General features: G+C 74.6%; 59 protein-coding genes (2 of these 59 cut by a window edge). 16 read left to right on the forward strand and 43 right to left on the reverse strand.

The features are described 5' to 3' along the window. Positions 1 to 1,470, forward strand: the 3' portion of a protein-coding gene (locus EV188_RS17485; RefSeq protein ID WP_133827531.1) for an FAD-dependent monooxygenase. Its footprint begins 90 nt before the window's first position; 1,470 of the gene's 1,560 nt are visible here — the last part of the coding sequence; its start codon lies off the left edge, out of view; it ends in the stop codon at positions 1,468 to 1,470. Here EV188_RS17485 and EV188_RS17490 read toward each other — a convergent pair. From EV188_RS17490 to EV188_RS17545, 12 genes are all read right to left on the reverse strand, one after another. Next, positions 1,434 to 2,390, reverse strand: coding sequence for a helix-turn-helix transcriptional regulator (locus tag EV188_RS17490; RefSeq protein WP_133827532.1), 957 nt, complete (start codon positions 2,388 to 2,390; stop codon positions 1,434 to 1,436). The genes EV188_RS17485 and EV188_RS17490 overlap by 37 nt on opposite strands. Positions 2,391 to 2,461: 71 nt before the next feature. Beyond that, the gene (locus tag EV188_RS17495) at positions 2,462 to 3,442 is read right to left on the reverse strand and encodes an alpha/beta fold hydrolase (RefSeq protein ID WP_166659935.1); all 981 of its coding nucleotides are present in this window, start codon (positions 3,440 to 3,442) and stop codon (positions 2,462 to 2,464) included. A 25-nt stretch (positions 3,443 to 3,467) separates the two neighbouring features. Further along, positions 3,468 to 4,019, reverse strand: coding sequence for a Clp protease N-terminal domain-containing protein (locus EV188_RS17500; RefSeq protein ID WP_133827534.1), 552 nt, complete (start codon positions 4,017 to 4,019; stop codon positions 3,468 to 3,470). 57 nt (positions 4,020 to 4,076) lie between these two features. After that, on the reverse strand, positions 4,077 to 5,129 hold the full coding sequence (locus tag EV188_RS17505; protein WP_133827535.1) for a hypothetical protein: 1,053 nt from the start codon (positions 5,127 to 5,129) through the stop codon (positions 4,077 to 4,079). A 105-nt stretch (positions 5,130 to 5,234) separates the two neighbouring features. Next, positions 5,235 to 6,653, reverse strand: a complete 1,419-nt coding sequence (locus tag EV188_RS17510; RefSeq protein ID WP_133827536.1) for an amidase — start codon at positions 6,651 to 6,653, stop codon at positions 5,235 to 5,237. Beyond that, on the reverse strand, positions 6,650 to 6,847 hold the full coding sequence (locus EV188_RS17515) for a hypothetical protein (RefSeq protein ID WP_133827537.1): 198 nt from the start codon (positions 6,845 to 6,847) through the stop codon (positions 6,650 to 6,652). The genes EV188_RS17510 and EV188_RS17515 overlap by 4 nt, the downstream gene beginning before the upstream one ends. Then, entirely contained in the window at positions 6,844 to 7,257 is a 414-nt protein-coding gene (locus EV188_RS17520; protein WP_243741778.1) for a nitrile hydratase accessory protein, read from the reverse strand. The genes EV188_RS17515 and EV188_RS17520 overlap by 4 nt, the downstream gene beginning before the upstream one ends. Positions 7,258 to 7,268: 11 nt before the next feature. After that, positions 7,269 to 7,898, reverse strand: a complete 630-nt coding sequence (gene nthA, locus EV188_RS17525; RefSeq protein ID WP_208114244.1) for a nitrile hydratase subunit alpha — start codon at positions 7,896 to 7,898, stop codon at positions 7,269 to 7,271. A gap of 31 nt (positions 7,899 to 7,929) precedes the next feature. Beyond that, positions 7,930 to 8,610, reverse strand: a complete 681-nt coding sequence (gene nthB / locus EV188_RS17530) for a nitrile hydratase subunit beta (protein ID WP_133827539.1) — start codon at positions 8,608 to 8,610, stop codon at positions 7,930 to 7,932. A 110-nt stretch (positions 8,611 to 8,720) separates the two neighbouring features. Beyond that, positions 8,721 to 10,160: an ABC transporter substrate-binding protein gene (locus EV188_RS17535; protein WP_133827540.1), complete on the reverse strand. Its 1,440-nt coding sequence runs from the start codon at positions 10,158 to 10,160 to the stop codon at positions 8,721 to 8,723. 20 nt (positions 10,161 to 10,180) lie between these two features. Further along, positions 10,181 to 10,531 (reverse strand): ArsR/SmtB family transcription factor, encoded by a 351-nt coding sequence (locus EV188_RS17540; protein WP_133827541.1) that lies wholly within the window; start codon positions 10,529 to 10,531, stop codon positions 10,181 to 10,183. Positions 10,532 to 10,605: 74 nt separating this feature from the next. Then, complete coding sequence (locus EV188_RS17545) at positions 10,606 to 11,274, reverse strand: hypothetical protein (RefSeq protein WP_133827542.1); 669 nt, start codon at positions 11,272 to 11,274, stop codon at positions 10,606 to 10,608. Between the two features lie 142 nt (positions 11,275 to 11,416). Between EV188_RS17545 and EV188_RS17550 the strand changes: the two genes are divergently transcribed. Then, positions 11,417 to 12,250, forward strand: coding sequence for an SAM-dependent methyltransferase (locus EV188_RS17550; RefSeq protein WP_133827543.1), 834 nt, complete (start codon positions 11,417 to 11,419; stop codon positions 12,248 to 12,250). Between the two features lie 4 nt (positions 12,251 to 12,254). Here EV188_RS17550 and EV188_RS17555 read toward each other — a convergent pair whose 3' ends face one another. The 7 genes from EV188_RS17555 to EV188_RS17585 all read right to left on the reverse strand — a co-directional run bounded on the left by EV188_RS17555 (position 12,255) and on the right by EV188_RS17585 (position 17,972). Continuing rightward, positions 12,255 to 12,998, reverse strand: coding sequence for a GAF and ANTAR domain-containing protein (locus tag EV188_RS17555; RefSeq protein ID WP_133827544.1), 744 nt, complete (start codon positions 12,996 to 12,998; stop codon positions 12,255 to 12,257). Positions 12,999 to 13,099: 101 nt separating this feature from the next. Beyond that, positions 13,100 to 13,693, reverse strand: a complete 594-nt coding sequence (locus EV188_RS17560; RefSeq protein ID WP_166659936.1) for an ANTAR domain-containing protein — start codon at positions 13,691 to 13,693, stop codon at positions 13,100 to 13,102. 304 nt (positions 13,694 to 13,997) lie between these two features. After that, a complete protein-coding gene (locus EV188_RS17565; RefSeq protein WP_133827546.1) occupies positions 13,998 to 14,738 on the reverse strand; it encodes a GAF and ANTAR domain-containing protein in 741 nt (246 codons plus the stop codon). A gap of 110 nt (positions 14,739 to 14,848) precedes the next feature. After that, positions 14,849 to 15,655: an SDR family NAD(P)-dependent oxidoreductase gene (locus EV188_RS17570; protein ID WP_133827547.1), complete on the reverse strand. Its 807-nt coding sequence runs from the start codon at positions 15,653 to 15,655 to the stop codon at positions 14,849 to 14,851. Positions 15,656 to 15,696: 41 nt separating this feature from the next. Continuing rightward, positions 15,697 to 16,020 (reverse strand): putative quinol monooxygenase, encoded by a 324-nt coding sequence (locus EV188_RS17575; protein ID WP_133827548.1) that lies wholly within the window; start codon positions 16,018 to 16,020, stop codon positions 15,697 to 15,699. A gap of 105 nt (positions 16,021 to 16,125) precedes the next feature. Then, positions 16,126 to 16,896 (reverse strand): class I SAM-dependent methyltransferase, encoded by a 771-nt coding sequence (locus tag EV188_RS17580; RefSeq protein WP_208114245.1) that lies wholly within the window; start codon positions 16,894 to 16,896, stop codon positions 16,126 to 16,128. Continuing rightward, positions 16,893 to 17,972 (reverse strand): methylenetetrahydrofolate reductase C-terminal domain-containing protein, encoded by a 1,080-nt coding sequence (locus EV188_RS17585; protein WP_341770774.1) that lies wholly within the window; start codon positions 17,970 to 17,972, stop codon positions 16,893 to 16,895. The genes EV188_RS17580 and EV188_RS17585 overlap by 4 nt, the downstream gene beginning before the upstream one ends. Positions 17,973 to 18,089: 117 nt before the next feature. Here EV188_RS17585 and EV188_RS17590 point away from each other — a divergent pair, with 117 nt between their 5' ends. Genes EV188_RS17590 through EV188_RS17605 form a run of 4 tightly spaced genes read left to right on the forward strand, consistent with a single transcriptional unit; the run spans position 18,090 to position 21,536 of the window. Continuing rightward, positions 18,090 to 19,088: a carbon-nitrogen hydrolase family protein gene (locus tag EV188_RS17590; RefSeq protein WP_133827550.1), complete on the forward strand. Its 999-nt coding sequence runs from the start codon at positions 18,090 to 18,092 to the stop codon at positions 19,086 to 19,088. Positions 19,089 to 19,103: 15 nt separating this feature from the next. Further along, on the forward strand, positions 19,104 to 19,916 hold the full coding sequence (locus EV188_RS17595; RefSeq protein ID WP_133827551.1) for a sulfite exporter TauE/SafE family protein: 813 nt from the start codon (positions 19,104 to 19,106) through the stop codon (positions 19,914 to 19,916). 10 nt (positions 19,917 to 19,926) lie between these two features. After that, on the forward strand, positions 19,927 to 20,694 hold the full coding sequence (locus tag EV188_RS17600; RefSeq protein ID WP_133827552.1) for an SGNH/GDSL hydrolase family protein: 768 nt from the start codon (positions 19,927 to 19,929) through the stop codon (positions 20,692 to 20,694). Further along, positions 20,655 to 21,536, forward strand: coding sequence for a formylglycine-generating enzyme family protein (locus tag EV188_RS17605; RefSeq protein WP_481726160.1), 882 nt, complete (start codon positions 20,655 to 20,657; stop codon positions 21,534 to 21,536). The genes EV188_RS17600 and EV188_RS17605 overlap by 40 nt, the downstream gene beginning before the upstream one ends. Positions 21,537 to 21,540: 4 nt before the next feature. Here the strand turns inward: EV188_RS17605 and EV188_RS17610 are convergent, their stop codons facing one another. Continuing rightward, entirely contained in the window at positions 21,541 to 23,892 is a 2,352-nt protein-coding gene (locus tag EV188_RS17610) for an arylsulfatase (RefSeq protein ID WP_243741780.1), read from the reverse strand. A 72-nt stretch (positions 23,893 to 23,964) separates the two neighbouring features. Between EV188_RS17610 and EV188_RS17615 the strand changes: the two genes are divergently transcribed. Further along, positions 23,965 to 24,888: a LysR family transcriptional regulator gene (locus EV188_RS17615; protein WP_133827554.1), complete on the forward strand. Its 924-nt coding sequence runs from the start codon at positions 23,965 to 23,967 to the stop codon at positions 24,886 to 24,888. A 205-nt stretch (positions 24,889 to 25,093) separates the two neighbouring features. Here the strand turns inward: EV188_RS17615 and EV188_RS17620 are convergent, their stop codons facing one another. Beyond that, positions 25,094 to 26,071 (reverse strand): alpha/beta hydrolase, encoded by a 978-nt coding sequence (locus tag EV188_RS17620; protein ID WP_243741781.1) that lies wholly within the window; start codon positions 26,069 to 26,071, stop codon positions 25,094 to 25,096. An 11-nt stretch (positions 26,072 to 26,082) separates the two neighbouring features. On the opposite strand from EV188_RS17620, the gene EV188_RS17625 reads away from it, so the two are divergent. Continuing rightward, entirely contained in the window at positions 26,083 to 27,375 is a 1,293-nt protein-coding gene (locus EV188_RS17625) for an alpha-amylase family glycosyl hydrolase (protein ID WP_133827555.1), read from the forward strand. On the opposite strand, the gene EV188_RS17630 is transcribed toward EV188_RS17625, so the two are convergent. Continuing rightward, positions 27,365 to 28,333: an NADPH:quinone oxidoreductase family protein gene (locus EV188_RS17630; protein ID WP_133827556.1), complete on the reverse strand. Its 969-nt coding sequence runs from the start codon at positions 28,331 to 28,333 to the stop codon at positions 27,365 to 27,367. The two genes, EV188_RS17625 and EV188_RS17630, sit on opposite strands and share 11 nt — an antisense overlap. Before the next feature lie 57 nt (positions 28,334 to 28,390). Here EV188_RS17630 and EV188_RS17635 point away from each other — a divergent pair, with 57 nt between their 5' ends. Beyond that, positions 28,391 to 28,738 carry a cupin domain-containing protein gene (locus tag EV188_RS17635; RefSeq protein ID WP_133827557.1) on the forward strand — a complete coding sequence of 116 codons (348 nt, stop codon included), beginning with the start codon at positions 28,391 to 28,393 and terminating at the stop codon, positions 28,736 to 28,738. On the opposite strand, the gene EV188_RS17640 is transcribed toward EV188_RS17635, so the two are convergent. From EV188_RS17640 to EV188_RS17655, 4 genes are all read right to left on the reverse strand, one after another. Then, on the reverse strand, positions 28,723 to 29,961 hold the full coding sequence (locus EV188_RS17640; protein ID WP_133827558.1) for an MFS transporter: 1,239 nt from the start codon (positions 29,959 to 29,961) through the stop codon (positions 28,723 to 28,725). The genes EV188_RS17635 and EV188_RS17640 overlap by 16 nt on opposite strands. A 60-nt stretch (positions 29,962 to 30,021) precedes the next feature. Beyond that, positions 30,022 to 30,687 carry a hypothetical protein gene (locus tag EV188_RS31725; protein WP_166659937.1) on the reverse strand — a complete coding sequence of 222 codons (666 nt, stop codon included), beginning with the start codon at positions 30,685 to 30,687 and terminating at the stop codon, positions 30,022 to 30,024. Positions 30,688 to 30,773: 86 nt separating this feature from the next. Then, a complete protein-coding gene (locus tag EV188_RS17650; RefSeq protein WP_208114246.1) occupies positions 30,774 to 31,223 on the reverse strand; it encodes a GNAT family N-acetyltransferase in 450 nt (149 codons plus the stop codon). Between the two features lie 11 nt (positions 31,224 to 31,234). After that, positions 31,235 to 32,350: a uroporphyrinogen decarboxylase/cobalamine-independent methonine synthase family protein gene (locus EV188_RS17655; protein WP_133827559.1), complete on the reverse strand. Its 1,116-nt coding sequence runs from the start codon at positions 32,348 to 32,350 to the stop codon at positions 31,235 to 31,237. Between the two features lie 188 nt (positions 32,351 to 32,538). Here EV188_RS17655 and EV188_RS17660 point away from each other — a divergent pair, with 188 nt between their 5' ends. Next, entirely contained in the window at positions 32,539 to 32,811 is a 273-nt protein-coding gene (locus tag EV188_RS17660) for a hypothetical protein (RefSeq protein ID WP_133827560.1), read from the forward strand. Between the two features lie 12 nt (positions 32,812 to 32,823). On the opposite strand, the gene EV188_RS17665 is transcribed toward EV188_RS17660, so the two are convergent. From EV188_RS17665 to EV188_RS17680, 4 genes are all read right to left on the reverse strand, one after another. Then, positions 32,824 to 32,976 carry a CsbD family protein gene (locus EV188_RS17665; protein ID WP_133827561.1) on the reverse strand — a complete coding sequence of 51 codons (153 nt, stop codon included), beginning with the start codon at positions 32,974 to 32,976 and terminating at the stop codon, positions 32,824 to 32,826. Positions 32,977 to 33,066: 90 nt separating this feature from the next. Continuing rightward, positions 33,067 to 33,945, reverse strand: coding sequence for an MBL fold metallo-hydrolase (locus EV188_RS17670; protein ID WP_133827562.1), 879 nt, complete (start codon positions 33,943 to 33,945; stop codon positions 33,067 to 33,069). A 109-nt stretch (positions 33,946 to 34,054) separates the two neighbouring features. Beyond that, positions 34,055 to 34,936 (reverse strand): bile acid:sodium symporter family protein, encoded by an 882-nt coding sequence (locus EV188_RS17675; RefSeq protein ID WP_133827563.1) that lies wholly within the window; start codon positions 34,934 to 34,936, stop codon positions 34,055 to 34,057. An 84-nt stretch (positions 34,937 to 35,020) separates the two neighbouring features. After that, a complete protein-coding gene (locus tag EV188_RS17680) occupies positions 35,021 to 35,989 on the reverse strand; it encodes an SDR family oxidoreductase (RefSeq protein WP_133827564.1) in 969 nt (322 codons plus the stop codon). Positions 35,990 to 36,166: 177 nt separating this feature from the next. On the opposite strand from EV188_RS17680, the gene EV188_RS17685 reads away from it, so the two are divergent. Then, positions 36,167 to 37,006, forward strand: a complete 840-nt coding sequence (locus EV188_RS17685) for a helix-turn-helix transcriptional regulator (protein ID WP_133827565.1) — start codon at positions 36,167 to 36,169, stop codon at positions 37,004 to 37,006. A 70-nt stretch (positions 37,007 to 37,076) separates the two neighbouring features. Here EV188_RS17685 and EV188_RS17690 read toward each other — a convergent pair whose 3' ends face one another. Beyond that, positions 37,077 to 38,357: an HNH endonuclease signature motif containing protein gene (locus EV188_RS17690; RefSeq protein WP_133827566.1), complete on the reverse strand. Its 1,281-nt coding sequence runs from the start codon at positions 38,355 to 38,357 to the stop codon at positions 37,077 to 37,079. 149 nt (positions 38,358 to 38,506) lie between these two features. Between EV188_RS17690 and EV188_RS17695 the strand changes: the two genes are divergently transcribed. After that, the gene (locus EV188_RS17695; RefSeq protein ID WP_133827567.1) at positions 38,507 to 39,547 is read left to right on the forward strand and encodes a DUF2332 domain-containing protein; all 1,041 of its coding nucleotides are present in this window, start codon (positions 38,507 to 38,509) and stop codon (positions 39,545 to 39,547) included. A 53-nt stretch (positions 39,548 to 39,600) separates the two neighbouring features. Here EV188_RS17695 and EV188_RS17700 read toward each other — a convergent pair whose 3' ends face one another. From EV188_RS17700 to EV188_RS17720, 5 genes are all read right to left on the reverse strand, one after another. Further along, positions 39,601 to 41,493 carry an alkyl/aryl-sulfatase gene (locus EV188_RS17700; RefSeq protein ID WP_243741782.1) on the reverse strand — a complete coding sequence of 631 codons (1,893 nt, stop codon included), beginning with the start codon at positions 41,491 to 41,493 and terminating at the stop codon, positions 39,601 to 39,603. Between the two features lie 35 nt (positions 41,494 to 41,528). Then, positions 41,529 to 42,941, reverse strand: a complete 1,413-nt coding sequence (locus tag EV188_RS17705) for a chloride channel protein (RefSeq protein WP_133827569.1) — start codon at positions 42,939 to 42,941, stop codon at positions 41,529 to 41,531. Further along, on the reverse strand, positions 42,938 to 43,417 hold the full coding sequence (locus EV188_RS17710; protein WP_243741783.1) for a MarR family winged helix-turn-helix transcriptional regulator: 480 nt from the start codon (positions 43,415 to 43,417) through the stop codon (positions 42,938 to 42,940). Before EV188_RS17710 ends, EV188_RS17705 begins: the two co-directional genes overlap by 4 nt. A 37-nt stretch (positions 43,418 to 43,454) precedes the next feature. Beyond that, the gene (locus tag EV188_RS17715; RefSeq protein ID WP_133827570.1) at positions 43,455 to 45,281 is read right to left on the reverse strand and encodes a glycosyltransferase family 4 protein; all 1,827 of its coding nucleotides are present in this window, start codon (positions 45,279 to 45,281) and stop codon (positions 43,455 to 43,457) included. 131 nt (positions 45,282 to 45,412) lie between these two features. Then, positions 45,413 to 46,738, reverse strand: a complete 1,326-nt coding sequence (locus EV188_RS17720) for an MFS transporter (RefSeq protein ID WP_133827571.1) — start codon at positions 46,736 to 46,738, stop codon at positions 45,413 to 45,415. A gap of 175 nt (positions 46,739 to 46,913) precedes the next feature. On the opposite strand from EV188_RS17720, the gene EV188_RS17725 reads away from it, so the two are divergent. Continuing rightward, positions 46,914 to 48,536, forward strand: coding sequence for an AMP-binding protein (locus tag EV188_RS17725; RefSeq protein WP_208114247.1), 1,623 nt, complete (start codon positions 46,914 to 46,916; stop codon positions 48,534 to 48,536). Here EV188_RS17725 and EV188_RS17730 read toward each other — a convergent pair. From EV188_RS17730 to EV188_RS17750, 5 genes are all read right to left on the reverse strand, one after another. Continuing rightward, the gene (locus EV188_RS17730; RefSeq protein WP_208114248.1) at positions 48,533 to 48,994 is read right to left on the reverse strand and encodes a hypothetical protein; all 462 of its coding nucleotides are present in this window, start codon (positions 48,992 to 48,994) and stop codon (positions 48,533 to 48,535) included. The genes EV188_RS17725 and EV188_RS17730 overlap by 4 nt on opposite strands. Positions 48,995 to 49,034: 40 nt before the next feature. Then, a complete protein-coding gene (locus EV188_RS17735; protein WP_166659938.1) occupies positions 49,035 to 50,240 on the reverse strand; it encodes an MFS transporter in 1,206 nt (401 codons plus the stop codon). Positions 50,241 to 50,334: 94 nt separating this feature from the next. Beyond that, positions 50,335 to 50,517 (reverse strand): DUF7455 domain-containing protein, encoded by a 183-nt coding sequence (locus tag EV188_RS17740; RefSeq protein ID WP_133827573.1) that lies wholly within the window; start codon positions 50,515 to 50,517, stop codon positions 50,335 to 50,337. Between the two features lie 131 nt (positions 50,518 to 50,648). After that, positions 50,649 to 51,275: a ribonuclease H family protein gene (locus EV188_RS17745; RefSeq protein ID WP_133827788.1), complete on the reverse strand. Its 627-nt coding sequence runs from the start codon at positions 51,273 to 51,275 to the stop codon at positions 50,649 to 50,651. 15 nt (positions 51,276 to 51,290) lie between these two features. Then, positions 51,291 to 51,902 (reverse strand): RNA polymerase sigma factor, encoded by a 612-nt coding sequence (locus EV188_RS17750; RefSeq protein WP_133827574.1) that lies wholly within the window; start codon positions 51,900 to 51,902, stop codon positions 51,291 to 51,293. Between the two features lie 205 nt (positions 51,903 to 52,107). On the opposite strand from EV188_RS17750, the gene EV188_RS17755 reads away from it, so the two are divergent. Further along, on the forward strand, positions 52,108 to 52,782 hold the full coding sequence (locus EV188_RS17755; RefSeq protein WP_133827575.1) for a LysR substrate-binding domain-containing protein: 675 nt from the start codon (positions 52,108 to 52,110) through the stop codon (positions 52,780 to 52,782). 16 nt (positions 52,783 to 52,798) lie between these two features. Here EV188_RS17755 and EV188_RS17760 read toward each other — a convergent pair whose 3' ends face one another. Continuing rightward, positions 52,799 to 53,116 (reverse strand): hypothetical protein, encoded by a 318-nt coding sequence (locus tag EV188_RS17760; RefSeq protein ID WP_133827576.1) that lies wholly within the window; start codon positions 53,114 to 53,116, stop codon positions 52,799 to 52,801. Positions 53,117 to 53,178: 62 nt separating this feature from the next. Between EV188_RS17760 and EV188_RS17765 the strand changes: the two genes are divergently transcribed. Both EV188_RS17765 and EV188_RS17770 read left to right on the forward strand, forming a co-directional pair. Next, on the forward strand, positions 53,179 to 53,505 hold the full coding sequence (locus EV188_RS17765; RefSeq protein WP_133827577.1) for a DUF6247 family protein: 327 nt from the start codon (positions 53,179 to 53,181) through the stop codon (positions 53,503 to 53,505). 59 nt (positions 53,506 to 53,564) lie between these two features. Continuing rightward, positions 53,565 to 54,566: a DUF389 domain-containing protein gene (locus EV188_RS17770; protein ID WP_208114249.1), complete on the forward strand. Its 1,002-nt coding sequence runs from the start codon at positions 53,565 to 53,567 to the stop codon at positions 54,564 to 54,566. Positions 54,567 to 54,571: 5 nt separating this feature from the next. On the opposite strand, the gene EV188_RS17775 is transcribed toward EV188_RS17770, so the two are convergent. Further along, on the reverse strand, positions 54,572 to 54,583 hold the 3' end of the coding sequence (locus EV188_RS17775; RefSeq protein WP_133827578.1) for a TetR/AcrR family transcriptional regulator. 537 nt of this gene lie beyond the right edge of the window; only the last 12 of its 549 coding nucleotides appear in the window; its start codon lies off the right edge, out of view; the stop codon is at positions 54,572 to 54,574.

A 54,583-nucleotide genomic window follows, 5' to 3' on the forward strand; every position in this document is an offset into this window, starting at 1 on the left:
TGCGTCGTCGTCGAACCCCGCACCGAGGTGTCCCACAGCCGCCCGCGCTGCAAGACCGTCAACGTCCGCACGATGGAGCACCTGCGGCGCTGGGGGATCGCCGACCGGCTCCGGGAGCGGGCCCCGCTGCCGGTGGCGTGGTCGCAGGACGTCGTCTTCTGCACGTCGCTCTCGGGGCACGAGCTCTCCCGCTTCACCGGGGTGCTCGGCCTCGCGCCGGAGCCGGGGCGCTGCGCCGAGCCCGGGCAGCAGGCGCCGCAGTACGTGCTCGAGGAGCTGCTGCGCGAGGTCGTCGGCGAGCTCGCGCCGTGCACCCTGGCGACCGGTCACCGGGTCGTCGGCCTCGCGCAGGACGACGACGCGGTGCGGGTCGAGGTCGCCGACGGGGCGGGGGAGTGCCGGACGATCACGGCCGCCTACGTCGTCGGGTGCGACGGGCCGCGCAGCGTGGTGCGCGACCAGATCGGCGCCGATTACGAGGGCGAGCACGCGCTGCGGCCGAACTTCGGGATGGTCGTGCGCGCGCCGGGCCTGTGGTCGCACGTGCGCCACGGCCCCGCGGTGCAGTACTGGACGGTCAACCCGGCGGCGCCGAGCCTGATGGGTCCGCTCGACCGGGACGGGACCTGGTGGGTCATCGCGTTCGGCGTCGAGCGCGAGGCCGGGCACGCCCGGGCCCGCGAGATCGTCGACGCCGTAGCGGGCGTGCCGGTCGCGTCCGAGGTCCTGTCGACCGACCCGTGGACCGCGCGCATGCAGCTCGTCGACCGGGCCCGGGACCGGCGGGTGTTCCTCGCCGGGGACGCCGCGCACCTCAACCCGCCCTTCGGTGGGCACGGGCTCAACACCGGCGTCGGCGACGCGGTCGACCTGGGCTGGAAGCTCGCGGCGGTCCTGCGGGGCTGGGGCGGTCCCGAGCTGCTCGCGAGCTACGAGGCCGAGCGCCGTCCCGTGCAGGAGCGGGTGGTCCGCGCGGCCGAGGACAACATGAGGACGCTCTCGACCGACCTGCTCGACGACGACCTCGACCGCGACGACGCCGCGGGCTCCGCCGCTCGGGACGCCGCCCACCGCCGGATCCAGGAGACCAAGGCGGCCGAGTTCCACGCGCTCGACCTCGTCCTCGACGTCGTCCACGACCGCTCGCCGGTGATCGCCGCGGGGGCCGGCGACCGCCTCCCGCACGCCTGGGTCGCGCCGGGGCACTCGCGCTACGACGACCTGGGCCCGGAGCTGACGCTGCTCGGGCCCGGCGGCGCGGCGACCGAGGCGTTCACGGCCGCGGCCCGCACGCGCGGCGTCGACCTGCGGATCCTCGAGGCGCCCGGACCGGAGCTCCTGCTCGTGCGTCCCGACCAGCACGTCGCCTGGCGGGGCGACGCGGCGACGGCCGACGCGGACGCCGTCGTCGCGCGGGCCTGCGGGGGACGCGCCTACCGCCCCAGCGTCTCCGCGGGCGAGCACCCGTAGACCCGGCGGTAGGTCGCCGAGAAACGGCCCGGGTTCGAGAAGCCCCACCGGAAGGCGATGGCGGCGACGGTGAGGCCGCCCGCGGGGTCGGCGGCCTCCAGGTCGCGGTGGGCGCGCTCGAGGCGCACCTGGCGCAGGTAGGCCAGGGGCGTCTCGCCGCGATGGCGGCGGAAGGCCGCCTGCAGCCCGCGCGGGCCCATCCGGGCGGCCTCGGCGACCTCGGTGACCGTGACGTCCTCGTCGGCGTGGGCGTCGATGTACGCCATCGCCCGGCGGACCGTGGCCGGCTCGCCGGAGTCGCGGCCGTGGGCCTCGTGGTCGAGCGTGCTGTTCGGGAACACCGTGAGCGCCGCGCGGGCGAGCCGCTGCAGGGCCTCCCGGCGCAGCAGCGGCAGCGCCATCAGGTCGTCGTGGGCGAGCAGGTCGTCCTCGACGTGGGAGACGAGTGTCGTCCACCAGCGGGCGTGGGCCGGCGAGATCGCGGTCATCGTGCCGAACGCGACCTCGTCCGGGGCGAGGCCGGAGACCTCGGCGCCGACGCGGGCGACCTCGTCGAGGTCGAGGGTGGTCATCCGCAGGTGGCCCGCCCAGCGCGAGGCGTACGGCGACCAGGTCGGCGCGAGCACCAGGTCGGTGGCGGCCTGGTGGCCGCGGGCGTCGCGGACGTCGACCTCGCCGTCGACGACCTCGACGGCGGTGAGGGCGGGGGTCGGTTCGGCCTGCGCCTCGATGCGCGCGGCATGGCGCATGTGGGTCACGCCGAACGTCTCGACGGACGCCGTGACCAGCGAGAACTCGAACCCGTGGCGCTCGATCGGCCCGGCGCGGAAACGTGCGTACGCCTGCTGGTGGGCGACGGCCTCGTCCGGGTCGGTGGTGTGCACCCGGCGGCGCAGCACGGCGCCGTCGAGGTCGTTCATCGCGGGACCTTCCGCTGACGGTGGACGATCACCGTAACGCCGTCACCCGTTCGCGGCATGGGCACCTTCGCTCACCGTCCACCGAATGCGTCGAGCCCCGGGCGGAGCGCAGCGGCGAAGCGCTCGGGGTCGCCGAGCAGCGCGAGGTGGCGGGCGCCGGGCAGCTCCGTGACGAGGTCGGTGCGCAGGCGGGCCGCCATGGCCGTCGCCTCGGGGCGGCCGAAGCTCCCGTCCTCGCTGCTGTAGACGATCGCGGTGGGCACGGCCACGGTGCTCTCCTGCGCGTCGGTGAGGCCGATGAGGGGGCTGCGCAGGACGGTGACCATCGCGTCCACGCCGCCCGGCAGGAGGAACGGCGCGCGCCACCGGTCGATCGCCGCGTCGTCGGTCGGGCAGCCGGGGCCGCACTGCGCGGCGACGATCGAGCGGATCGGGGCGCGGTGCCGCACGACGGCGGTGACCGCGGCCGGGGCGATCGGGTCGACGAGGACCCAGCGGGCCCCACCGCCCGCGCTCGTGCGATCGGCGCCGAAGTACGGGGTGCCGTCGCCGTTCGCGGCGATCACGCCGCTGATCGAGGCGGGCGCCCGCAGCGCCCAGGACAGCGCGATCGCGACCCCGGACGAGTGCCCGACGACGACCGGCCGCTCCAGGTGCAGCGCGGCGAGGACGCCGCCGAGCTGGTCGGTGTCGGCGGCGAGGTCGTAGGGCGGCACGCGGTCGGTGAACCCGAACCCGCGCACGTCGTAGGCGTAGACGTCCCGGTCGGCGGCGAGCAGCGGCGCGACCCGCGACCAGACGTACGTCGACTCCGCGAACCCGTGGACCAGCACCAGCGGCGGCCGCCCGGACGGCTGCGCGGCCGGCCAGTGCTCGACGTGGGTGCGCACGCCCGCGGCGTCGACGTCGAACCCCGGTGCGGCGACGTCGAGGCGGACCGGGCGGAGCCGGTCCCAGCCGAGGTAGGCCCCCGAGGCGGCGAACAGCAGCACGACGAGCACGAGGAGGGTCAGCCCGATCCGCCGCGCCCACCGCCCGAGTCCCCGCCGCACGGGATCATCTTCGCCGACCGGGCGGTCAGTGCGGCCCTGCCGGGTCCGGCTCGGCCAGCCGGGCGACGAGCCGGGTGGTGTGGGGCGGGACGTCGAGGCGGGCGAGCACCGACCGGGCGGCTCCGGTGCCCTCGCCCTCGACCAGCGCGGCGAGCAGGCGCCGGCGCAGCACGCTGCGGGCGCGGGGATCGGTGCTGCGGTCGGGACGCACCCAGCCGTCGAACCGCGTGTCGCCGGCCGCGTCGTCGCGCAGCGCGCGCAGGGCGTGGTCCGCGCCGTCGCTCAGGCGCAGCTGGTCGGTCGTCGGCAGGAGACCGGGCCGGGCGCCGATGCCGGCGCGCACCGGGGGGCCGATGTCGCGCTGCACGACGGAGAAGTCGATCCCGGCGTCGTGCGCCAGGCGCCGCGCGACGGGGTCGAGCAGGCTCGCGAGCAGCAGGTGCTCGGTGCCCACGCGCACCGACCCGAGCCGTTCGGCCTCCTGCAGCGCGCCCAGCCCGCGCGCCCAGGCGACCAGCTCGGGGTCGTCGGGACTGCCGCCCTCGAGGGGCGCCGCGTCACCTGCCCCGGACAGCACGGCGCCAGCCTGCCAGCCTGCGGCCGGGAGGGGTACGCCCCGCGCAGCTCGTGGTGATCACGGAGGCCGGGCGGCGCCCTCGGAGACGGACTCGGTGACGGTCTCCGTCTCGGTGTCCTCGCCGTTCTCCGTCTCCGTCTCGGTCACCGAGAACTCCGTCCGCGCCGGGCGCGGCCGGGAGACGATGACCTGCGCGATGCCGACCGCGAGCACCCCGATCGTCAGCAGGCGCTCGACGGGCGGGAGCGGGACGTACCAGCCGTAGACCTGGGTGGCGAGAGCGACCAGTTGGGCGCCGAGGGGCAGGGCGATCGCCGGGAAGCCGGTGATCTCCCGCGGCGGGCGCCGCCCCGCGGGCGGTCGGCAGGCGCCGACCGCGAAGGCGAGCGCGCCCGCGCTCCAGAGGAAGTCGTACGGCCCGTCGTGGGACACCACGTCGGCGGCGGTGAGGCTGTACGCGGAGTCGGCGACCGTGAAGCAGAGCAGGCCGAGGCCGACCCAGGGCCAGCTGCCCACGAGCCGCCAGGAGATCAGCGGCAGGGTGCCCAGCAGCCCCCCGAACAGCAGGATGTCGCCGAGCGGGTAGGCGACGGTGATGATCTGGCCGAGGGGATCGAGCGGGGCGGTCGCCGCCACCGGCACGATCACCAGCAGCACGCCCGGCGTCGCCACGACGAGCACGAGGACGAAGCCGTCGAGCCAGCGGTGCCACGGGACGTCGGTCACCCGGGCGCGCACCATGAACACGAGCCCCGCCAGGAACAGCGGGTAGGTCGCGAGGTACAGCGGGTCGGTCGGGTTCGGGGTCGGGACGTCGCCGCTGCCCGAGTAGAGGACGACCCACAGGATGTCGGCGAGGGCGAAGACGAGCAGCGCCGTGGTGAAGCAGAACCAGGCCCGTCGCGCCGGTCCCCCCGCGGGCCGCAGGAAGGCACCCCACAAGCAGATCCCGGCGGAGGCGAGGATCAGCGTGGAGTGCAGCCAGTTGTCGACGATCGGCAGGTCGGTGGTGTGGGGCCCCCGGGTCCGGAGCTGGTGGGTCGCCTCGACGACGAGCCCGAGGCCCAGCACGGCCGCGACGGCGCGGGGTCTCGTCCACGGGTTCCGCACGATCCGCCCCCCATGGCTCGCGGCTGCCCGTCGGCACGCCGGTACCGGTCTGCTTCTACCGGTCCGGCGGCGCCGAGGCCAAGGCCCTGCGCGACAAGCGGGCGACTATCCCCCGGACACCAGCGGCGGGACCTGCTCGTGGAACGCCGTGCGCGTCTGGAACGCCGCCGCCGCGCGCAGCAGCGTCGCCTCCTCGAACGGCCGCCCGATGAGCTGCAGGCCGACGGGGAGCCCGTCCGGGTCGAACCCGCAGGGCACGCTGATCGCCGGGAGCCCGGTCAGGGACGGCAGGCCCGTGAACTGCATGATCGCCGACAGCATGTCCTCCGGGACGCCCGGATCGATCTCCACGGTGACCTCGCCGAGCGGGGTGGCCGTGAAGGGCAGCGTCGGGCACAGGAGCACGTCGGCGTGGGCGAGCGCCGCCAGCGTCTGCCGGCGCAGGAGCGCGCGGTAGCGCTGGGCCTGGAGGTACTGCGTGGCGAGCAGCAGCTCGCCGGCCTCGAGGAGCAGGCGCACGTCCTCGCCGTAGTCGTCGGGCCGCTCGCGCAGCCAGCGCTGGTGGTACGTGCTCGGCTCGGCCGCCTCCACCGTGAGCTGCGCGGAGATGTTGCCCTCGATGTCGGCGATCGCGACGTCGACGGGGTGCGCGCCGAGGGAGGCGAGGACGCCGAGCGCGTCACGGACCGCCTTGTCCACCGCCGGCTGGAGGTGGTGCAGCGAGTAGCCCTCGATGATGCCGACGCGCAGCCCGTCGGCGCCGCGGTCGAGCTCGCCGACGTAGTCGGCGACGGGGTGCTCGACCGAGCCCGCGTCGTCGGGGTCGAACCCGGCCAGCGCGCCGAACAGCAGCGCACAGTCGGCGGCCGTCCGCGCCATCGGGCCGACGGTGTCCATGCTCCAGGCCAGCGGCACGACGCCGGCGTTGCTGACCCGCCCGATGGTCGGCCGCAGCCCGGTGACGCCGTTGAGCGCCGAGGGCAGCCGCACCGAGCCGCCGGTGTCGGTGCCGAGCGCGCCGGCGCAGGCCCGGGTCGCGACCGCGACGCCGGAGCCGCCGCTCGAGCCGCCGGGCATCCGCGTGGTGTCCCAGGGGTTGGTGACGAAGCCGTAGTGCGGGTTCGCCGAGGTCCCGCCCCACGCGAACTCGTGCATGTTCGTCTTGCCGACGATGATCGCGCCGGCCGCGCGCAGCCGGCGGACCACGGCGGCGTCGGCCGCGGGACGGTGGTCGGCGAGCACCTTGCTGCCCGCCGTCGTGACCTCTCCGGCGACGTCGATGTTGTCCTTGAGCGCGATCGGGATCCCGTGCAGCGGTCCGAGCCGGTGGCCGGCGTTGATCATCGTCTCGCTGGCCCGCGCGACCTCGCGGGCCTGCTCGCCGGCGACGGAGATGTAGGCGTTGGTCCCCTCGATCGCCGCGATGCGTTCGAGCGTCGCGTCCACCAGCTCGACCGGCGAGAGCTCGCGCGCCGCGACGAGCCGGGCGGACTCCGTCAGTGTGCGGTCGAGCAGCTCGCTCACGGCTCCACCTGCCCGAACACCGTCGCCGGCGCCACGTCGCGCACCGACTCCGCCTGCATCCGCGTGCTCAGGGCGTTCGCCGCCGGCACCCAGGCGCCGAGCAGGGCGGCGATCGCGGCGGCGTGGTCCTCGTCGAGCGGGAGCCCGGCGAGGGCCGCGGCGGCGACGACCCCGTCGGGGGAGACGGCGCTCATGCGCCCGGCACCACGGCGACCGGCTCCCGCACGGCGTGGTGGTGGTCGGTCGTCGGCGGCTGGTCGAGGATCTCCTGCGTGCGGGAGTCGAGCTCGGCGCCCGTGAGCCAGCCCTTGCCCTGCGCCAGCTCACCGAGCGCCGCGAGCCAGCGCTCGTAGTAGCTCCACCCCGCGAGGTCCGTCTGCGCCGCCTCCCACCGCTGGATCGCCGCGATGAGCTCGGACTGGAACTCCTCCCACGGGAAGCCCAGCTCCTCGTGCAGCGCGACGGTCATCGCGAACGCGCGGATCTCCCACGCCTGGTCGAAGGCCATCTCGCCGTCGTGGCGGGGGATGCGGTCGGAGAACGGCAGCACGTCGACCAGGGAGTCGACGCGGGGCTTGGTCTCGGGCGCGGGACGTTCGTTCATCGTCTGCACGCTCAGACCCCCGGCCTGGTCACGTCACCCACGCCGATGAGCGCGTCCCGGGTGACCAGCTCGGCGAGCTGCTCCTCGGTCCAGCCGTCGGTGCCCGCGGGGCGCATGGGGAGCACCCAGTAGCGCAGCTCGGCGCTGGAGTCCCAGACCCGCACCTCGACGCTGTCGGGCAGGTCGAGGCCGAACTCCTCCATGACCCCGCGGGGGTCGCGGACGGCACGGGACCGGTAGGCCGGGTACTTGTACCAGTTCGGCGGCAGCCCGAGGACCGGCCACGGGTAGCAGGAGCACAGGGTGCAGACGACGAGGTGGTGGACGTCCGGGGTGTTCTCGAGGACGGTCATCTCCTCGCCCTGCATGCCGCCGAAGCCCAGCTCCTGGCAGGCCTTCGTGGCGTCGGCGAGCAGGCGCTCCTTGAACTCCGGGTCGGTCCACGCCTTCGCGACGATCGAGGCGCCGATCTGCGGGCCGACCTCGTTCTCGTAGACCGAGGACATGTAGTCGATCGCGTCGGACCCGATGAGGCCCTTCTCGACGAGGATCGCCTCCATGGCCTTGGCGCGGGCGGCGAGCTCCGCGTCGCTGTGCATGCTCAGACCCTCGACGGGCTGGATCTTCTGGTCGACCGACATGGCCGCTTGTCTCCTCTCGGGGGCGTGCTGGTCAGGCGGTGGTGAGGTAGGGCTCCCACAGGTCGATGTGGACGACCGTGTTCGCGCTGCCGGCCTCGGCGCCCCACAGCTCCTCGGCCGTGAACCGCACGGTGTAGAGGTGCTCGGGGTTCTCGCCCTCGCCGGTCGCGTGGGTGTCGGGGTAGACGTAGGCGCCGTGGGCATGGGTGACCACGCCGACGTGCCCGCGGACGTAGCCGGCGCGGCGGGTGTGCGTGGTCGAGGCGTCGGCCAGGACGCGCACCGTGTCGCCGACCGCGTACCGCGGTGCGGCGTCGACCTCGCGGCGGTAGTCGTCGCCGTGCGCGATGAGGCCCGCCAGCGCCTCCACCTGCTCGGGCTTGGACGCCTTGGGTGCCTCCTCCTCGGGGTGCTCGAGGTAGTGCCGCGTGCGCGCCGCCAGGTCCTCGCGGTCGAAGATCCCCGCGGCCGTCCCGTGGAGCACCATCGAGTGCATCCAGTGCTCGTAGTAGCGCGAGGTCAGGTACTCCGCGGCCGGTATCTGCTCCATGCCCGAGCGGAACGCGTCGAGGTTGAAGGCCCCGGCCATGGCCATCGCCGGGAACATGGTGAGCACCGAGCGCTCCCAGTCCGACCCGAACACCGGCTCGGAGGGCGGGTGGACGACGGGGCCGTGCCCGTGCTTGCCGCCGAGGTCGTGGATGCCGTCCATGGACGTCCTTTCGGGTGGAGGGGCACGCAGACCGTAGGAACCTCCCCGAAAACACGTCAATACTCAGCGACGTATCCACGTGTTTCGGTCCCGTGACGACGGGACGTCGGTCAGCGCCCGCCGGCGACCGCGTCGACGATCTCCAGCCCGCCCGGCCCCGCCTCGGCGACGTAGAGGCGCGGGGCGACGAGGTCGCGCGCGCCGATCGTGTCGTCGCGCCGGGTCGGACGCCGCGCCGCGAGCGCGACGCCGTGCGCGGCCGTGGTGCCGTCGGGGTCGACGTGCAGCACGCGGGCATAGCGGTGGATCGCCTCGTAGACCGTCTCCGAGAGCGCGGTCACCGGCGGCGCCCAGGAGCCGTAGGCCTCGCGGTAGCGCGCGAGCAGGCCGTCGTTGCCGGGCAGCGGGTTGTCCTGGAAGTAGCCCAGGGCGGTCTGCAGCCCGGTGCCCGCGCGCGGGCCGATGTGGGCGAGCGTCGACTCCTCGAGCGTGAGCGACACGGTGCGCGTCGAGCGTCGGAGCCCGGCGGCCTCGCTCTGGCGCTCGAACGCGACCTCGTCGGCCCCGACGAGGGTGCTGAGCACGAGGTCGGCGCCGGAGTGCGCGATGCGCTCGATGGTGTCGCCGAAGTCGGTGGTGCCGAGCGGGGCCAGCTCCTCGCCCGCCACCTGACCGCCGGCGTGCGCCACCGCCCGGTACGCGGCCGCGTGCGCGCCGTGGGACCACACGTAGCTCTGGCCCACGAAGAACCAGCGGCGGGCGTCGGCGCGGCGCATCGCGGGCGCGACGAGGGCGTCGAGCTGCGCGGACGGCCGCTCCCCGAAGCGCACGGCGGTGGGGGAGTCGCCGCCGCCCTCGTTGATGACGGTGTGCACGACCAGCACGCCGCGCCCCTCGAGCACCCGGCGCACGGCGTCGAAGCTCGCCGAGGTGGCGTTGACGAACACCGCCCGGCACCCGAGCCGCGCCATCCGCTCCGCCTCGAGGGCCGCCTGCTCCGCGTCGGTGGCGTCGTCGGCGGTGAGCAGCTGGACCCGGCGGCCCGCGACGCCGCCGTCGTCGTTGATCTCGTCGACGGCGAGCCGGGCCATGAGCTCGGCCGACATGGAGTACACCGCGCCGGGCCCGGACGCCGTGGTGATCGCCCCGAGGCGCACGGCCCCGTCGTCCGGCGGCTCGGGCAGCGGGACGCCGCGGCGGTGCAGCAGCCACTCCACGCCCTCGGGCGGGACGCTCGCGCGCACCTGGACGCGGGTGCCGCGCGACCCGGCGGGGGCGAAGCGCAGGCTCAGGCGCCCGCGCCAGGGCTGGGTGTGCTCGATCTCGACGGCGGCCGCCGGGGCCACGCGGGTGATGCGGCCCAGGACGTCGACGCCGCCGGTGCCGCCGCGCTCGTCGAGCGGCAGCCGCATCGACACGATCGCCCCGGCCGCCACGGCGTCGCAGCGGGCCCCGAACAGCCATCCCTCGCTGCCGGCCGTCCCGAACAGCGCGAACACCTCGGGCGGGGCGAGCGCCACCGTCCGCTCCGCCGCGACGGTCGTGTGCATCGGGTCCCCGGCTCCGCGTCCTAGCCGGTGCCGCGCTCGCGGTCGGGGTCCACCGCGGCCGGGGCCGGCGGGGAGTCGTCGATCTCGTCGACCGCCTGCCGCAGGATCGACTGCAGGTAGGTGAAGGCCTCGCGCACCGCGCCCTCGGTGTCGAGCGAGTAGTAGCGGTTCCGGCCCTCGCGGCGCTCCCGCACGATCCCCGAGGTGCGCAGGAGACGCAGGTGGCTCGACACGGTGGTGCGACCGACCGTGCCCACGCGCTCGGCGAGCGCGTTCACCGGGAGCTCGCCCTCCTCCCCGAGCACGGACAGGATGCGCCGCCGCACCCGGTCGGACAGGGCGTCGAACGCGAGGTCCTCCTTCGGGTCCACCTCCGGAACGTAGCACCGGTCGACGGGTGTCGACCCTTGCGCGCACCGGCCCGGTCGTCCAGGGGACAGTCGGCTCAGGCCGCGGCGAGCACGAGCGTCGCCGCGGTCAGGAGCCACATCACGACCGCCGCGGCGAGGACGAGCAGGAGCGCCGTCGGGCGTCCCGCGCGGCCCGGTCCCGAGGACAGCTCGTGCAGGACGCCGTCGACCAGGTCGACCGGGGACTCCGTCCCGTCCGCCGCCGCCCGCACCGCGTCCCGCAGGGCGTCCGCCCGGTCGCGGCGCTCCGAGAGCCCGGCGGCCAGGGCCCGCAGCGACGTCGCGGACCGGCGCACGGGCACGCCGTAGCGGGCGGCCAGCCGCGTGCACGTCGCCTCGTCGACGTCCGGACCGGCCAGGAGCAGGCGGGGGACGCCGCGCGAGGCGCGCCACCCCTGGGTGCCCTCCAGGAGATCCCCGTACAGCGCGACGCAGCCGAGGACCGCGCCCGGCCCGTCGTGCCCGACCACCCCCAGCGGGTCGGCCACCGCGTACAGCCCGCACCGACAGCCCTCGGCCGGGACCGCGCCGGGGTCGTGCCGCCCGCTCGTGCACCGGGCGTGCGTCGCCCGACCCGGCGACCAGCGCGTCCCCTGCACCGGCGCGACCAGCTCGGGCCCGCCGGGCCGCTGGACGACGCGCCAGGCGCGCCACCCGACGACGACGCCGGCCAGGTCCGGGACCGCGAGCGCATCCGTCGCCATGGTTCTCCCCCCACCCGGGTCCAGGGTCGCGCTCGCCGGGGCCGGGGACAAGGCACGGGTGTCGATCTCCGTGCCCTCGATCACCGGGCCGCTATCGTGGGGCCGCCGACCGACCCACGACGCGTGATGAGGGATCCGACTGATGGCCGTCTCGAGGACCGGTGACGGTCGCGCCCCCGCGGACGTCGACACGAGCGTGGCGAGCATCGCCCGCGTGTACGACTACGCGCTCGGCGGCAAGGACCACTACGAGGCCGACCGGCAGACGATCGAGCAGGTCCGCAAGGTCGCGCCCGAGGTCCCGCTCCTGGCCGTCGACAACCGGGCCTTCCTCATCCGCGCGCTGCGCTTCCTCGCCACCCAGACCGACGTCACCCAGTTCCTCGACCTCGGCTCCGGGCTCCCGACGGCGGAGAACACCCACCAGGTGGTGCAGCGGCTGCGGCCCGAGGCCCGCGTGGTGTACGTCGACAACGACCCGTCGGTGGTCGCGCACGGGCGGGCGCTGCTCGAGGACAACGAGTTCACGATGTTCAGCGCGGCGGACATCTTCGACCCGCGCGGCGTCCTCGACGACCCCGCGATCCGCAGTTTCCTGGACTTCGACCAGCCGATCGCGCTGATCCAGAACGGCACCCTGCACCACCACGACGACCCGGCGCGCTCCCCGCAGAGCATCATGGGCGAGTACGTGGACGCCCTGGCGTCGGGCTCGTTCGTGGTGCTGGCGCACTTCTTCGACCCCGAGGACGGCGACAGCACCCTCGCCCGCCGCATGGAGGACGTCTTCGTGCACAGCCCGATGGGCAGCGGCGTGTTCCGGACGCGGGCCGACATCCAGGCGATGTTCCCCGGCCTGGAGATGGTCGAGCCCGGGCTCGTGATCTGCGCGAGCTGGTGGCCGGACGGCCCGCTGCTCAAGCCCCTCGACCCCGTGCAGCGCTGCATCGTCGGCGGCGTGGGGCGCAAGCCCTGACGGTCTAGCGTCGCTGGGGCCGCGGCCCGGCCTCGGCCCGCTTGCTCCTTGCCTCGCCGACGAGCCACGTCGCGACGTCCACGAGCTTGACGTTCGTCTCCTGCGAGGAGTCGACCAGCATCTGGAACGCCTCGTCGTCGTCGACGGTGAAGCGCTCCATGAGGATGCCCTTGGCCTGCCCGATGACGTCCCGGCTCGCGAGCGCCTGGCCGAGGTCGGCGGCGTGCTCGGCGCCGTGCAGCAGCGTCGCCGCCTGGACGCCGAACAGGCCGGCGGTCAGTTCCGCGGAGGCATCGAAGACGTCCGGGGTGCGGCTGTAGAGGTTCAGCGCGGAGCGCCGACGCCCGTGCAGGGACAGCTGCACCGACATCATCGCCCGGAAGCCGGCCTCCACGCAGCGGGGGGCGAAGACCGGCCACCGCTCCCCGTCCGCCCCGGCGAGGTCCTGGGCGACCACGATGCCGGCCTCGGGCGGGTCGTCGGCGGCGGTGATGCACGGGCCCTGTCCGAGATCGGACTGCAGCCGGTCCAGGTCGTAGACCGCCGGGTCGGTGGCGTGGCTGGAGCGCACCGTGCCTTCCTCGGTGCGCGAGATGCCCCCGCCCTCGACGCCGGGGATCGTGTCCACCGCGGCGTGCACCAGCTTGGTGACCGTCGCCTCGAAATCGCGGATGCTGCGGTTCTCGGTGAGCTGCTCGGCGGCGGAGCGCAGCGACTTCACCAGTCGTTCGTGCTCGGGGTCGTCCATGACCGCGTCCTCGGGTCGGGGTCGACCGGACCGCGGGCTCGTCCGGATGGCGGGCCCTGGTGTCGACCCATCGCCGACCGTACAAGATGTGCGTCTACTGTCTATCGAACACCGTTGCCGAGGTCGAACGGGAGCCCGGTCTCCCGGTACGCGGCGTCCCGGACGCGACCGGCGATCTCCACCATCCCGAGCCCGGTGTCGTCCGAGACCCGCACGAGCGCGTCGAGGGCGGCCTCGACCTCGACGCCGGTCCGGCCGGCGAGGATGCCGACGGCCTGGGCGATGAGGTCCCGGCCGGTCGGGGAGGGGCGGGCGGTGTCCGTGCCGGTGCGTGCGTCCACATCCGTGGCGGCCGCGCCGTGGACCAGCGTGGCCGCGCGCGCCGCGAAGAACCTGGCGACCTCCCGGGCCGGGGCGTCGAAGACGTTCGGGCGGGTCGCGTAGAGGTTGAGGGCTCCGGCCCTCCCGCGCGCGGAACCGAGCCCGACCGAGAGGATCGAGTGGAAGCCCGCGTCGAGGGCGTAGCGGGCGAAGCCCGGCCAGCGGACGGCGTCGAGGCCGTCGAGGTCGTCGGCGAGGACGTAGCCGACGGGCGGCGGGTGGTCGGCGGCGCTGATGCAGGGGCCCTCGTACCAGTCGCCCTGCAGGCGGTCGAGCGTGCGGACGGCGGCCGTCGTGGGGACGTGCGAGCCCACGTGGCCGTCCCGGGTCACCGTGACGCCCGCGGCCTCGGTCCCCGGGATCGACCGCACGGCGGCGCGGACGAGCGCGGCCAGCGTCTGCTCGTCGTCGGGGTCCGGTGCGGGCCCGCGCGGGTCGTCGCCGACGTCGTCGATCTCGATGGCGCGCCCCCTCGCGGGTCGGCGTGGCGTGCCGGTCTGCGCGGTCGGGCACGCCTCGTGGTCGCGGCGGGGGGTCCGGGGCAGCCGTGAGGGGTCGACAGCTCGCTCGCTGTCGTGACACTAGCGCTCGCTGTCCGTCCGGGGTCGCCCCCGTGGGTCAGGACGGCGTCGACCGGCCGGTCCCGGTCTCGTCGACGAGCCATCGCGCCACGTCGTTGAGCTTGACGTTGGTGTCCTGGGAGGACTTCACGAGCAGCGCGAAGGCCTCGTCGCCGTCGAGGGCGAAACGCTCCATGAGGATGCCCTTCGCCTGCCCGATGACGTCCCGGGTCGCGAGCGCGACGCCGAGGTCGTGGGCGTGGTCGGCGCCGTAGAGCAGCGCGGACGCGTGGCTGGCGAAGAGCCCGGCCGTGACGATCGCGGTGGAGTCGAACGCGTCCGGGGTCGCGGCGTACAGGTTGAGCGCCGCGCGGGTGCCGTCGCGCGGACCGGTCAGCGAGACCGAGAGCATCGAGCGGAACCCGGCCTCGACGGCGCGCGGCGCGAACCGCGGCCACCGCGCCGCGTCGTCGCCCGCGAGGTCGCGGGCGAGCATGACGCCGTTCTCGGGCGGGCGCTCGGCGGCCTCGACGCACGGGCCCTCGTCGAGCTCGTTCTGCAGCAGGTCGAGCTCGTCGACGGCGCCGGTCGTCGCATGGCTGGTGTGCACGTCGCCGTCCGAGGTCCGGGAGAGCCCGCCGCCGACGGCGGGCGGGACGAGGCTGACCGCGGACGCGACCAGTTGCGAGAGGAGGGCCTCGCGGTCGCGGATGCTGCGCTTGCCGATCAGGTCGCGGGAGACCGTCCGCAGTGTCACCAGGAGGTCGTTCTCCCGGGCCGCCAGGCCGTCCGACGTCATGGGCAGCGTCCTTCGAGAAGGTCCGGCGGTGGGGAGACCCGGCCGCGCCAGCCGACAAGAGGGACGACTGGTTGACCCGACGTCAGCGTACAAGGTGCTCGCTGAACGTCTCAACGCGGCGCCGGACGTGTGCCCTCCGCGTGTCGCGCGGCCTTGACGGGCTCGGGCGTCGCCCGGTTGTCGACCGCCTGCTGCTGCGTGGCGTCGTCGCCGCCGACCACGTGGTCCTCGCCCGCGAACAGCGCGTCGATGCCCTGGCGCGCGACGAGGGTCCGGTCGTTCTTCCAGCTGTTGTCGCCGTAGACGGTGTCGCCCATCCCGGCGTTGTGGTGGAACGCCGAGTCGGTCGCGCCGGGCAGCAGCGCGGTCACGCCGACGCCGTGCTCGCGCAGCTCCTCGCGCAGCGACTCGGCGAACGAGAACCCGAAGGCCTTCGTGGGCCCGTAGACGGTCTCGTAGGGCGTGGGGGTGGTGGCCGAGACCGACGAGACGACGAGGATGCGCCGCTCGCCCCGCTCCGGGCCCTGGGCGAGCATCGCGCGGGTGACGCGCTTGGCCAGGTGGACCAGGCCGGTGCAGTTGATCGCGATCATGCGCAGCTCGTCGTCGAGGTCGGTGTCGGCGAACGCGCCGCCGATGCCGATCCCCACGTTGAGGCACGCGACGTTCAGCGGCCGGTCGAGGTCGGCGACGAACCGCCAGAACCCCTCGACGCCGTCGAAGGTCGCGGCGTCGGCCCGGTACGGGTACGCGGTGACGCCGTGCTCCTGCTCGAGCTGCCGGGCGCTGTCGTGGACGCGGTCGCTCTGTCCCGAGATCGCGACGTCGTGGCCGCGCCCGGCGAGCTCGCGGGCCAGCTCGAGGCCGATGCCGGACGAGCCGCCGGTGACGAGGGCGAGGGGGCGTGCAGGTGCCATGACCCCGCCCTACCCACGGGCGGGGTGGCCCCGAACCTGCGTCAGCGCGGCTGGATCTCGCCCATCGGACCGAAGCCGTCGTGCGGCGTGTCGATGTAGAGGATCTGCGGCTGCGCCGAGACCAGGTCGGGCATGCGCTCGAAGAAGTTCTTCACGTACGGCTGCTGGACGTGGACCGCGCCGGCGTCGGAGTCCCGGAATCCCTCGATGCAGACGTACTCGTTCTCGTCGGTGAGGCTGCGCGAGAACTTGAAGTACAGGCAGCCCTCCTCGGCGTTGACGTCCTTGGCGTACGAGTCGGCCAGGGCCAGCCAGTCGTCCGTCCTCTCCGGGCGGATGGGGATCACGATGTTGATGACGATCATGCGGGCGCTCCCTGGGACGTCGACGTCGGCGCCGTCATCGTCGTGACGGGCCGGGCGACGGTCAAGATCGCGGCGCGACGTGCAGAAGGTCGTCGGCGTGCCGCGTCACACCGCCGTGGCGTGCAGCAGCACCGTCACCACGTCGCCGCGCTCCATCACCCGGCCCAGGACGTCCTCCTGGTCGTGGGCCTGGCGCCACTGCGGGTGGTCGCCGTGGTCGCGGCGCACCACGGCGTCGACGGCGTCGGCGCGGGCGACCCAGTCCTGCGGCGCGCCGGGCAGCGCCGCGCCGTCGACCTGGTCGTCGACGCGGAAGCCGGTCGCCTCGAGGTCGGCGTGCAGCGAGGACCGGGTCGGGAAGTCGTTGCCCTCGGGGCTCTCGGTGAGCTCGCGGTCGGCCACGAGCACCAGGAGGCCGAGCTTGCCGCCCGGGCGCAGGACGCGGTGCAGCTCGGCGAGGACGTCCCGCTTGTCGGGCGTCGTGCACAGCACCCCGAGCAGCCAGGCCGCGGCCATCGAGCCGTCGGGCAGGGGGAGGTCCTGGGACCAGGCGGCCACGCCGGGCAGGCCGAAGAGCCGCCGGGACGCCGCGGCGGCGTGGGTCATGGGCTCGGCGAGCAGCGCGGTCCCGCGCCAGCGGTCGTGGAGATACCCGGTGAGCCACGCGGCGGGACCGCCGAGACCCGCGCCGGCGTCGAGGAACGGCGCGTCGCCCTCGAGGCCGAGGCCCTCGGCGAGCCAGGCCAGCTCCGGCGGCGACCCGCTCCCGCGGCACGCCGCGGGGATCGCGTGGCCCGGCCCGAGCTCGGCGATCGCCTCCTCGGTCCACGCGGCGACGGTGTCGAACTCCGCCTCCATCGGGGTGGCTTCGCTCATCGTTCGACCTTCCGTACGCGGCGGGCGATCTCGGCCTGGATCTCGGCGGCCTCGACGTGACCTGCCGAGGAGGCCCGCCCGGAGAGGTTGACGCCGACGACCCCGGGCACGGCGAGCAGCGCCTCGGCCTCGTCGACGGCCGCGTCGATGCCGGCCGCCACCGGGTCCGGGGCGTCGAGGACGGCGGCGACCTTCGCGGGGTCCATCGCGAGCCCCGGGAACGCGAGCAGCGAGTCGGCGGCGGGCTCGTCGGTGAACACCGCGACCGCACCGAGGACGGGCAGGTCGACGCCGAGGCGGCGGGCGGCGCGCAGGAAGTCGTCCAGCTCGGCGGGGTCGGCGACGTGGTTGGACACGGCCAGCGAGGCGCCGGCGCGCTGCTTCTCGGCGAGCACCCGCACGCGCGCCTCCCGGGGCGGGGCGGACGGGGTGATCGCCACGGTCGCGGCGAGCCCGGTGCTCGCGGCGAGGTGGGCCAGGCGGGTCGCGTCCAGGTCGAAGACCTGGGTGACGCCCGGGCGGACGTCGGGACCCCGGATGTCGCCGGTGACGCACAGGACCCCTTCGACGCCGAGCGCGGCCAGACCGGCCAGCTCCTGCTCGAGGACCACGCGGTTGCGGTCGCGGCAGGTCAGGGTCATCCACGGGTGCCCGCCGACGGCCCGCAGCTCCGCCGCGACGAACGTCGGGGGGAAGGTCGGCTGGTGGTGGATGTCGCCGGAGAGCACCGCGTCCGACACCGGGGCCACGATCTGCGCGGCGGTGCGCAGGGCCGGCAGGTCGAACGAGGGCACGCTGAGGTCGGTGAGCACGACCGGCGACTCCCGCGCCCGGGCGAGCATGCCGTCGGGGAGGGTGCCCGCCCGCGCACCGACCGCCGGACCGGGCCACGGCGGCACCCGCTCGTCGCCGTCGACCCAGGGGCAGGGGAGCGCGGCGTCGAGCTCGCACCCGCCGTCGTGGCGGACCCCGCCGCAGGGTCCGAACACCATGCGCTTGGGACAGCCCTCTCGGGGGGCGGCGGCCGCGGTGGTGGAGCCGTCGTTCACCGTCGCGCGATGCCCGATCCGGGGCACGCGTCAAACGAGGTGTGGCACGCGCTGCGAGTCGCGGTGGCACGCCGCGTCAGTCCCGGGCGGCGTTCCTCGGCCACGCTCGGGCGACCCGGAGCTGCCGGAGGACAGGAGGACCCCATGGCCCACGTGGTGCGCGCGGCGGCGGTGCAGGCCGAGCCGCGGTGGCTGGATCTCGACGCCGGCGTCGAGCACATGATCGGCTACATCGCCGACGCGGCCGCGCGGGGCGCGCAGCTCGTCGCGTTCCCGGAGACCTTCATCCCCGGCTACCCGTGGTGGATCTGGCTGGACACGCCGGCCGCGGGCATGGCGTTCGTGCCCCGCTACGCCGAGAGCTCCATGACCCGCGACGGGCAGGAGATGCGCCGGCTCGCCGCCGCGGCGGCCGAGCACCGCATCCACGTCGTGTTCGGGTTCAGCGAGCGCGCGGGCGGCAGCCTGTACATGTCGCAGGCGTTCCTGTCCGACACCGGCGCCGTCATCAGCGTCCGGCGCAAGCTCAAGCCGACCCACGTCGAGCGGTCGGTGTTCGGCGAGGGCGACGGCAGCGACATCCAGGTCCACGACACCGCGCTGGGCCGGGTCGGCGCGCTGAACTGCTGGGAGCACTTCCAGCCGCTGACGAAGTACGCCATGTACTCGCTCGGCGAGCAGATCCACGTCGGCGCCTGGCCCAGCTTCTCGGTCTACCGGGGCGGCGCGCGGGCGCTCGGGCCCGAGGTCAACAACGCCGCCAGCCTCGTCTACGCCGTCGAGGGCCAGACGTTCGTCGTCGCCCCGTGCGCGGTGGTGGGGCAGGCCGGGCACGACGTCTTCTGCGACACCGAGCACAAGCGACAGCTCCTGCTGCAGGGCGGCGGGTTCGCGCGGATCTTCGGCCCCGAGGGCAGCCCGCTGGGCGAGGACCTGGCCGAGACCGACGAGGGCCTGGTCGTCGCCGACCTGGACTTCTCGATGATCGCCATCGCGAAGTCCGCCGCCGACCCGGTGGGCCACTACTCGCGCCCGGACGTGCTGCGCCTGCTCATCAACCGCGCGCCGACGCCGGTGGTCGTCGAGCGCGAGACGCCGATGCCCGGCTTCGTCGACGCCGACCGGCTCAGCCCCGCGGAGTAGGGCAATCTCCGTCGGGTGAGGTCACGGGAGCGGGGCTCGACCGCGGGGATCGCGACCATCGGCGTGGTCGGCGGCGCCGTCGGCGGGCTGATCGGCGGGGGCGCCGGGGTGCTGTACGTCCCGGCGCTCGACCGCTTCACGTCGATGAGCCGGGCGCGCGTGCACGGCACCTCGACGATCGCGCAGATCGGCCTCTGCGTGGCCGGTGTCCTCGCGTACGCCGTCGGCGGCGGCGCGATCGACCTGCGCGTCGGGATCCCGATGATGATCGGCGGGACGCTCGGCGGGTTCCTCGGGCCGTGGCTGCTGGCCCGCTCGTCGGAGACGGTGCTGCGCGTGCTGCTGATCGCGATCCTGGTGCTCACCGCGCTCAAGTTCGCGATCGACGCCTTCGGCCCGCCGCTGTTCACCCACGCGCTGGTGTCGCCCGGCCTGCTCGCGAACCCGTGGTTCTTCCTGCCGACGGCCGTCCTCGTCGGGGTCGTGGTCGGGGCGTGGGCGGGGGCGATGGGTCTCGGCGGCGGCCTGCTCGCCGTGCCGGCGATGGTGCTGCTGTTCGGTGTCGAGCTGCACGTCGCGGCCGGGACGTCGCTGCTGATGTTCATCCCGAACTCGGTGGTCGGCTCCTGGGTGCACGTCCGGCAGGGCACGGCCTCGGCGCGCTGGGGCTGGCTCCTCGGGCTGGCCTCCGTGCCGGGCGTGATCGCCGGCGCCCTGCTGGGGCTCGCCCTCGACACCGAGGTGCTCGGCCTCGTCTTCGGCACGTTCGCGCTGCTGATGGCCGTCCGGGAGATCGTCGCGCTGGCCCGCCGGCGACCGGGGACGTAGAAACGACCCCGTGCACTTCGCGGCGATCGGGGACAGCTTCACCGAGGGTGTGGGCGACGAGCAGGCGGACGGCTCCACCCGGGGCTGGGCCGACCTCGTGGCGGCCGGTCTGGCGCGGACGCGGGGCGAGCCCGTCGGGTACGCGAATCTGGCCGTGCGGGGCCGCCTGCTCGCGCCGATCGTCACCGACCAGCTCGACGCCGCCCTGGCGCTCGACCCGCCGCCGACGCTGCTGACCCTCAACGGGGGCGGCAACGACATGCTGCGCCGACACATCCAGGTCGCCGACCTGGTCGCGCTCACCGAGCAGGCGGTCCGGCGCTGCCGCGACGCCGGGGTGCGCGTCGTGCTCATCGCGGGGGCGGACCCGTCCGCGCGACTCCCGCTCGGCGGCGTCGTGCGCCGGCGCGGCGAGGCGCTCACCGCGGGCGTCGCCGAGCTCGCCGCGCGGTACGGGACCGACTTCGTCGACGTCTTCCACGACGCCGAGATCCGCCACCGCCCCGGGTACTGGTCGGCCGACCGGCTGCACCTCGGCCCCGCCGGGCACCGCCGCGTCGCCGGGCTGATCCTCGCGGCGCTGGGCGAGGACCCGGCGCCGATCGACCCCGTCGCCGACGGGCCGGCGCGCCACCCGCTCGCCGAGCTGCGGTACTACCGCGAGCACGTCGTCCCGTGGGTGGCGCGGCGGCTGCGCGGCCACTCCTCGGGCGACGGCCGCGACGGCAAGCACGTGTCGTGGGTGTCGGTGGCGCCGCAGGAGACGCGCGCCCGGTGAGCCAGCTCCTCCTGCCCGCCGGCACGTTCGCGATGGGCGACCACCACGGCGACGGCGATCCCGGCGACGGCGAGCGCCCGGTGCACCGCGTCGCCGTCTCGGCGTTCGCGATGGACGCCACCGCGGTCACCAACGCGTCCTTCGCGCGCTTCGCCAAGGACACCGGGTACGTCACCGACGCCGAGCGCTGGGGGTCGTCGGGCGTCTTCCACCTGGCGTTCTCCGGCGACCGCACCGACGTCCTGACCAGCGTCGACGGTGCCCCGTGGTGGCTCGCGGTGCGCGGGGCGTGCTGGAAGCACCCCGAGGGCCCGGGGTCGTCGATCGGCGACCGCGCGCAGCACCCCGTCGTGCACGTGTCGTGGAACGACGCCACCGCGTACTGCGCGTGGGCGGGCAAGCGGCTCCCGACCGAGGCGGAGTGGGAGTACGCCGCCCGCGGCGGGCTCGAGGGCGCGCGCTTCCCGTGGGGCGACATCATCGGGAAGAGGTGGCCGCTGAACATCTGGCAGGGCCGCTTCCCGACCGAGAACACCCGCGACGACGGCTACCTGACCACGGCGCCGGTCAAGACCTACCGGCCCAACGGGCTCGGGCTCTGGCAGGCCGTCGGCAACGTCTGGGAGTGGTGCGCCGACCGGTTCGCCGCCGACTGGTACGCCCGGTCCCCGGAGCAGGACCCCGTCGGCCCGGAGGAGGGCGACGCGCGGGTCATGCGGGGCGGCTCCTACCTGTGCCACGACTCGTACTGCAACCGCTACCGGGTCGCGGCGCGCACCTCGAACACGCCGGAGTCGAGCTCGGGGAACCTGGGGTTCCGGTGCGCCGGGGTCGTCTCGTGACGACTCAGTGTGAGGCCATGACCCGGTGGCGCAGACCGGCCTCGTCCTGCTCCCGGTCCGCGCCCGTGAGGTCCACGCGCACCGTGTGCACGCGGCCGGTGAACGCGTTGTCGCCCGCCGGGTAGTCGTCGGTGACCGGGGTGCCGAGGTCGACGCCCACGTCGAAGGTCTCGTCGAAGGAGAAGTAGTACGGGATCGTCGCGTCGACCCGCACGGTGCCGACCTCGTGCCCGTCGACCCGCAGCGTCGCGACGCCGCCCTTCCCGACGCCGCCGCCGTCGTAGGTGAAGTCCATCCGCACCTCGTGGCGTCCGGGGCCCATCGCGTGCTCGGCGCGGATCGTGTGCCGGCGCATCGCGAAGTGGTTGTAGACGTAGCAGGCGCGCCCGTCGAGGACGTAGAGCGCCCAGCCGCCGAAGCGCCCGCCCTGGGACACGAGGACGCCCGTCCCGCCGGAGCCGGGCGCCTCGATGTCCGCGACCACCGCGTGCGAGCGGTTCTTGACGTTGGGGGTGGTCTCCTCGATGAGGCGGCGGGTCGATCCCCGGTAGGTGACCGACGCGCGGTCGCCGACGAGGTCGAGACGGCCCGCGAGCTGCGGGTTCTCCCGTTCGGTGACACGGTCGTCGAGCGGGAACACCTGGTACTTGGCGGCCTCGACGAGGAACAGGTCGCGCAGCCGCGCGAGGGTCTCGGGGTGCTCGGCGGCGACGTCGTGGGCCTGGCTCGGGTCGGCGGTGGTGTCGTAGAGCTCCCAGACGTCCTCGCGGAACGCGCCGCTGCGCGTCGGCACCATCTCCCACGGGATGCCGTGACGGGTCACCGCCGTCCAGCCCTCGTGGTAGATGCCGCGGTTGCCGCACATCTCGAAGTACTGCGTGCGGCGGCGGTCCGGGGCCTGCGGGTCGCCGAACGAGTAGCGCATGCTCGTGCCCTCGATCGGCTGCTGCGCGACGCCGTCCACGCTGGTCGGCTGCGGGATGCCCGCGCACTCCAGGATCGTCGGCAGCACGTCGCTGACGTGGTGGAACTGGTGGCGCAGGCCGCCGCCGTCGGTGATGCCCCGCGGCCAGTGCACGACGAGCCCGTCGCGGGTGCCGCCGAAGTGGGAGGCCACCTGCTTGGTCCACTGGTAGGGCGTGTTCATCGCGAGCGCCCACCCCACCGGGGCGATGGGGTAGCTCGCCGGCCCGCCGATCTCGTCGAGGTGGCCGATCATGTCGGCGGGGTCGTCGACGAGGCCGTGCCCGAGGCGGTGCTCGACGTGCGTGCCCTCGATGCCGCCCTCGCCCGAGGCGCCGTTGTCGCCGAGCAGGTACACGAACACCGTGTCGTCCAGCTCGCCGAGCGCCTCGAGCTCGGCGACGAACCGCCCGAGCTGGGTGTCGGCGTGCTCGGTGAACCCGGCGAACGTCTCCATGAACCGCGCGCCGAGACGTCGCCGGTCGGCGTCGAGGTCGTCCCAGTGCGGCACGCCGTCCGGCCACGGCGAGAGCTCGGCGTGCGGGGGCACCACGCCCAGCGCCCGCTGCCGTGCCAGCGTCGTCTCGCGGAGCTCGTCCCAGCCACCGTCGAACTCGCCGCGGTAGCGCTCCCGCCACCCGGGCGCCACGTGCAGCGGCGCGTGCGAGGCGCCGAAGGCGAGGTAGGTGAAGAACGGGCGGTCGGGCGTCATGGTCCGCTGCGTGTGCACCCAGTCGACGGCGCGGTCGACCAGGTCCTCCGAGAGGTGGTAGCCGTCCTCGGGCCGCCGCGAGGGCTCGACGGGCGTCGTGCCCTCGTAGAGCAGCGGGTACCAGTGGTTCATCTCGCAGGCCATGAAGCCGTAGAAGTGGTCGAACCCCTCGCCGGTGGGCCAGCGGTCGAACGGGCCGACGGGGCTGATCTCGGCCGGCGGGGTCTGGTGCCACTTGCCGAACGCCGCGGTGCTGTAGCCGTTGCCCTGCAGCGTGCGCGCGAGCGTGGCCGCGCTGCGCGGGCGGAAGCCGGTGTAGCCGGGCGCGGAGGTCGCCATCTCGGTGGTGGCGCCCATGCCGACGGAGTGGTGGTTGCGCCCGGTCATGAGCGACTGGCGGGTCGGCGAGCACAGCGCGGTGACGTGGAAGCGCGTGTAGCGCAGGCCGTCGGCGGCGAGGCGGTCGGCGGTCGGCATCCGGCAGGGGCCGCCGAAGGCGCTGGAGCTGCCGAACCCGAGGTCGTCGAGCACCACGAGCACGACGTTGGGGGCGCCCTCCGGGGCGGCGGTGGGGCGCACCGGCTCGAACGCGCCCTCCTGCTCGTCGATCCCGAGGGCCGTCACCACGTCCTGCCGCACGTCGGGCTGGGGCAGGACACGGCGATCGTTCGGGATGCTCACGGGTCCAGCTTCCGTCCCGCGATCATTCGTGTCCACTGGACGTTTGCGCACGACGGTGTTCAGCTGTGACGCATGGAGCTCTCGCTGCGCCGGCTGCGGACGCTGCGCGAGGTCGCCCGGCGCGGCGGGGTCAACGCGGCCGCCGCGTCGCTGCACTACTCGCCGTCCGCGGTGTCCCAGCAGCTGGAGGCGCTGGCGGCCGAGGTCGGCGCGCCGGTGCTCGAGCGGCGGGGCCGGGGCGTGCGGCTGACCCCGGTCGGGCGCGTGCTCACCGAGCACGCCGACATCCTGCTCGCCGCCGAGCAGCGGGCGTGCGCGGCGGTCGAGGGCGCCCGGCAGACGCTGACCGCGCGCCTCGAGGTCGGGGTGTTCGCCGCGGCCGCCGCGTCGCTGCTGCCCGCCGTGATGGCCGACCTGGACGCCCACCAGCCCGGCATCACCCTCGACAGCTTCGAGATCGACACCGACGACGCCGTCACCGACCTGCGCCACGGCCAGCTCGACCTCGCACTCCTGCTCGACTACCCCGACGCCCCCGAGCCCTGGTCCGGCGACCTCGCCGTCGTCCCGCTCGGCCTCGACCGCATCCACCTCGCCGCCCCGGCCGACAGCACCTACGAGGCCGGCGTCGACCTCGCCGAGCTGGCGCACGAGAACTGGATCATCTCGGGCCCGCGGACCTACTACGGCCGCGCCGTGCGCAGCGCCTGCCGCCGCGCCGGCTTCGACCCGGTGGTCCGCCACCACGTCGACGGCCTGGCCACCGCGCTGGCCATGGTCGCCGCCGGCCTCGGCGTCACGCTCGCCAGCGACCTCGGCCGCGTCTTCGCCCCGCCCGACGGCGTGCGCATCGTGCCGTTCGAGCAGCCGCTGCGCCGCGCGATCGTCGTCGCCCACCTCCCGCACGCCGACGACCGCCCCACCGTCCGCGCGGTCATCGACGCCCTCACCCGCGCCGCCGCGGCCCAGGGCCTCGGCCCCGTCGACGCGGCGTGACACGAGCACTACCGAGTACGAGCGATGCGGCATCGCTGGCATGTGACGCCAGGATCGCCACATCCTCGCTGCGCGACACGCCGGAGTTCGCGTGGGCCCGAGCGGCGCAGGAGATCACGGGCGAACTCATGCACCTCGGCAGGCCGGCGGGGTGCACCACGTCGCCCTTGATCTTCGGAGGTCGGCGAACCTCATGTCGCCAACCTCAGGGCTGCGGCGCGACGTACGTCCGGACGGCGTACCCGAACCACTGGTCGCGGAAGGCCCGCGCCGCGACGCTGACGGCCGCCTTGGGCACGATCGCGTCGAACCCGTGGTACGCGCCGGGGAACAGGCGGAACTCCACGGGCACGCCGGCCGCGCGCAGGTCCTCCACGTACCGCACGGTCTCGTCGCGGAACGCCTCGATGTCGCCGACGTAGGTCAGGGTCGGCGGGAGCCCGGCGAGGTCGGTCGCGCGGGCCGGCGCCGCGTAGGCGGGGACGTCGTCGGTGCCGGCGAGGTCGCCGAGGTACATCCGCCAGGCCGAGCGGTTGGTGACGGCGTCCCAGATCGGGGCGTCGTTGTCACGGGTCGACTCGTTGTCCCCGCGGTCGTCGATCATCGGGTAGATCGGCATCTGGAACGCGACGCCCACCTCGCCCCGGTCGCGGGCGTAGAGCGTCGTCGCCGCGGTCAGCCCGCCGCCCGCGCTGGCGCCGGCCACGGCGATCTGGTCGCTCCGCACGCCGAGCCGCGCGGCGTTGTCGCGCAGCCAGAGCAGGGCGGCGTAGCAGTCGTCGAGCGCCGCGGGGTACGGCGCCTCGGTGCTCAGCCGGTACGCCGGGGTGACGACGACCGCCCCGCTGCCGCTGATCAGGGGGCGGAGGCCGGCCGCCTCGTACTCGGGGGCGCCGGACGCGTAGCCGCCGCCGTGGATCCAGAGCAGGCCGGGGGCGGCGTCGGGGCGCGCCGTCGCCGACCGGTACACGAACAGCCGCAGGGTCGACCCGTCCGGCCGGGTCACGTGTTCCTCGGTGCGCGTCAGGCCGCGGGGCACGCGGGCGCGCAGCCAGGTGTCGACGGCGCCGGGCACGGACATGCCCCGGCGCAGCTGCTCCTCGGACCGCGCGGCGAGCACCCGGCCCAGCAGCGCGCCACGCCGACGCAGCTCCGGGTCGATCATGTCGCGACGAACCTGCATGCTGCTCCCTCATGAGTGCGACGTGGGCCGACCACGCGATCTGGTGGCAGGTCTACCCCCTGGGCTTCGTGGGCGCCGAACGCGAGGCGCTGCCGCCCGGCGAGCGCCCGGCACACCGTCTCGGGAAGCTCGAGGCCTGGCTGGACTACCTGCTCGAGCTCGGGTGCTCCGGCCTCGCGCTGGGCCCGGTGTTCGCGTCCGGCTCCCACGGCTACGACACCACCGACTTCTTCCGCATCGACCCGCGCCTCGGCGACGACGCGGACTTCGACGCGTTGGTGAGCGCCTGCCACGACCGTGGCATCCGGGTGCTGCTCGACGGCGTGTTCAACCACGTCGGCCGGGGCTTCGAGGTCTTCCGCCGCGCCGAGCAGGGCGACCCGGAGGCGCGGCGCTGGTTCCGGTGGCACGGGGAGAACCCCGAGTCCTTCGAGGGTCACGACCTCCTCGTCGCCCTGGACCACGACGAACCCGCTGTCCAGGAGCACGTCGGCGCGGTCCTGCGCCACTGGCTCGGGCGCGGCGCCGACGGGTGGCGCCTCGACGCGGCGTACCAGGTGCCGCACTCCTTCTGGCGCGCCGTCCTGCCGGGCGTGCGCGCCGAGCACCCGGAGGCGTGGTTCGTCGGCGAGGTGATCCACGGCGACTACGCCGCGTTCGTCACCGAGGCGGGCCTCGACTCGGTGACCCAGTACGAGCTCTGGAAGGCGATCTGGAGCGCGCTCAACGACCGCAACTTCTTCGAGCTCGCGCACGCCGTCGAGCGGCACTCGGCGATGGTCGACACCTTCGCCCCGCTGACCTTCCTCGGCAACCACGACGTCACGCGCATCGCGAGCAGGCTCGAGCACCCCGACCACCTCGGGCACGCGCTCGCGGTGCTGCTGGGCGTGGGCGGCATCCCGACGATCTACGCGGGCGACGAGCAGGCGTTCACCGGGGTCAAGGAGGAGCACGAGTTCGGCGACGACGCCGTGCGCCCGCCGTTCCCCGACGACCCCACCGGGCTCGCCCCGTTCGGCGCGCCGACCCGCGAGCTGCACCAGCGCCTCATCGGCCTGCGCCGCCGCCACCCCTGGCTGACCCACGCCCGCACGAGCGTCGAGCACCTCTCCAACACGACCCTCGCGCTGCGCAGCACCGGCGCTGAAGTCGATTCCGGCGAGTCGGTCCTCGTCCTGCTCTCCACCGACGACGGGCCCCAGCGCTTCCCGGACCTGCCGCACGGCGAGGTCCTGACCGGCGCGGACGGCGACGACCCCCTCCTGCTCCCGCCGCACGGCTGGCGCGTCCTCAGGGGATGAGCGCGATCTTCCCCGTGACCGCGCGCTCGGCGAAGCGCGCCAGCACCGCGCCGGCCTCCTCCAGCGGGTGGCGAGCCGGCGACGGCGGGTGCAGCTCGCCCCGGTCGGTGCGGGCGAGCAGGTCGGAGACGAGCGCGGTCGCCGCGGCCGGCGAGGTGCGCGCCCAGTCGCCCCAGTCGACCCCGACCACCGTGCGGTTGCCGATCAGCACCCGGTTGGCGGGCAGACGCGGGATCTCGCCGGCGGTGAAGCCGAGCACCGCGTAGCGGCCGAAGGGGCGCAGCGCGCGCAGGGCCTGCTCGGCGGCGTCGCCCCCGACGGGGTCGATCACGATGTCGGCGCCGCCGTCGGTGTGCGCGCGGATCCCGTCCTTGAGCCCGTCATACCCGATGGCGTGCTCCGCGCCGGCCTCCCGGGCGGCGCGCCGCTTGTCCTCGCTGGACGCCACGGCGAGGACCCGCGCGCCGAGGCCGTGGGCGACGTCGACCGCCGCCAGCCCGATCCCGCCACCGGCGCCGAGGACCACCACGCGCTCGCCCGCCGTGATCGGCACCCGGTGGGTGGTCGCGAACAGCAGGGTGCTGTAGCTCTCGAGCGCGGTCGCGGCGAGGGCGGCGTCGACGTCCTCCGACAGCGGGGCGACGTCCTCGGCGGGCACCACGACGTGCGACGCGTACGCGCCGAACCCCATCATCAGCGCCGCCACCCGGCAGCCGCCGAAGCGCTTGTCCACGCCCTCGCCGACCGCGGCGATCCGCCCGGCCACCGCCGTCCCGGGCGTGAACGGCAGCTCCGGTCGCAGCTGGTAGCCCCCGCGCACGATGAGGGCGTCGACGAAGCTGGCGCCGGCCGCCTCGACGGCCACGACCACCTGGCCCGGTCCGGGCACGGGGTCGGGCTCCTCGACGAGCTCGAGGCGATCGGTCGGGCCGAACTCGCGGCACAGGACACGGCGCACCGTGGCACCGTGCCAGGGAGATCGTCCCCACGACCAGCGCCACCCCGGGAGTCTGCGATGCCGTCCCTCACCCTCGTCCCCGCCGCGACCATCGCGGGCGAGCTCGCGGCCGGCGGCGTCCGGGAGGACGCCGACAGCGGCCGGCCCGCGATGCACATCCACGGGGTGATGACCGAGTCGTCGGCGAACGTCGGCGTCTGGGAGTGCGAGCCCGGGGGCTGGCCGGTCGTGGAGCGCTCGGGCACCGAGTTCTGCTACGTCGTGTCCGGGAGCGCGGTGATCACCGCCGCGGACACCGGCCGGCGGCACGACCTCGGCGCCGGCGACACGCTCGTGCTCCCACCGGGCTGGAGCGGGCGGTGGGACGTCACCCGCCGGATGCGGCTGGTCTACGTGGTGTTCTGAGCCTTCTCCAGCGGAGGAGCCAGCGGCTCGGCGGGCGCGTCGGCCAGCTCCTTCATCAGCCCCCGGCGGACCTTCGGCTGCTGCGAGAGCGCCACCGCGACGATCGTGAGCAGCACCCACATCGTGATGCTGCTGAGCACGACGAAGATCGCGGGCAGGATGATGATGCCGGACCGCTGCGCCCACTCCTGCGCGGCGAAGATGCGGACGATCAGCATCAGGTTGACGACGTAGCCGAGCACGTAGGACACCGCGAAGACGATCGCGAACTGCTTGAGCGTGCCGTCCTTGCGCCGGCGCCAGATCGGCTCGTCGCGGATCGGCACGATCACCGAGGCGATGTTGCCGACGCCGAGCCACAGCACGATGAACGAGATCATCAGGGCGCACGCCCGCAGGAACGCCTCCCAGCTCCCGGCCCGCCAGGACAGCAGCGCGCTGATGACGAACCCGATGGGCGCCACCAGGCAGATCAGCGCCAGGTTCTTGGTGATCAGCAGGTGCCAGAGCCGGGCGCCGCTCTCCAGCGCGGCGCGCACCCGCATGCCGTCGAAGCTCATCGCGTTGAGGCAGACCGCGCCACCCATGACCACCGAGACGGTCCACAGCCCCAGGTAGGGCAGGTAATGCGCCTTCGTGTCCCACTGGAACAGACGGATGACGCCGAGGTAGAGCAGCCCGAGCGCCAGGCTGATCGCGAGGCTCTGGAGCAGCGTGCGCGGCTTGCGGGTGAGCATGTAGCCGATCTCGCCGCGCAGGCCGTGGGCGAGCGCCGGGCCGTGACGCCCGACCGCGGTGCGCCCGGACAGCACGGCGTGGCCGTCGATCGAGGCGGCCCCGGGCTCGGACTCGCCGGCGTCCAGACGTGCGAGGCGGGCGTCGAGCACGGCCAGGTGCGCCTCGATCAGGGCGAGCCGGGCCACGGTGACGGCGGCCGCGGCGTCGCCCTCCGCCCGCGCGGCCTCGGCGTGGGTGACGGGCGAGTCCGGTGCGGCGTCGACGGTGTCCTCGAGCAGCGCCGAGCGCACCCGGATCCGCCGCTCGTCGCTGCCCGGGCCGAGGGGCTCGCGGCGCTCCGCGGCCCGCTGGTCGTCGAGGGCGCGCCGGACGTGGCGCCGCAGGTTCTCGACGTCCCCGCGGTCCTTCCACTTCGAGGCCAGCGCCTCGCGCTCGGCCGCGCCGGCGCGCTCGACGAGTTCGGTGAGGTCATCGACGGCGGACACGGTGCCGACCATCGCAGGCCGGGACCCGCGCGCACATCATCCCGAGCGGGTGAAGGTCGGTCAGGTGCCGAGCTCGGCGCGCAGCTCCTGCCCGACGCGGCGCAGGTGGTGCTCGCCGGCCACGACGCGGCGTCGCGCGAACGGGCCGGGGCAGAACGGCTCGTCGTCGCGCAGCAGCTGGGCGGCCCGCTCGGCGAGCCACGGCGGCTCGAGCAGCTCCAGCGACCCGGTCACCGCCTCGCCCCACACCAGGCCGAGGCGTTCCGCCGACGCCGCGGCCAGGCGGTCGCGGTGGTCGGGGAACAGGTCGGAGTCGGCGCGGGCCTGCAGCAGGTCGAGGTCGATCGGGGCTCGGCGCCCGTCGGCGAGGGCGACCGCGGTGCCGCCGACGTAGACGTGCAGGTGCGGGCGGACGCCGTTGACGCGGGGCACGCGCTCCTCGACGACGTGGGCGAGGGCCAGCCGCGCAGGCTCCGGGCCGTCGGGCCCGTCGACGAACCCGACGGTCGCCTGGACCGCCTGCGCCGTGGTCGAGGCCTCGTTCTGGTGCAGCTTCCGGAGCACCGCGACGTCACCCGCGTGGCCGGTCGACTCGAGCATCGTCATGTAGATCGCGAGCGAGAGCGGGACCGGCACCACCAGGTCGATGGCGTCCTCGGGCGGGAAGCCCGTGACCAGGTCGAACAGCCGGTCGGGACGCACCGGTGCGTCGGACGTCGACACCATGTGCGGACCACCCCCGACCGTGACCGCCATCACGGTACGGGGACTCCGGCGATCCGGCCTGTTGAACGGTTGCCCACGGCCGGCTGCTACAGCTCCTTCTCCCCGAAGAACACGGCGATGTGGTTGCCGTTGTACGGCGGGATCGGGCGGTACCCGGCGTCGGCGAACAGTGCCCGGCTGTGCCGTTGCTCGGCACCGGCGTCGAGCCGGACACGCCGGTAGCCCAGCGAGCGCGCGGCGTCCTCGAGCGCGGCGAGCAGCGCGCGCCCGACGCCGCGGGAGCGGGCGTGCGGGACGACGTACATCCGCTTGATCTCGCACACGCCGTCGTCCAGGGGCCGCAGCCCGCCGATCGCCACTGGCCGTCCCGCGGAGTAGCCCACCAGGAACCGCCCCCGCGGCGGCGCCATCTCCTCGGGCGTCGTCACCGACCCCGGGCGCGCGGCGCGCCCGGGGTACTGGGTGTCGAGGAGCGCGTTGAGCTCGGCCAGCAGCTCCCGGCCGGGCGAGGCGTCGGCGCGCTCGGTGGTGAACACGAGGGTCAGGGTCAGGAGACCCCCAGCCGTTCCGCGGCCATCCGCGTCCCCGCGACCCGGTTGGTGATCTTCTGGAACGCCACCTCGCGGGCGAAGTCCGGCGAGCCGTGGTTGGGCTTCTCGTCGATCGAGAAGGGCGAGAACCCGCAGTCGTCGGTGGACCCGATCTGCTGACGGTCGATGAAGTCCGCCGCCCGCACGAGCCGGTCGGCGACCTCGGCGGCGCTCTCGACCCGCGGGTTGCCCGGGTTGATCACGCCCAGGTAGGCCATCTGCGTCACGCCGTCCGCGTCGGTGCGCAGGTGCCGGCCGATGGATTCGTAGACCGGGTCCTTCTCCCGCTCGCTGGCGAGCTGGATGAGGAAGTAACCGGCGTTGATCTTGAACATCTCGGGCAGCAGGTTGTTGTAGGGCACGTCCGCCGAGTGCACCGAGTCGCGGTCGCCGCCGGGGCAGGTGTGGATGCCGATCCGGGTGCGCTCCTCCGCGGTGAACCGGGCCATCACGCCGTTGATCAGCTCGATGAAGTGGGGCAGCAGGCCGGCGCCGGTCCAGGGGTTGCGGGGGTCCTCGCGGGTCGCGAGCCGGCCCTCGGTGAAGTCCACCGACACCCGCGCGGCGCCGGCGTCGAACGCGAGGCGGATGTCCTTCTCGCACTCGTCGATCAGCTTCGCCTCGAAGTCCTCGCGGCTGTAGCCGTCTACCGGGTCCCTGAGGGGGTAGAGCAGGGCGAGCATCGACGGCGCGATGACCGCCTGCTTCATCGGCGTGGTCGCCTTGGGGATCGACTTCTTCAGCGAGTCGGCCGCGTAGTTGACGTACTCGAACGGGCCCTTCACGAGCTTCGGCAGCTGGCGCCCGTGCCCGTCGGCGAAGATCGCGAAGAACTGGCCGCCCGGCCCGAGCGATGGCGCGAGGCCGGTGCCGGCGAGGGTGTCGGTGATCGGGTAGGTCGCGAACGACGACCACCGCTGCTCGCCGTCGGAGATGATCGGCGCGCCCGTCGCCTCGTAGCGGGCGAGGGTGTCGTCGACGGCGGCCTCCTGCTCGACCTCGAGCGCCGCCTTGTCGATCTTCCCCTCGTCGTACGCGGCGTAGGCCTGCTGCAGCTTCTCGGGTCTCGGCATCGATCCCACCGGTTCGGTCGGGATCCCGGTGGCGGTACGCGGGTCGTAGGTGGTCACGGCGGTGCTCCAGTGGTCGACGACGCGGGGAGCCGTCGCCGAACCTAGGATGTGACCCCGATCACGTCAACGAGCCCGGCTCATCCTCGACGGGTGGGGACCCGGAGCGCGCCGGTGGCTAGAACCGACGCGTGTGCCTGCTCATCCTGCTGCTGATCCTCGGGCCCCGCGCCGTCATCGTCGTCTGGTGGCTGCTCGCTCCCGTCACGTGGAGCGTGGCGTTCGGCGGGACGCTGCTGCTGCCGATCCTCGGCTTCCTGATCCTGCCGTGGACGACGTTGATGTACGTGCTCGTGGCGCCGGGCGGCGTCGTCGGGGTCGACTTCCTGTGGCTCGCGCTGGCGCTGTTCGCCGACATCGCGAGCCACGCCGGCGGCAACGTCTACCGTCGCCGCCGGGCGTGACCCGCGGACCGGTCACTTCCCGCTGCGCTGCTTGACCTCGCCGGCGGCCATGTCCTTCTTGCCGCTGTACTCGAGCTTCTTGTTGCCCGTGGCCTGCCCGGTGACCTCCTTGGCCTTCCCCTTCACCTGCTGCGTCCGGTTCTTGGCGGTCTTGTCGACACTCATGTGATCGAGATTCCCCGGTCGTGCACGACCAGTCGTCCGCAACCGGTAAAGGGGCCGGTTGCGCTGCGAGAAGACTCCGTCCGGACGCGGTCAGGACTCCGGGCGCCGGGACGTGTCCCACGCGGCGACGTGCACCTCGGCCACCTCGTTCGGGCCGACCTTCCAGCTGGGGTGGCGGGCGAACAGGAGCGTGTCGTGCCCCGGGACGATGCGGTCGAGGTCGCCGCCGAGGTGGCGGTGGATCTCGCCGTAGGTCATGAGCATCGAGTACGTGTTGCCGTTGGTGTAGCCGCTCGGCCACATCTCCTCGACGTTCGAGTACCACATCACCGCGTCGCCGGCGACGACGTAGCGCCCGCCCGAGGTGTCCACCGAGATCCACTGCGTGCCGAACGTGTGGCCGTCCTTCGACAGGTGCCCGCGGATGCCGGGAGCGAGCTCCTCGTCGTCGCCGACGAACAGCAGGCGGTGGTCGCGGGCGAGCTCGCCGAAGACGCGGGCGTCGTCGCGGTCGAACGACGAGGTGATCCAGCTCTCCTCGCCGAGCGGCGTGTAGAGGTCGGGCAGGGCCAGGGCCTTGAGCCAGCCCTGGTACTCGTCCCACTGCACGTGGACCTCGGCGTTCGGGAACGCCCCGACGTTGTTGGCGTGGTCGAAGTGCATGTGCGTCAGGAAGATCTTCTCGATCTCCGCGGGGCGCACGCCGACCTTGCCCAGCACCGTCTCCGGCGGCTCCCAGTCGTAGAAGCCGAACCGGTGGATCCACTTGTCGGCGTGGAACCCGGCGTCGACCAGGTAGTGGTGGACGGTGCCGCCGTCGACCCGCCCGCTGACCAGCACGTAGATCATCGGCGACGCGGACACGCCCTCGCCGCTGTGGATCGGGACGCCGCCGAAGAACTCGCGCGGCAGGTCGACGTGCGAGAAGCACAGCGGGCGGATCGAGTAGTCGGGCAGTGACTCGGACATGGGGCGGCCTCCAACGACGCGGACGCCCCCCGTCCCGGTCCGGATCGCAGCGCGCACCGGTGTCGACGGTCCAGAGCGGTGTCCGACGGTGCTGGACACCGGGACCGGCTCACGCCGCGACGGTCGGCTCCCGGTCCGGGGCGCGGCGCGAGAGCAGGTAGCCCACCCCGGCGGCGAGCGGGAACATGATCACGCCGTAGACCGCCGCCGGCACCGCGAGCCGCTCGTCGCCGAGCACGGTCAGCGCCACCGCGATCGCGAGCGTGCTGTTGTGGATGCCGATCTCGAAAGCCGACGCCACCGACTGCCGGTGACCGACGCGGAACAGGCGCGGCACGAGGAACCCGGCGCCCAGGCTGACGAGGCAGAACAGCGTGGTGACCAGGCCGACGTCGGCCAGGTACGTCCCGAGGTTCTCGCGCTCGGCGAGCAGCGCGCCGGCGATCACGAGGACGAGGACGACCGCGGAGAGGATGCGTACCGGGCGCTCGGCGCGCTCCGCCCACGCCGGCGCCAGGCGCCGCACGAGCATGCCGAGCGCGACCGGCACCAGGACGATCGCGAACACCTGAAGGATCTTGTCGAACTGCAGGCCGACGGACGCGTCGACCGGCGGCGCGAACCACCCGACGGCCAGCGTGACGACCAGCGGCAGCGTCACCACGGCGAGCACCGAGTTCACGGCCGTGAGCGTGATGTTCAGGGCGACGTCGCCGCGGAAGAGGTGGCTGAACAGGTTCGCCGTGGTGCCGCCGGGGGAGGCGGCCAGCAGCATCATGCCGACCGCGAGGACCGGGCTGAGGCCGAAGGCCACGACCAGCGCGAAGCAGATCGCCGGGAGCAGCAGGATCTGCGTCGCGAGCGCGACCCCGACGGCCCGGGGCTCCTTCGCGATCCGCCCGAAGTCGCCGACGGTCAGCGAGAGCCCGAGCCCGAACATCACGACAGCCAGGGCGAGGGGCAGGCCGACGGTGGTCAACGCGGTGTCCATCGGCCCTCCCCGGGCGCCGGCGGCGGATGTGGTCATGGTCGGACAGAATCGACCATCCGGACAAGCCTCGCCGGGAGCGGACGCCTACGTGGTCGGCGGACCCGCCGGCACCGGGGACGACAGCGAGAGCCCGGTGAGCTCCTCGGAGACCTCCCACACGCGGCGGGCCTCCTCGGCGCTGCGCAGCGGGGCGTACAGCTTCTGCTCGGCCGGCGGGCCGCCGAGGTTCCCGAGACCGCCCGGCCCGTAGAACCGCCCGCCCCGGGCGTCCGGGCTGGTCGCGGCGTAGAGGGCGGGCAGCCCCGCGGACTCGGCCGTCCCGACCAGGACGCCGCGCGCGGCCATCGCGCCGATTATGCGCCGGCCCAGGGTGGGCTGCTCGCGGCCGAGCTCGGCGCGGGCGGAGAGCAGGTTCGTCGGGGCGACGCCCGGGTGGGAGATGTTGCTGGTGATGCCCCAGCCGCCGGCCTGGCTGCGCCGCTCGAGCTCGAGACCGAAGAGCCCGAACGCGATCTTCGACTGGGCGTAGGCGCGCATGCCGTCGTAGGAGCGCTCCCAGCCCAGGTCGTCCCAGTGGATGGTGCCGCTGCGCGCGGCGATGCTGACCTGGGACGTCACGCGGGCGCGGCCGGCGCGCAGCAGCGGCATCAGGTGGGCCACCAGGGCGACGTGGCCGAGGTGGTTGGTGCCGAACTGCACCTCGAACCCGTCGGCGGTCGTCTGCCGGTCCGGCGGGGTCATGACGCCGGCGTTATTGACCAGGATGTGGATCGGCCGGTTCTCCTCGCGCAGGGTCGCGCCGAGCGCGGCGACGGACGCCAGCGAGGACAGGTCGAGCGCGCGGAGCGACACGGTCGCCTGCGGGGCGCGCTCGCGGATCCACGCGAGCGCGGCCTGGCCCTTCTGCGGGTTGCGCACCGGCAGGACGACCTCCGCGCCGGCCTGCGCGAGCCTCGTCGCGATGCCGAGTCCGATGCCGTCGCTCGCTCCGGTGACGACGGCGCGCTGCGGCGCCAGACCGGGGATCGTGATGTCGGGACGGGTGCGGGGCATGTCGGTGGTCCTCTCGTGACCGGGGTGCGTGTCACCAAGCGTCGGCCGTCGCGGGGACGCCAACCACGGCCTGCCGATCCGTGGCTCACGGGTCCGTGACGGGGGGATCGACGGGCCGTGGTTACGGGGCGGGGTCGCCGGTAGGAACGGGGTCGGCACCGAGGAGAGGGCGTGGCGATGATCGACCGAGCCGGGCTGGCGGGGTTCCTGCGGCGTCGCCGGGAGTCGCTGCAACCGGACGACGTCGGGCTCCCGCGCGGGCAGCGCCGCCGGACCGCGGGGCTGCGCCGGGAGGAGGTCGCGGCGCTGTGCCACATGTCGACCGACTACTACTCCCGCCTCGAGCGTGAGCGCGGGCCGCAGCCGTCGGAGCAGATGATCGCCGCGATCGCGCAGGGGCTGCACCTGTCGCTCGACGAGCGCGACCACCTGTTCCGGCTCGCCGGGCACCACCCGCCCCTGCGCGGCGGGGTCGCCGAGCACGTCAGCCCCGGCATGCTCCGGGTGCTCGACCGCCTCGACGACACCCCCGCCGAGATCGTCACCGAGCTCGGCGAGACGCTGCGCCAGACCCGGCTCGGCGTCGCCCTGACCGGCGACACGACCAGCTTCACCGGGCCGTTCCGCAGCATCAGCTACCGGTGGTTCGCCGACCCCTCGTCCCGTGCGCTCTACGCGCCCGAGGACCACGACTTCCTGTCGCGGATGTGGGCGTCGGGACTGCGCGAGGTGCTCGGACGACGGGGCCGGGACTCCCGCGCGGCGTACCTCGCGGACCTCCTGCTCGCCGACAGCGAGGAGTTCCGCGCCGTCTGGGACGAGCACGAGGTCGGCCTCCGCCCGCAGGGCGTCAAGCACTTCGTCCACCCCGAGCTCGGGCGCCTGGACCTGACCTGCCAGACGCTGCTCGACCCGGAGCAGTCGCACGCGCTGCTGGTCTACACGGCCGCGCCGGGCAGCGAGAGCCACGAGAAGCTCCAGCTGCTGTCGGTGATCGGCGCGCAGGCGCTGACCTGAGGTCCGGGGCTCGCCCGTCGCGGGAGGCGAGCTCTTTCACGGGAACGCTTCGGTTTCCGAAGCGTTCCGCTCAGGTCGGGACCCGGGGTCGTCCGCCGGGTCGGGGTCGTCGCTCGGTGTCGATGATCCAGGGCGGGGTGAACCAGGGCCGGCCGTTGATCATCTCGATGGTCCAGTGCCCGTGGTGCATCAGTTGGTGGTGGTAGCGACACAAGAGGCACATGTTGTCGAGCGCGGTCGCGCCGCGGTGCTGCAGCCATTCCTGGACGTGGTGGGCCTCGCAACGTCGTGGTCGTCGGGTGCAGCCGGGGAACGCGCAGCCGCCGTCGCGGTGGTTCAAGGCCCGCCGGATGGCATCGGGCGCGGTGCGCTGGCTGCGTCCGACGTCGAGGGGTTCGGACCTGGCGCCGAGGATCATGGGGATGATCTCGGCGTCGCAGGCCCACCGGCGGACCGTGGCGGCGTCGACGTGGTGCCCGGAGTCGAGCGTGCCGTAGCCGCCCTTGCCTTTGAGCGCCTCGCCGCCCGCCTCGTCGTCCGCCTCGTCGTCCGCCTCCGTCGGCGCGTCGGCCTCGACGCCCGCCGGATCAGGGTTGTCGTGCTCTTTGCGGGCGTCGGTGGCCAGACCTCGCGGGCCGCAGGCGTCCTGCGTGAGATCCTTGAACGCATCCGCCTGCCGCCGCGGCAGCGTGCGCTCGTCGTCGGCGCCGCACTGGGCGGCGAGCACCCCGAACACCTCGACCGCCGCCTCGGCATCCAACGGGTCGTGCAGCGTCCCCTTGAACACCAGCGACCCGTCCTTGCACCGCAACAGGTGCATCTCGTCACGGCTCGCCTCGCCGTCGGGCGGAGCGGCGCCATCGGGGTCGTAGAAATCGATGAACCCCTTCGCCAACTGCCGCAACATCCGCGGCGGCAGCACCTGCGCCTTCTCCGCGAGGGTCTCCTCCACCCCGGGCAGCTCGTCCGGCGGCGGCGGGGACGCCAACCCCGACAGGTGAGCCATCGTCTCCCGGATGATCTTCACGTGCGCCGGGTCGATCAGCCCCGCCGACAGCGCCTCACCGGTGCGCGGCAGCCGCGCCGGCAGCTTCTCGCCCAGCAACGACGACCGCGCGCACAAGTCCGCCGCCTCCATGACGAGCCGCTTGGCGTCGGCGAGGTCGAGGTTGTCCCGGTCGGCGATCAGCGACTCGGTCGAGCGGTACCCCGCCGACACCGCTGTGCCCAGATCAGCGAGCGCGGCGATGCTCTCGAGACGCTGGAAGTAGGCCCGCCGTTGAGCGAGCACGCTGGCCGAGGCGCGGCCCAGCGCGTCGCGCTCCGCCGCGCCCACCACGTATTCGCTCATGTGTTCGAACGTAGACCCGACCCCCGACAGCGCCGGGCCCGTTCGCCGGGACCGCCTCAACAACTTCCGCGCCGTTCCGGCGACGGCCACCCCTCGAGCGAAGGTGCCCTTCGCTCGGAACCAGATCCGGGCTGCGGTACGACTGACGCGTGGGGAGGGCGCGCACGCTCGCGGAGCGGTACCGGCGCTACGGCGAGGTGGACATGGCCGGGATGTCGCCGGTCCACGAGCGCGTCGCGATCGCGCTGAGCGAGTCCCCCGACGCCTTGCGGGCCATCGAGACGGCGCCGGCGCGCCGGCGGGCGCCCGCGCTGGTCCTCGCCGCGCTGCACGACCTCGCCCTCGCCGGGCGCGCCCCGGCGCTCGCAGCCGCCTACGCCACGAACGACGACGAGGCCGCCGCAGAAGCCGCCCTCGACACCCTCCGCGAGACGCCCGACGCCGTCGTCGCACGGCGACCGGTGCGCACCCCGATCGGCCACGCCCCCGTCCTCCGTCCCCTCGTCGCCGAGGCCGCGCACCGCGTCGGCGCCACCGCGATCGGGCTCGTCGACGTCGGCTGCGACGCCGGGTTCGACCTCACCGTCGACCGCGTCGGCGTCACCTACGCCGCCGGATCGAGCGACCCCGCGTCGCCGGTGCAGCAGTGGGCGTCGGTCGTGGGTGATCGCCCCGTCCCGACCCGGGCGATCCCCGACGTTGTCGCACGCATCGGCATCGACCTCGACCCGGTCGACGTCGCCGACCCCGACGAGGCCCGCTGGCTGCGCGCCTGCCGGCCCCCGGACGAGGACCGGACGCTGCTCGCCGCGCAGATCGCCCTGGCCGCCACGACGGCGCGGACCCTGCTGCGCGGCGACGCCGTCGACCTGCTCCCGGACGCGCTCGACCGCGTACCCGGCGACGCCCTGCCCGTCGTCACCACGACGTGGACGCTGTCGGCCCTGCCGCTCGAGCGCCGCCTGCGGTTCCTGCAGTGCCTCGACGCGGCCGCGACCGACCGGCCGGTGGCGTGGGTGTCGGTCGAGGGCGTCGGGGTCGCGCCGGCCGTGCCGACGATGGGCGACCGCCCCGCCTCCGGGCACAGCATCCTCGGCCTGGTGATCTTCACCCACGCGGAGACGCACGCCCGGGCGCTCGGTCGGTGCTGGTCCCGCGGCCGCCTGCTGTCCTGGCTGGTCGATCCCTAGAGCCCATCGGCAGGTTCGGGATGGCCCCGACGTGGGCGGTCACCGCACATCGATCAGGGCGTGACGATCGCGAAGCCGGGGTCGGGGGGATCGAGGACGCCGAGCGTCGTCGTGACGACGTCGCCCGCGCCCTCGACGCTCCACCGGCCGGACGCGGCGAGGTCGTCGGGCGTCGCGGCGCCCGCCAGGACGGCGAGGAGGTCGGCGCGCCCGACCGTGATCCGCGCGTCGGAGCCGCCGCGCACGGTGCCCTCGCCGTGAGTGAGGACGCCGTGGGCGAGCCGGGTCCAGTACGCCGTGCCGTCGATCGTCCAGTCGGCGGCCAGAGTCAGATCCCAGGCCTTGGGTCCGTCGATCTGGATGGCGATGCTGTCGAAGAGCTGCGCGAGCGTGAGCTGGGCGATCATGTCGGGCGACGCCGTGGTGGTCGGGGTCCCCGCGGTGACGCCGCGGAGCTCGGCGGCACCGGTGAGGAAGAAGTTGCGCCAGGTGCCGTTCTCGGCGCCGAAGCCGAGCTGCTCGAGGGCGGCGGCCTCGAGCTCACGGGCGTCGGTGTTGCCCGGGTCGGCGAACACGAGGTGGCCGACCAGCTCGGCGACCCAGCGGAAGTCGCCGGCGTCGAAGGCGCGGCGGCCGGCGGCGAGGACCGCGTCCGGACCGCCGATGACCTCGACGTAGCGGCGTCCGGCGGGCTGCGGCGGGTGGCGCCAGAGGTTGGCGGGGTTGCCGTCGAACCAGCCCATGTAGCGCTGGTAGACGGCCTTGACGTTGTGGCTGACCGAGCCGTAGTAGCCGTGGGTGTTCCAGGCGGCCTCGAGGGAGGGCGGGACCTCGAGCATCTCGGCGATCTCGGCGCCGACGAAGCCCTTGTTCAGCAGCCGCAGGGTCTGGTCGTGCTGGTAGGCGTAGAGGTCGCGCTGCTCGGAGAGCAGTCGCTCGATCCGCTCGCTGCCCCAGGTGGGCCAGTGGTGCGAGGCGAATTCGACGTCGGTGTCGTCGGCGAACAGCTCGATCGCCTCGGTGAGGTAGGCGGCCCACGCGCGCGGGTCGCGGACCAGGGCGCCGCGCAGGGTCAGCAGGTTGTGCAGGGTGTGGGTGGCGTTCTCGGCCATGCACAGCGCCCGCCGGTCCGGGAAGTGGAAGTTCATCTCCGCGGGCGCCTCGGTGCCCGGGGTGACCTGGAAGACGATCCGGACGCCGTCGAGGGTCTCTTCCTGGCCGGTGTGGGTGATGTCGAGGGTGGGCGGGATGAGGGTGACGGTGCCGGTCGAGGTGGTCATCCCGAGCCCGGCGCCCATCTGCCCGGTCGGGCCCGGGGGCAGTCCGGCGCCGTACATGTAGGCCGCGCGGCGGCTCATCGCGGCGCCGGCGTAGACGTTCTCGGCGACGGCGTGCTCGGTGAACCCGTGCGGGGCGAGGACCGGGACGCGGCCGGCGGCCACGTCGTCACCGGAGACGACGCCGCGCACGCCGCCGAAGTGGTCGACGTGGCTGTGGGTGTAGATCACGGCCGTGACGGGGCGGTCGCCGCGGTGCTCCCGGTAGAGACGGAGCCCGGCGGCCGCGGTCTCCGTGGAGATGAGCGGGTCGATGACGATGACCCCGCGGTCGCCCTCGATGATCGTCATGTTCGACAGGTCGAGCCCGCGCACCTGGTAGATGCCGTCGGTGACCTCGAAGAGCCCGTGGAGGGCGACGAGCTGTCCCTGCCGCCACAGGCTCGGGTTGACGGTGTCGGGCCGCGGGCCGGACAGGGCGGGGGTCCAGGTCTCGGCGTTCCAGACCACCCGACCGTCGTCGGCGTGCACGAGACCGTCCGGGATCGTGCCCAAGTAGCCGCGGCGGGCGTCGTCGAACGCCGTGTCGTCGGCGAAGGGGAAGCGGGCGGTCAGCGCGGACACCGCCGCCACGATCTCGGGGCGGGCGGTGGGGGAGGTGTCGGCCACGGACCCGACAGTCCCGGCGGACAGCCGCCGGCGCCTCATCCGTGGCGGGTGGATCCTGCGACGCGGTCGGGCTCGGGCGCGTCGATGTCGACGCCGCGGCGCAGCAGCTTGAGCGTGTAGATCGTCTTGTGGGAGACGAGGTGGCTCAGCCCGGTCGCGAGGACGACGGCGATCATCAGGGGCAGGATCACGTCGTAGTCGCCGGTCAGCTCGAACACGATGAGCACCGCGGTGATCGGCGCGTGGGCGGCGCCGGCGAACACCGCGGCCATCCCGACCAGCCCGAAGGCGCCGGGCGCGAGGTGCAGGCCCGGGAACAGCGCGGCGGCGAGCATCCCGAACGCGGTGCCGGCCATCCCGCCGATGAACAGCGACGGCGCGAACACGCCGCCGGAGCCCCCGATGCCGATGGTCAGGCTCGTGGCGAGCATCTTCCCGACGAGGAGCAGCAGCAGGAACCCGACCGCGTACTGCCCGGCCAGCCCGTCCTCGAGCACCGGGTAGCCGACGCCGTAGAGCTGCGGCAGCGCCAGCAGCACCGCGCCCAGCACGACGCCGCCGACGGCCGGGCGCAGCCACTCGGGGCCGCGCCAGAGCACGTCGCAGAGGTCCTCGACGCCGTAGAGCACCCGCGCGAACCCCCACCCGAGCAACCCGGCGAGCAGCCCGAGCCCGGCGTAGAGGAGCAGCTCGGTGGACGAGCCCAGCGTGTAGTGGGGGAGGTGCAGGATCGTGTCGTCGCCGACGAGCAGGCGGGCGACGACGTTCGCGGTCACCGACGAGATCACCAGGACGCCGAACGCCTCCGCGGCGAAGGCCCGCAGGATGATCTCCAGGCCGAACACCACGCCGGCCATCGGGGCGTTGAACGTCGCCGAGATCCCGCCGGCGGCGCCGCAGGCGACCATGAGCACGAGCCGGCCGGCGGGCACCCGCAGCGCCTGGCCGATCGAGCTGCCCAGCGCCGACCCGATCTGCACGATCGGGCCCTCGCGGCCCACCGAGCCGCCGGTGCCGATGCACAGAGCCGACGCCAGCGCCTTGACCCCGGCCACGCGCGCCGGGATCCGGCCCTCGTTCCGGGCCACGGCGACCATCACCTCGGGCACCCCGTGACCGCGTGCCTGCGGCGCGAACCGCGTGACCAGCGGCCCGTAGAGCAGGCCGCCGAGGACGGGCGCGAGCAGGAGGAACCACGGCCCGAGGGCGGGCAGGTGGGTGCTCGCGACGCGGCCGGCGTCGGAGAAGTCCTCCCGCCCGGTGACGAGCCAGGTGATGCCCAGGATGAGGTACCGGAACGCCACGGCGCCCAGGCCCGCGCCGACCCCGATGATCAGCGCGAGCCCGACGAGCCCGGGCCGCGACGCGGTCAGCCAGCGGTGCAGCGTCCGCGCCGCGCGCGCCGGACGGCCCGGTGCCGGGGTCTCCTCGTCGACGGACGCGGTCACGGGGCCACCACGCTGTCCGTCCAGTCCCGCTCGGGCACCTCGTCCGCGGCGTCGGCGAGGGAGCGCAGGCCCTCCACGACGGCCGCACGGCGCCCGGTGGGCACGCCCGCGAGCAGCGTGCGCAGCTCGTCGCGCCGGCGGCGGCTGACGTCGTCGACCAGCGCCCGCCCGGCCGGCGACAGGGACACCGCGACGGCCCGGCGGTCGTCGGCGGGGCGCTCGCGGACCACGAGGCCCTTGCCCTCGAGCCGCCCGCACATCCGGGTGCAGGTCGGCGGCGTCACGGCCAGGGCCGCCGCGAGCTCCGCCGACCGCATCCCGCCGCGCTGACCGAGCACGACGAGCGCCCGGTACTGCGGCAGCGTCACGTCCTCGTCGACGGCCGCGAGCGAGCGCACCACCACCGCCAGCAGCGCCCTGCTCGCCGTCATCACCGCGTCGACGAGCTCATCGCCCGGCTCCTCCAGTCGTTGCACAGGCTAATTGTTGCCCTGGGCAACGCTGTCGGCAAGTTCAGTGCCGGACGAGCCGGCCGTCCCGCCCCATCGCGCCCCGGGTCACCGCGGCGAGGTAGACGTCGGCGATCTGTCCCGCGAGCACGTCGAGGTCGTGGGCCCGCGCGAGCCGCGGCCCCCGGACGGCGGCGGCATCCCGGCGCTCCCGGTCGGCGTGCACCGCCAGCAGGGCCTCGGCGATCGTCGCGGGGTCGGGCCGGTCGGGCACCAGGATGCCGACCGCCGCCGGCACGACCTCGCGCAGAGCCGGCGTGTCCGGGCCGAGCACCGGGGTGCCGACGGCGAGCGCCTCGAGCGCGACGGCCCGCGCCGCCTTCTCCGGGGCGCCCGGCGGCACCACCGCGAGGCGCGCCGCCGCCACGCGCGCGTGCCGGGCGTCGCCGTCGGGCTCGGCGGCGAACTCCACCTGCTCGCCCAGGCCCAGCTGCACCGCGCACTGCCGCAGGACGGCCTCGTGGGCGCCGCAACCGATGAGCACGAGCCGGCCGGTGATCGCCGGGCCCGTGCGCGCCCAGGCGTAGAGCAGCGGGCGCACCACGTCCGGGCCGGCGCCGAGGCGCCCGACGCGCACGACGACGTCGTCGCCGCGCCGGCGGGGCGCGGTCCAGAGCGCCGCCGGGTCGATCCCCTCGCCGACGACCGCCACGTGGGCGCGGGAGCGCGCGGCGGCGAGGGCGTCGGCCGCGGCGGGGGAGCGGACGACGACCGAGCGGTGGCTGCGGATCGCCCACCAGCGCAGGCGCAGCAGCGAGGCCGACCGGTCCGCCGGCTCCGGGTCGGGCAGCCATGTCGCGAGCGCCACCACCGGGCGCGTCGTCCAGCGCGGGAGCGCCAGCGGGCCGGGCGAGGCGACGAGCTCCTCGACGACGACGTCGGCGCGGGTGTCGCGGGCCGCGAGGATCGCCGCCGCGACGTAGCCCAGCATCCGCCCGGGCCGGGTCCAGCCGCGGCGCACGGGGTGGGTCCAGCGCACCATGCCGGCGCCGTGCGCCTCGATGCGGTCGTGGGCGCCGGGGAACCGGGGGCTCAGGACCGTGACCTCGTGCCCGGCGGCGCCGAGACGGCGGTGGAGCTCGGCGGAGGCCTCCGGCTCGGCGCCGGCGAGGTGCAGGACCCGCAGGGTGGGTCCCCAGGCGGCGGGGACCGGCGGGGGTGGGTCCACCTCGATCGTCGCGTACGGGTCGTCGGACCCGGGGGTCGCGAGGTCGCCGGGCGGGCGCACCACGGGGTCGACGGCCAGGGCGGCCCGCGGCGTCCCGGCGCGGACGTGGGCCACGAGCAGCGGCAGGCCGGCCAGGACGACGGCGATGACGCCGACCGCGACGAGCCACGCCGGCACCGACGTCCGCGCCACCGCGAGCACCAGGAGCACCAGGCCCGCACCGACCAGCGGCCCGCGCACGCTGCGCGGGGCCGGCACGCCGGCGAGCGACCGGTGCCGCCACCGCACGATCACGCCGAGCAGTCCCGCGCCCGCGATCGCGCCGCCGGCGGCGCCCACCACCGGCCCGGCCCACCCGGCGGGCGCGATCTCCCGGCCGATGGCGAGGCCCTCGCCGAGCAGGACCCCGGCGCCGACGAGGCCCGTGCCCGCGGCGACCCGCGTCCCGAGGGCGAGGAGGCGCCACACCCCGACCGCCGTCAGCCCCACCCCGGCCAGCACCACGGCCCCGCCGGCGAGCACCAGCTCCGGCGGCGAGGCCGCGGGGACGGCCGGGCCGATCAGCGCCGGCGGCACGGTGCCCACCACGGCGACGACGGGCAGCAGCACCCGCAGCACCGCGTCCGGCCGGTCCTGCGGACCCACCGCGATCCCCACCGACATGCACGCCCTCCCGGGACGGTCCACCCCACCGGTGACCGAGCGTCCCTCGGTCACGCCCCGTGCAGGGCGGGGGTCCGGAGAGTCCAACGAGGCGATCTCGGAAGGGTGTCGCCCGGGTCGGGAGCCGGGCCTCAGGCGGCGACCGCCTCCCGTTCCCGGGTCGAGGCCTTGTACGGGTCGGGGGAGAACAGGGCCGCGACGATCGTGATCAGCACCATCGCGGACATGTAGACCGCGATCCAGCCCCAGCCGCCGGTCGCGTCGAGCAGCGCGGTGGCGATCACCGGCGCCAGCCCGCCGGCGAACACGCTCGCGCCCTGCGCCCCGATCGACGCCCCGCTGTAGCGCACCTCCGGCTCGAAGAGCTCGGAGAACCAGGCCGGCTGCGGCGCGTAGACCGCCGAGTTGCCCACGTTCACCGCGATGACGGTGGCCAGGATGATCCAGGGCAGCTCACGCGTGTCGAGCGCCCAGAAGTACGGCCAGCTCATGAGCAGCAGCACCAGCGAGCCCCACAGCACCACCGGGCGCCGCCCGAACCGGTCGGCGGCCCAGCCGTAGAACGGGATGCTGAGCAGCCCGAGCGCCGAGGACACGATCACCGCGAGCAGCAGGTCGCTGCGCGCGAGCCCGAGCACCACGGTGCCGTAGGTCAGCACGAACGTGGTGTGGATGTAGAACGTGCTGTTCTCGGCGAACCGCAGGCCCGCCGCCCGCAGCACGTTCAGCGGCTGGCGGCGCAGCACCGCGACGATCGGCTGCCGCTCGATCTTCCCCGCCGACTTCGCCTGCTCGAAGACCGGCGACTCGGCCACGCGCAGCCGGATCACGATGCCGACGGCGACCAGGACGATCGAGGCCAGGAACGGCACGCGCCAGCCCCAGGCCAGGAACGCCTCGTCCGACATCAGCGCGGACATGATCAGCAGCGACAGGTTCGCGGTGAGCATGCCGGCCGGCACCCCGGTCTGCGGGAAGCTCCCGAAGAACCCGCGCCGCTTCGGGGGCGCGTACTCGACCGCCATCACCGCGGCGGCGCCCCACTCGCCGCCGAGCCCGATGCCCTGCACGATCCGCAGGAGCACGAGCAGGATCGGCGCCGCGATCCCGATCGTCGCGTAGGTCGGCAACAGCCCGACGACGAACGTGCCGCCGCCCATCATCACCACCGACAGGACCAGCATCGACTTGCGGCCGATCCGGTCGCCGAAGTGCGCGAAGATCACGCCGCCGAGCGGCCGGGCCACGAAGCCGACGCCGAAGGTGGCGAGCGCGAGCAGCGTGCCCGTGAGCGGGTCCGCCGAGGGGAAGAAGAGCTTCCCGAACACCAGCGCGGCCGCGGCGCCGTAGACGAAGAAGTCGAACCACTCGATGGACGTGCCGATCAGCGTCGCCGCCGCCACGCGGCGGGTCTCCTTCGCCGTCGGGGTGTGCGGTGCGCTCGGAGCGGGATGCATCGGTGAACCCCTGTCCGCCGTGGGAGTCGGTCGCCGTGTGTGACGGACACCATACGGAGCGCTTCGCCAAATCACCAGGAGGTGCGCCCTCCGGACGATCGAGACAGCTTTCGGCGACGTCCACCTCGCCCTACCGTGAAGGAGGTCACACTTCCGGGATCGCGGGGGAGTCGTCGTGGAACCACCGTTGCTGCGCCCGGCCGCGAGCTACGACGAGCTCTGGCGCCAGGTCGACTTCGCCACTCTGCCGATCCCGGAGCGGTTCAACCTGGGCGTGGCGTTCGCCGACCGGCAGGACCCCGACGCGCGGGCGCTCACGGTCGTCGAGGTCGACCGGACCTCGCGCGACCACACGTTCGGCGAGGTCACCACGGCGTCGAACCGGCTCGCGAACGCCCTCGCGGCCCTCGGCGTCGGGCGCGGCGACGTCGTCGGGCTCGTCAGCCCGGCGTCGTTCGAGACCGGCGTCGGCTTCGTCGCGATGTTCCGCATGGGTGCGATCGCGCTGCCCCTGTCGTCGCTGTTCGGGCCGGACGCCCTGCGCTTCCGCCTGCGGAACGCCGGGGCGAAGGCCGTCGTGACGGCGGCGGCGAACGCGGACCGCGTGCGCGAGGCCCTCGACGACGGCGGCGAGCAGATCCCGCTGCTGGTGATCGGGAGCCAAGAAATCGGACTGAGCGGCCCGGAGTCGTTCGAGGACGCCCTCGCCGCGGCGTCGCCGGAGTTCACGCCGGTGGACACGGCGGCCGAGGACCCGGCCTTCCTCATCTACACCTCGGGCACCACCGGCGACCCCAAGGGCGCGCTGCACGCCCATCGGATCGTCTACGGGCACCTGCCGGCCTTCGAGGCGGTCTACGAGTTCTTCCCGCAGGCGCACGACGTGATCTGGTCGCCCGCCGACTGGGCGTGGATCGCCGGGATCATGGACATCCTCGCGCCCGCCTGGTTCCACGGGCTGCCCGTCGTCGTCGACCGCGAGCCCGCGTTCACCGCGGAGCGCGCGGTGTGGCTGATGCGCGAGTTCGGGATCACGCTGACCCTGCTGCCCGCCACCGCACTGCGGGTGATCCGCGCGTCGGGCCTGGAGGGCGGCGGGTTCGCGTTCCGCTCGATCTGCTCCGGCGGCGAGGCCCTGGGCGCCGACCTGCTGAAGTGGAGCGAGGAGTTCTTCGGCGCGACCGTGAACGAGGGCTACGGGCAGACCGAGCTCAACGCCTGCATCGGCAACTGCGCCTCGGTCTATCCCATTCGCCCCGGCTCGCTGGGCAAGGGGCTGCCGGGCTTCACGCCGGTGGTGCTGGACGAGGACGGCGAGCCGGTGATCGACACGGTCGGCGAGCTCGCCCTCGACCGGCGGACCCCGTCCACGATGCTCGAGTACTGGCGCAACCCGGAGGCGACCGCCGAGAAGTACCGCGGCGAGTGGCTGCTCACCGGCGACCTCGCCCGCCAGGACGCCGACGGCTACGTCTGGTTCGAGTCCCGTAAGGACGACGTCATCAACTCGGCGGGCTACCGGATCGGGCCCGGCGAGATCGAGCAGAGCCTCGGCGGGCACGACGCCGTCGCGATGGCCGCGGTGGTCGGCGTGCCGGACGAGCGGCGCGGCCAGGTGCCGAAGGCGTTCGTGGTGCTGAGGCCGGGGGTCACCGCGTCCCCCGAGCTGGCCGGCGAGCTGCGCGCCCACGTCCGGGCACGCCTGGCCGCCCACGAGGTGCCCGCGCACATCGAGTTCCTCGACGAGCTGCCCCGCACGACCACGGGCAAGATCCTCCGACGGGCGCTGCGGGACTAGGCGGCCACACCCCGCTGCCCGACCGCGCCGCGCAGGCCGACGCAGCCGACGCACCCCACGCAGTCGACACAGTCGACGCACCCGATGCAGCCCACGCAGCGCGTGCAGTCGACGCAGGCCAGCGTGGCCACGCACAGCCGCAGCCGCGCCCCGAGCACCGTGAGCAGGCTGCCCAGGATGGCGACGCTGCCGGCCGTGCCGGCGCTGCCGGCCACCGCGACGCTTCCGGCCGTGGCCGCGCTGCCCGCGACCGCGACGCTGCCGGCCGTCGCGGCGCTGCCCGCCACGGCGATGCTGCCGGCCGTGCCCGCGCTGCGCGCCACGCCGACGCTGCCGACGGTCGAGGTGCTCCCGGCGACCGCGACGCTGTGGGAGGTGTCGACGCTCGCCGCGACCGCGACGCTGTCGTCCGTGCCGGTGCTCGCGACGGTGCTCCCGGGGTCCTGGTCCTCGGCCATGGTCGAGAGGTTGCCCGGGCCGCGGGACGCCGTCCAGCGTTCAGCGGCGGCGCATCCGGAGCACCGACCCGACGCCGCCGACCACCACCATCACGGCGACGACGGCGCACAGGCCGACGGCCACCGAGGCCAGGCCCCAGAGGTCGACCGCGACGCCCGCGAGCAGGCTCGCGACGGCGGCGGCCAGGTAGCAGTACAGGTAGATCGCGGCGAGGGTGCCGGCGTGCGTGCCCTCCGGGCTCCGGTCGAGCAGGGTGCGCATGGCCCCGGCGAACGCGACGCCGAAGCCGGCGCCGGCCACGACCGCCGCGACGAGGTAGGCGGCGAAGCTCCCGACGGCGATCGCCGCGATGTAGCCCCCGATCCCGACGACCAGGCCGGCCGCCCCGCCGGCGAGCGCCCGCGCGGCGCTCAGCCGGTTGGCGGCGAGCCCGGCCACCGGCCCGACGAGGTGGTAGACGGCGACCGCCAGGGCGCCGCTGAGCGGGCCGGCGAAGCCGGTACTGCCGTCGAGCACCGACACCACCAGCGACGGGGCCAGCGCCTGGGTGAAGCCACCGAGGACGTAGGTCCCCGCGACCAGCAGGCACACCGGCGGGAACACCCGCCGCGCCGTCGGCGGGACCCGCACGACCGGGCGCAGCGACCGCACCGCGCCGGGTGCCCGCACGACCGTCTCCGGCAGGAACACCACGGCCACCGCGGCGGCGGTGAGCACCGACGCCGTCACCACGAACGACAGGACCGGGGCGCTCGCGGGCACGACCTGGAGCGCGATCCCCGAGGTCAGCGCGCCGAGGGCGATGCCGCCGGGCGGCGCCCCGCTGGTCACCGCGCCGGCGAGCCCGGGGCGCGAGGGCGGGACCAGGTCGACGACGAAGGCCCCGAGCGCGCTGAGCGCGAGCCCCACCGAGAGCCCCTGCACCGCGCGCCCGACGAGCAGCGGCGCCGCGGAGTCCACGGTCGCGAGCACCACCGAGCCCGCCGCGCCCGCGAGCAGCGCCGGCACGGCCACCCGGCGGCGTCCGAGGTGGTCGGACAGGGCGCCGCAGCACAGCAGGGCGGCGAGCAGCGGCAGGATGTAGATCGCGAACGCGCCGGTGAGCACGACCGTCGAGAGGCCGTAGGTCTGCTGGTAGACGACGTAGAGCGGCGCCGGGACGCCGGCCGCGGCGCACGCGGCCACGAACGCGACCGACGCCGTGGTGAAGGTCGTCGCGGAGCGGCGGGATCGGGTGTGCAGCACCGTCAGACCACCCCGGCGCGCAGCATCACCGGGTCAGGGTAGTTGGCCCGGGGCAACGACCGTGAGGACGGACGTCACCACCGGGGAGCGGAGATCAGGGCAGCGAGATCATCTGGGCGCCGGCGGCGACGAGGTGGTCGTGGTGGGCCCGGCCGTGGTGTCCGCAGAACGCGAGCTCGCCACCGCGGGGGAGGATCGCGAGGGACAGGGCGCGCACCCCGCATCGGTCGCAGTCCAGCCGGGCAGCCTGCTCGGGTGCCGTGGCGATGGCGGTCATGGTGCTCGCCTCCTCGGAGAGCTCGGGTGATGGCACGAGACTGCTCCGCGCCCGCGAGCCCGGACAGGGTGCGCGCCCGTGGACCCCGGGGGGTCAACCCGACTCGTGGGCGCGCACGAGGCGCTGAGGCCTCACGAGGTCGCGGCGACGGCCTTCGACTGCTCGACGGCGAGACGGTCGACGAGGTCGTTCATCTCGTCGCCCGAGTGGCCCTTGGTCCAGCGGAAGGACACGTCGCCGCGGTCGTTGACCAGGGTGATCAGCGGTTCCCAGAGGTCGCGGCTGACCACCGGCTTCTTCGCGCTGGTCGTCCAGCCCCGCGCGATCCAGCCCTTCCACCAGCCGTCGCGGAAGCAGTTCACGACGTAGGTCGAGTCGCTGACGACGACGAGCGGGCCGTCGAGCGCCCGCACGGCCTCGAGGGCGGCGCGGATCTCCATGCGCTGGTTGGTGGTGCCGGGCTCGCCGCCGCTGTCCTGCCGGCCCTCACGGGTGGCCCAGGCCCAGCCGCCGGGGCCGGGGTTGCCGGAGCACGCGCCGTCGGTCCACACCTCGAGCGCGCCCTCGGCGGCCGGCATGTCGGGGCGCGGGGGCTTCGTGGCCTTCGTGGCCTTCGCGGACCTCGTCCGAGCGGCGCCCGATCCCGCCGAGCCGGCGCAGGCCGCGTGCGCCCAGCGCTCCCCGGAGCGCGCGATCTCCTCGCCGGGGGAGACGGCGGAGGCGCAGACCCCGCACGTCGTGGCGTACTTGGCGGTCATCGGCACGCCGTCAGGCTAACCAGCGGCCGGCGCGGTCCTCGGCACCGCCGGGGCAGGCGTCCAGTCGGCCATGGCGGACGCGAGCCGGTACCGGGCACGGGCGAGCCGTCCGCGCACCGTCGCCTCCGACACCCCGGTCACGGCCGCCGCCTGGCGGTAGGACATCCCTTCGAGCTGGACCAGCACGAGGGGCACGCGCAGCTCGTCGGGGAGCGCGGCGACGGCCCGCAGGCCGGCGGCGACCTCCGCGGCGGTCACCACCGCGTGCTCGGGTCCGCGGCTGCGGGGGTGGGCGCTCTCGGTGATCTCGCTGGTGGGGCGGTGGGCGCGCCGGTGGTTCAGGCACCGGTTGACGACGACCCGGTGCAGCCAGGTCGTGAACGCGGCGGTGCCGTCGAACCGCTCCAGGGCGGTCGCGAGGTGGATGACCACGTCCTGCGCGACGTCGTCGGCGTCCGCGGGACAGCCCAGCACCTGCAGGGCGACCCGGTAGACGCGGTCGCGGTGGCGGTGGACGAGCGCGGCGTAGGCCTCGCGGTCGCCGACGCGCGCCCGGTCGACCAGGAACGTGTCGGTCGGGACGAGCGTGACGTCGGCCGCGCCGGCCGCAGGGGGAGTCGACAACATCGTGGTGGCTCCTCGCGCATGACCCCGACCCGACCCCGCGTCGACCGACGGTCGCGCGGGTGTCCCGGCGACGGTGCCGCGACACCGTCCTCGTACCCCGGCTGGTTGTTCACCATTCAATCGCGCACGACGAATCTCCTGAGGCGTGCGCCACGGGCAGACGGGTACGCCGTCACCCGTCACGACGATCCAGGAGGAGGCCCGCATGACCGCTCCCGACGAGCAGGACGACACCTTCGACCCCTACGCCGACGCGACCGCCGTGGCCGTCGCGGCGAGCACCGTCCCGGGCGAGTTCCTCGTCCCCGACCTCGTGGAGACGTTCACCGCCGAGCACCCCGAGGCCGTCGTCGACACCGTCGTCACCGACTCCGAGGGCGTGTTCACCGCCCTGCGCGACGGCAACGCGGAGGTCGGGTTCGCGGGCGCCGAGCCCGACGGCGACGACCTCGACGCCGAGGTCCTCACGGCCGAGGAGATCGTGCTCGCGGTGCCGCGCGGCCACGCGCTGGACACCGCCGAGCCGGTGACCGTCGCCCAGCTCGCCGCGACGCCGCTGGTCGAGCGCGAGGAGGGGTCGGGGACGCGGCGCTCGTTCACCGACGCCCTCGCCACACGCGGCACCCCGCTGATCTCCGACCAGCGGTGGACGATCCGGGACAGCAACCAGGGCGTGATCGACGCGGTCGCCGCGGGCGACGGGGTCGGCGTCGTCAGCTCGTGGGCCCTCGCACGCCACGCGCACCACGGCGTCCGCGAGGTCCGGCTCGAGGGCGACCCGATCGAACGCTGCCTCTACCTCGTGCTCCGGCGCGACGACGACCTCGGCCCGGCGGCGACGAGCTTCGTGACCCTGGCGCGCGAGCAGGCCCAGGTCTGACGCCGCGCCGCGAGGATCAGTGTCCGGGGGCGCGGCGGCGAGCGCGCACCGCCCAGACGAGGCTCGCGAGGGCCACGAGGACGAGCAGGACCGGTGCCGACCACAGGTTGGCCGGCGCGGGCAGCAGGGTGCTGAGGACCGCGAACACCGAGCTCGCCAGCAGGACGAGCACGACCGTGCGCCACCGCAAGGCCGCCGGCGAGGGACGCCCCGTCCGCGCGCGGCGGCGGGCGGTGCGGCGGTAGTCGGCGATGATGCGCTCGAACTCGCGCGTCTCGTGAGCGTCGAGCGGGCGCTCGTCCTCCTCGCCGGGGCGCGGAGACGATGGGGACATGCCCGTGGTTCGCACCGGGGCACGCCCCGGATCGGTCGGTGCGGACCGTTATCGTCGGGACGATGACGGCGACCTACTCGATCGACGACGAGCCAGCCGGCGGGCATCCCCTGCGCCAGGGTGCGTCCCCCGCCGCGATCCACGCGGCGCTGCCGCCCGAGGACCGGGCGGACTTCGACGCCGACTACGCGAAGGCGCTCGACCGCGCGGGCACGACCCGCGACCTCACGGAGCTGTTCACCGTGCTCGAGCACTGGCGGCGGCTGGCGGTGCTGCAGTCGGAACCGGAGATCTTCCGGCGGGTGGCGGAGCGGGCGGCGGAGCTGCGCACCGACGAGCCGGCCACCGAGGACCCGGCCGCGGAGGCGCAGGCCGACCCCGGCCGCTGAGCCCCCTCACCCACGGCGGGTGAGCCGTACCGGGCGCCGGTCGCCCTAGCGTCCGGCGGGTGACGCGCGCGCTGCCGTTCGGCCCCGTGACCGAGGACGACCTCGACCGCGTCACCGGCAAGCTCTTCCTGACCGATCGCACCGGCCTCTCCGCGTTCTGGGTGCTGCTCACGCTGGCCGCGGTCATCGCGAGCACCGGGGTCGTGGCCGACTCGACCGCCACCGTGATCGGGGCGATGATCGTCGCCCCGCTGATGACCCCGATCCTCGGTACCGCGCTCGCCCTGGTGCTGGCCGACCGGCGGGCGATGCTCGCGAGCGTCGCGCTCGTCGTCGGGGGCGCGGTCCTGGTGGTGGGGATCGGGTACCTGTCCGGCCTGCTCAGTCCGGTGCCCGAGGTCGCCGCGACCAACTCGCAGGTCGCCTCGCGGGTGGCGCCGAAGCTGGTCGACCTCGTCTCGGCGCTCGCGACGGGCGCGGTCGGGGCCTTCGCGCTCGTGCGCTCCGACGTCTCGGACACCCTGCCCGGCGTCGCGATCGCGATCTCGCTGGTGCCGCCGCTGGCCGTCGTGGGCCTGACGCTGGAGTCCGGGGCGCCCGACCAGGCGGGCGGGGCGCTCCTGCTGTTCCTCACCAACGTCACCGCGATCATCGCGACGGGCACGGTGGTGCTGCTGGCCTACCGGGTGCGCGCCACCGCGGTCAGTACGGGACGGGAGGTGGGCCGCCTGCGGCCCCGCACGGTCGTCGTCGTGGTCGCGCTGCTCGTGGCCGTCGCCGTCCCGCTCGGTGTCGGGAGCTACCAGACCTTCCGCGGCCAGAGGATCCTCACCGCCGCGCAGCCGGTGGTGGCGCAGTGGGCGCAGGCCCGGTCGTGGCAGGTCGTCGACGTGACCTGGAGCCAGGGCGTGCTGCAGGTCGTCGCGGCCGGTCCGCCGCCGGCCGCCGACCCGGCCTCGCTGCGTGGCGCCCTCGATGGCGCGGGGCTGACCGCGGTGCCGGCGCGGCTCTCCGAGGTCCTCGGGGGGACGACGGAGCTGCCGGTGAGCCCGTCCCCGTGAGGGCGCTACCCGGCGGT

It is taken from the genome of Actinomycetospora succinea (assembly GCF_004363095.1).
GTDB classification, from domain to species: domain Bacteria; phylum Actinomycetota; class Actinomycetes; order Mycobacteriales; family Pseudonocardiaceae; genus Actinomycetospora; species Actinomycetospora succinea.

Coding starts and splice junctions, on each gene's coding strand:
- EV188_RS17685 (WP_133827565.1), top strand. CDS start 36,167: ATGATCGACCGAGCCGGGCTGGCGGGGTTCCTGCGGCGTCGCCGGGAG.
- EV188_RS17490 (WP_133827532.1), bottom strand. CDS start 2,390: ATGAACGACCTCGACGGCGCCGTGCTGCGCCGCCGGGTGCACACCACC.
- EV188_RS17620 (WP_243741781.1), bottom strand. CDS start 26,071: ATGCAGGTTCGTCGCGACATGATCGACCCGGAGCTGCGTCGGCGTGGC.
- EV188_RS17665 (WP_133827561.1), bottom strand. CDS start 32,976: ATGAGTGTCGACAAGACCGCCAAGAACCGGACGCAGCAGGTGAAGGGG.
- EV188_RS17575 (WP_133827548.1), bottom strand. CDS start 16,020: ATGATCGTCATCAACATCGTGATCCCCATCCGCCCGGAGAGGACGGAC.
- EV188_RS17750 (WP_133827574.1), bottom strand. CDS start 51,902: ATGTTGTCGACTCCCCCTGCGGCCGGCGCGGCCGACGTCACGCTCGTC.
- EV188_RS17740 (WP_133827573.1), bottom strand. CDS start 50,517: ATGACCGCCATCGCCACGGCACCCGAGCAGGCTGCCCGGCTGGACTGC.
- EV188_RS17570 (WP_133827547.1), bottom strand. CDS start 15,655: ATGGCACCTGCACGCCCCCTCGCCCTCGTCACCGGCGGCTCGTCCGGC.
- EV188_RS17635 (WP_133827557.1), top strand. CDS start 28,391: ATGCCGTCCCTCACCCTCGTCCCCGCCGCGACCATCGCGGGCGAGCTC.
- EV188_RS17550 (WP_133827543.1), top strand. CDS start 11,417: ATGGCCGTCTCGAGGACCGGTGACGGTCGCGCCCCCGCGGACGTCGAC.
- EV188_RS17745 (WP_133827788.1), bottom strand. CDS start 51,275: ATGACCGCCAAGTACGCCACGACGTGCGGGGTCTGCGCCTCCGCCGTC.
- EV188_RS17520 (WP_243741778.1), bottom strand. CDS start 7,257: ATGAACGAACGTCCCGCGCCCGAGACCAAGCCCCGCGTCGACTCCCTG.
- EV188_RS17565 (WP_133827546.1), bottom strand. CDS start 14,738: ATGACGTCGGACGGCCTGGCGGCCCGGGAGAACGACCTCCTGGTGACA.
- EV188_RS17690 (WP_133827566.1), bottom strand. CDS start 38,357: ATGAGCGAATACGTGGTGGGCGCGGCGGAGCGCGACGCGCTGGGCCGC.
- EV188_RS17715 (WP_133827570.1), bottom strand. CDS start 45,281: ATGTCGGTGGGGATCGCGGTGGGTCCGCAGGACCGGCCGGACGCGGTG.
- EV188_RS17515 (WP_133827537.1), bottom strand. CDS start 6,847: ATGAGCGCCGTCTCCCCCGACGGGGTCGTCGCCGCCGCGGCCCTCGCC.
- EV188_RS17730 (WP_208114248.1), bottom strand. CDS start 48,994: ATGGCCGAGGACCAGGACCCCGGGAGCACCGTCGCGAGCACCGGCACG.
- EV188_RS17760 (WP_133827576.1), bottom strand. CDS start 53,116: ATGTCCCCATCGTCTCCGCGCCCCGGCGAGGAGGACGAGCGCCCGCTC.
- EV188_RS17535 (WP_133827540.1), bottom strand. CDS start 10,160: ATGCACACGACCGTCGCGGCGGAGCGGACGGTGGCGCTCGCCCCGCCC.
- EV188_RS31725 (WP_166659937.1), bottom strand. CDS start 30,687: ATGGTGTCGACGTCCGACGCACCGGTGCGTCCCGACCGGCTGTTCGAC.
- EV188_RS17555 (WP_133827544.1), bottom strand. CDS start 12,998: ATGGACGACCCCGAGCACGAACGACTGGTGAAGTCGCTGCGCTCCGCC.
- EV188_RS17765 (WP_133827577.1), top strand. CDS start 53,179: ATGACGGCGACCTACTCGATCGACGACGAGCCAGCCGGCGGGCATCCC.
- EV188_RS17625 (WP_133827555.1), top strand. CDS start 26,083: ATGAGTGCGACGTGGGCCGACCACGCGATCTGGTGGCAGGTCTACCCC.
- EV188_RS17755 (WP_133827575.1), top strand. CDS start 52,108: ATGACCGCTCCCGACGAGCAGGACGACACCTTCGACCCCTACGCCGAC.
- EV188_RS17720 (WP_133827571.1), bottom strand. CDS start 46,738: ATGCATCCCGCTCCGAGCGCACCGCACACCCCGACGGCGAAGGAGACC.
- EV188_RS17615 (WP_133827554.1), top strand. CDS start 23,965: ATGGAGCTCTCGCTGCGCCGGCTGCGGACGCTGCGCGAGGTCGCCCGG.
- EV188_RS17675 (WP_133827563.1), bottom strand. CDS start 34,936: ATGGACACCGCGTTGACCACCGTCGGCCTGCCCCTCGCCCTGGCTGTC.
- EV188_RS17545 (WP_133827542.1), bottom strand. CDS start 11,274: ATGGCGACGGATGCGCTCGCGGTCCCGGACCTGGCCGGCGTCGTCGTC.
- EV188_RS17655 (WP_133827559.1), bottom strand. CDS start 32,350: ATGCCGAGACCCGAGAAGCTGCAGCAGGCCTACGCCGCGTACGACGAG.
- EV188_RS17580 (WP_208114245.1), bottom strand. CDS start 16,896: ATGAGCGAAGCCACCCCGATGGAGGCGGAGTTCGACACCGTCGCCGCG.
- EV188_RS17670 (WP_133827562.1), bottom strand. CDS start 33,945: ATGTCCGAGTCACTGCCCGACTACTCGATCCGCCCGCTGTGCTTCTCG.
- EV188_RS17590 (WP_133827550.1), top strand. CDS start 18,090: ATGGCCCACGTGGTGCGCGCGGCGGCGGTGCAGGCCGAGCCGCGGTGG.
- EV188_RS17680 (WP_133827564.1), bottom strand. CDS start 35,989: ATGCCCCGCACCCGTCCCGACATCACGATCCCCGGTCTGGCGCCGCAG.
- nthB (WP_133827539.1), bottom strand. CDS start 8,610: ATGGACGGCATCCACGACCTCGGCGGCAAGCACGGGCACGGCCCCGTC.
- nthA (WP_208114244.1), bottom strand. CDS start 7,898: ATGTCGGTCGACCAGAAGATCCAGCCCGTCGAGGGTCTGAGCATGCAC.